The sequence below is a fragment of the Methanofollis sp. genome (assembly GCF_028702905.1).
In the GTDB taxonomy this organism is placed as follows: domain Archaea; phylum Halobacteriota; class Methanomicrobia; order Methanomicrobiales; family Methanofollaceae; genus Methanofollis.
Map to the genome: position 1 here is coordinate 1 of NZ_JAQVNX010000003.1, position 56,665 is coordinate 56,665.

41 protein-coding genes and 2 tRNA genes are annotated in these 56,665 nt (G+C 61.6%); 26 read left to right on the top strand and 17 right to left on the bottom strand.

Translation table 11 applies throughout. The features are described from left to right. The 4 genes from PHP59_RS00875 to PHP59_RS00890 form a co-directional block, all read left to right on the top strand. Positions 1-1,091: DUF460 domain-containing protein (locus PHP59_RS00875; RefSeq protein ID WP_300162172.1), on the top strand; the 1,091-nt coding region annotated here is incomplete at its 5' end. Further along, the gene (gene thiL / locus PHP59_RS00880) at positions 1,084-1,953 is read left to right on the top strand and encodes a thiamine-phosphate kinase (RefSeq protein WP_300162175.1); all 870 of its coding nucleotides are present in this window, start codon (positions 1,084-1,086) and stop codon (positions 1,951-1,953) included. The genes PHP59_RS00875 and thiL, both read left to right, overlap by 8 nt. Before the next feature lie 50 nt (positions 1,954-2,003). Next, entirely contained in the window at positions 2,004-2,198 is a 195-nt protein-coding gene (locus PHP59_RS00885; RefSeq protein ID WP_300162178.1) for a hypothetical protein, read from the top strand. An 804-nt stretch (positions 2,199-3,002) separates the two neighbouring features. Continuing rightward, on the top strand, positions 3,003-6,905 hold the full coding sequence (locus PHP59_RS00890) for a lectin like domain-containing protein (protein WP_300162181.1): 3,903 nt from the start codon (positions 3,003-3,005) through the stop codon (positions 6,903-6,905). Between the two features lie 68 nt (positions 6,906-6,973). Here PHP59_RS00890 and PHP59_RS00895 read toward each other — a convergent pair whose 3' ends face one another. Then, on the bottom strand, positions 6,974-7,687 hold the full coding sequence (locus PHP59_RS00895) for a TIGR00266 family protein (RefSeq protein WP_300162184.1): 714 nt from the start codon (positions 7,685-7,687) through the stop codon (positions 6,974-6,976). 370 nt (positions 7,688-8,057) lie between these two features. On the opposite strand from PHP59_RS00895, the gene PHP59_RS00900 reads away from it, so the two are divergent. Continuing rightward, positions 8,058-11,642: a lectin like domain-containing protein gene (locus tag PHP59_RS00900; RefSeq protein ID WP_300162187.1), complete on the top strand. Its 3,585-nt coding sequence runs from the start codon at positions 8,058-8,060 to the stop codon at positions 11,640-11,642. Positions 11,643-11,728: 86 nt separating this feature from the next. Here the strand turns inward: PHP59_RS00900 and PHP59_RS00905 are convergent. The 4 genes from PHP59_RS00905 to PHP59_RS00920 form a co-directional block, all read right to left on the bottom strand. After that, positions 11,729-11,800: transfer RNA gene (locus PHP59_RS00905), tRNA-Ala, on the bottom strand. 138 nt (positions 11,801-11,938) lie between these two features. Further along, complete coding sequence (locus PHP59_RS00910; protein ID WP_300162191.1) at positions 11,939-12,949, bottom strand: transcription initiation factor IIB; 1,011 nt, start codon at positions 12,947-12,949, stop codon at positions 11,939-11,941. A gap of 327 nt (positions 12,950-13,276) precedes the next feature. Continuing rightward, positions 13,277-13,936, bottom strand: a complete 660-nt coding sequence (locus tag PHP59_RS00915) for a histidinol phosphate phosphatase domain-containing protein (RefSeq protein WP_300162194.1) — start codon at positions 13,934-13,936, stop codon at positions 13,277-13,279. Then, positions 13,933-14,205 (bottom strand): signal recognition particle subunit SRP19/SEC65 family protein, encoded by a 273-nt coding sequence (locus PHP59_RS00920; RefSeq protein WP_300162197.1) that lies wholly within the window; start codon positions 14,203-14,205, stop codon positions 13,933-13,935. Before PHP59_RS00920 ends, PHP59_RS00915 begins: the two co-directional genes overlap by 4 nt. Before the next feature lie 53 nt (positions 14,206-14,258). Here PHP59_RS00920 and hypB point away from each other — a divergent pair, with 53 nt between their 5' ends. Together hypB and PHP59_RS00930 are read left to right on the top strand one after the other, a co-directional pair. Further along, positions 14,259-14,906: a hydrogenase nickel incorporation protein HypB gene (hypB, locus tag PHP59_RS00925; protein WP_300162200.1), complete on the top strand. Its 648-nt coding sequence runs from the start codon at positions 14,259-14,261 to the stop codon at positions 14,904-14,906. Positions 14,907-14,991: 85 nt separating this feature from the next. Then, complete coding sequence (locus tag PHP59_RS00930) at positions 14,992-15,369, top strand: 30S ribosomal protein S8e (RefSeq protein ID WP_067048522.1); 378 nt, start codon at positions 14,992-14,994, stop codon at positions 15,367-15,369. 76 nt (positions 15,370-15,445) lie between these two features. Here the strand turns inward: PHP59_RS00930 and PHP59_RS00935 are convergent, their stop codons facing one another. Beyond that, the gene (locus PHP59_RS00935; RefSeq protein ID WP_300162202.1) at positions 15,446-15,787 is read right to left on the bottom strand and encodes a DsrE family protein; all 342 of its coding nucleotides are present in this window, start codon (positions 15,785-15,787) and stop codon (positions 15,446-15,448) included. 103 nt (positions 15,788-15,890) lie between these two features. Here PHP59_RS00935 and PHP59_RS00940 point away from each other — a divergent pair, with 103 nt between their 5' ends. From PHP59_RS00940 to PHP59_RS00950, 3 genes are read left to right on the top strand one after another with little or no spacing between them, the layout of a single operon-like run. After that, complete coding sequence (locus tag PHP59_RS00940; protein ID WP_300162205.1) at positions 15,891-18,860, top strand: PKD domain-containing protein; 2,970 nt, start codon at positions 15,891-15,893, stop codon at positions 18,858-18,860. 28 nt (positions 18,861-18,888) lie between these two features. Next, complete coding sequence (locus PHP59_RS00945; RefSeq protein WP_300162207.1) at positions 18,889-19,314, top strand: hypothetical protein; 426 nt, start codon at positions 18,889-18,891, stop codon at positions 19,312-19,314. Then, a complete protein-coding gene (locus PHP59_RS00950; RefSeq protein WP_300162210.1) occupies positions 19,311-19,775 on the top strand; it encodes a DUF2240 family protein in 465 nt (154 codons plus the stop codon). The genes PHP59_RS00945 and PHP59_RS00950 overlap by 4 nt, the downstream gene beginning before the upstream one ends. A 7-nt stretch (positions 19,776-19,782) precedes the next feature. Here the strand turns inward: PHP59_RS00950 and PHP59_RS00955 are convergent, their stop codons facing one another. Beyond that, positions 19,783-20,187 carry a 30S ribosomal protein S6e gene (locus tag PHP59_RS00955; RefSeq protein WP_300162212.1) on the bottom strand — a complete coding sequence of 135 codons (405 nt, stop codon included), beginning with the start codon at positions 20,185-20,187 and terminating at the stop codon, positions 19,783-19,785. Positions 20,188-20,257: 70 nt separating this feature from the next. Then, a complete protein-coding gene (gene infB / locus PHP59_RS00960; protein WP_300162216.1) occupies positions 20,258-22,066 on the bottom strand; it encodes a translation initiation factor IF-2 in 1,809 nt (602 codons plus the stop codon). A gap of 283 nt (positions 22,067-22,349) precedes the next feature. Here infB and PHP59_RS00965 point away from each other — a divergent pair. Next, positions 22,350-22,422 (top strand) — tRNA-His (locus PHP59_RS00965). A gap of 514 nt (positions 22,423-22,936) precedes the next feature. On the opposite strand, the gene PHP59_RS00970 is transcribed toward PHP59_RS00965, so the two are convergent. Both PHP59_RS00970 and PHP59_RS00975 read right to left on the bottom strand, forming a co-directional pair. Then, on the bottom strand, positions 22,937-25,249 hold the full coding sequence (locus PHP59_RS00970) for an RND family transporter (RefSeq protein ID WP_300162219.1): 2,313 nt from the start codon (positions 25,247-25,249) through the stop codon (positions 22,937-22,939). Positions 25,250-25,299: 50 nt separating this feature from the next. Further along, positions 25,300-25,695, bottom strand: a complete 396-nt coding sequence (locus tag PHP59_RS00975) for a hypothetical protein (protein WP_300162222.1) — start codon at positions 25,693-25,695, stop codon at positions 25,300-25,302. Between the two features lie 269 nt (positions 25,696-25,964). Between PHP59_RS00975 and PHP59_RS00980 the strand changes: the two genes are divergently transcribed. From PHP59_RS00980 to PHP59_RS01000, 5 genes are all read left to right on the top strand, one after another. Beyond that, entirely contained in the window at positions 25,965-26,705 is a 741-nt protein-coding gene (locus tag PHP59_RS00980; protein ID WP_300162225.1) for a TrmB family transcriptional regulator, read from the top strand. A gap of 122 nt (positions 26,706-26,827) precedes the next feature. Next, positions 26,828-27,502, top strand: a complete 675-nt coding sequence (locus PHP59_RS00985) for an NAD(P)/FAD-dependent oxidoreductase (RefSeq protein ID WP_300162290.1) — start codon at positions 26,828-26,830, stop codon at positions 27,500-27,502. A 79-nt stretch (positions 27,503-27,581) separates the two neighbouring features. Next, positions 27,582-28,376 (top strand): FHA domain-containing protein, encoded by a 795-nt coding sequence (locus PHP59_RS00990; protein ID WP_300162228.1) that lies wholly within the window; start codon positions 27,582-27,584, stop codon positions 28,374-28,376. 25 nt (positions 28,377-28,401) lie between these two features. Next, positions 28,402-29,724 (top strand): serine/threonine-protein kinase, encoded by a 1,323-nt coding sequence (locus PHP59_RS00995; protein ID WP_300162231.1) that lies wholly within the window; start codon positions 28,402-28,404, stop codon positions 29,722-29,724. A 106-nt stretch (positions 29,725-29,830) separates the two neighbouring features. Next, a complete protein-coding gene (locus tag PHP59_RS01000) occupies positions 29,831-30,151 on the top strand; it encodes a hypothetical protein (protein ID WP_300162233.1) in 321 nt (106 codons plus the stop codon). Positions 30,152-30,168: 17 nt separating this feature from the next. Here PHP59_RS01000 and PHP59_RS01005 read toward each other — a convergent pair whose 3' ends face one another. Continuing rightward, positions 30,169-31,587: a PAS domain S-box protein gene (locus PHP59_RS01005; protein WP_300162236.1), complete on the bottom strand. Its 1,419-nt coding sequence runs from the start codon at positions 31,585-31,587 to the stop codon at positions 30,169-30,171. Between the two features lie 107 nt (positions 31,588-31,694). Here PHP59_RS01005 and acs point away from each other — a divergent pair, with 107 nt between their 5' ends. Further along, positions 31,695-33,587, top strand: a complete 1,893-nt coding sequence (gene acs, locus PHP59_RS01010) for an acetate--CoA ligase (protein WP_300162239.1) — start codon at positions 31,695-31,697, stop codon at positions 33,585-33,587. Between the two features lie 281 nt (positions 33,588-33,868). On the opposite strand, the gene PHP59_RS01015 is transcribed toward acs, so the two are convergent. After that, positions 33,869-37,354, bottom strand: a complete 3,486-nt coding sequence (locus tag PHP59_RS01015; protein WP_300162242.1) for a lectin like domain-containing protein — start codon at positions 37,352-37,354, stop codon at positions 33,869-33,871. Positions 37,355-37,769: 415 nt separating this feature from the next. Here PHP59_RS01015 and PHP59_RS01020 point away from each other — a divergent pair, with 415 nt between their 5' ends. After that, on the top strand, positions 37,770-39,197 hold the full coding sequence (locus PHP59_RS01020) for an aldehyde dehydrogenase family protein (RefSeq protein ID WP_300162245.1): 1,428 nt from the start codon (positions 37,770-37,772) through the stop codon (positions 39,195-39,197). A gap of 8 nt (positions 39,198-39,205) precedes the next feature. Here PHP59_RS01020 and PHP59_RS01025 read toward each other — a convergent pair whose 3' ends face one another. Further along, positions 39,206-41,053 (bottom strand): PAS domain S-box protein, encoded by a 1,848-nt coding sequence (locus PHP59_RS01025; RefSeq protein WP_300162248.1) that lies wholly within the window; start codon positions 41,051-41,053, stop codon positions 39,206-39,208. Between the two features lie 313 nt (positions 41,054-41,366). Continuing rightward, positions 41,367-41,771, bottom strand: coding sequence for a hypothetical protein (locus PHP59_RS01030; RefSeq protein ID WP_300162252.1), 405 nt, complete (start codon positions 41,769-41,771; stop codon positions 41,367-41,369). Positions 41,772-41,873: 102 nt separating this feature from the next. On the opposite strand from PHP59_RS01030, the gene PHP59_RS01035 reads away from it, so the two are divergent. From PHP59_RS01035 to PHP59_RS01045, 3 genes are all read left to right on the top strand, one after another. After that, on the top strand, positions 41,874-42,266 hold the full coding sequence (locus PHP59_RS01035) for an HIT family protein (RefSeq protein ID WP_300162255.1): 393 nt from the start codon (positions 41,874-41,876) through the stop codon (positions 42,264-42,266). Between the two features lie 141 nt (positions 42,267-42,407). Further along, the gene (locus PHP59_RS01040) at positions 42,408-43,535 is read left to right on the top strand and encodes an aldo/keto reductase (RefSeq protein ID WP_300162258.1); all 1,128 of its coding nucleotides are present in this window, start codon (positions 42,408-42,410) and stop codon (positions 43,533-43,535) included. Between the two features lie 51 nt (positions 43,536-43,586). Next, positions 43,587-44,162: a flavodoxin family protein gene (locus tag PHP59_RS01045; protein ID WP_300162261.1), complete on the top strand. Its 576-nt coding sequence runs from the start codon at positions 43,587-43,589 to the stop codon at positions 44,160-44,162. Between the two features lie 4 nt (positions 44,163-44,166). On the opposite strand, the gene PHP59_RS01050 is transcribed toward PHP59_RS01045, so the two are convergent. After that, positions 44,167-44,355, bottom strand: coding sequence for a hypothetical protein (locus PHP59_RS01050; RefSeq protein WP_300162264.1), 189 nt, complete (start codon positions 44,353-44,355; stop codon positions 44,167-44,169). A gap of 61 nt (positions 44,356-44,416) precedes the next feature. On the opposite strand from PHP59_RS01050, the gene nudC reads away from it, so the two are divergent. From nudC to PHP59_RS01065, 3 genes are all read left to right on the top strand, one after another. After that, on the top strand, positions 44,417-45,229 hold the full coding sequence (nudC, locus tag PHP59_RS01055) for an NAD(+) diphosphatase (protein WP_300162267.1): 813 nt from the start codon (positions 44,417-44,419) through the stop codon (positions 45,227-45,229). A 94-nt stretch (positions 45,230-45,323) separates the two neighbouring features. Continuing rightward, positions 45,324-48,596, top strand: coding sequence for an LAGLIDADG family homing endonuclease (locus PHP59_RS01060; protein WP_300162270.1), 3,273 nt, complete (start codon positions 45,324-45,326; stop codon positions 48,594-48,596). 70 nt (positions 48,597-48,666) lie between these two features. Then, positions 48,667-48,933, top strand: a complete 267-nt coding sequence (locus PHP59_RS01065) for a hypothetical protein (RefSeq protein WP_300162273.1) — start codon at positions 48,667-48,669, stop codon at positions 48,931-48,933. Positions 48,934-48,940: 7 nt separating this feature from the next. On the opposite strand, the gene PHP59_RS01070 is transcribed toward PHP59_RS01065, so the two are convergent. Further along, complete coding sequence (locus tag PHP59_RS01070; protein ID WP_300162276.1) at positions 48,941-50,404, bottom strand: TrkH family potassium uptake protein; 1,464 nt, start codon at positions 50,402-50,404, stop codon at positions 48,941-48,943. A 410-nt stretch (positions 50,405-50,814) separates the two neighbouring features. On the opposite strand from PHP59_RS01070, the gene PHP59_RS01075 reads away from it, so the two are divergent. Continuing rightward, positions 50,815-52,218 (top strand): AAA family ATPase, encoded by a 1,404-nt coding sequence (locus PHP59_RS01075; protein WP_300162279.1) that lies wholly within the window; start codon positions 50,815-50,817, stop codon positions 52,216-52,218. Between the two features lie 77 nt (positions 52,219-52,295). Then, a complete protein-coding gene (locus PHP59_RS01080; protein ID WP_300162282.1) occupies positions 52,296-54,386 on the top strand; it encodes a VWA domain-containing protein in 2,091 nt (696 codons plus the stop codon). A gap of 188 nt (positions 54,387-54,574) precedes the next feature. Here the strand turns inward: PHP59_RS01080 and PHP59_RS01085 are convergent, their stop codons facing one another. Continuing rightward, entirely contained in the window at positions 54,575-55,891 is a 1,317-nt protein-coding gene (locus PHP59_RS01085; protein WP_300162285.1) for a methyl-coenzyme M reductase glutamine C-methyltransferase, read from the bottom strand. Positions 55,892-56,665: the final 774 nt, after the last annotated feature.

Genomic DNA, 56,665 nt, shown 5'->3' on the forward strand with positions numbered 1-56,665 from the left:
ACGTCACGCCGATGCCCGACGCGGTGGAAAAGGTGCGGCGGGCCTTCAACGCGATCGCGTACGTGCCCCCGCAGGACAGGAGCGTGGAGGGCAAACTCGAACTGACGGTCGGGACAGGGTATGCAAACCCCCACGAGAGGGACGCCCTCTCCGCGGCCCTCGACGCCTACCGGTCGAACAAGAACAAGTTCCTGAACATTGCAAAGAGGGTGCCGCCCGGTTTTGACCTGGACGAGGTGCGGGCCGGTGTCCTGCGGGGCCGGTCGATCGAGGCGGTGCTCGCCGACCTCTCGGGACGCCCGCCAGAGCCGGAGAAGAAGCCGCCGACAGAGGAGGGGCCGAAGACCGAGGCCAGGGGCGAGAGGGAGGAGAGGCTGCTCCAGCTTGAAAGGACGGCAAAGCGCCTGAAGGAGTTCGTGCAGGAACTGGAGGAGGGGCTCGCGGAGAAGGACCGGGAGATCGCACGGCTGAATCGACAGATCAGGAGGGAACGTTCGGATCGCGGCCGCGACCTCCAGAGGGACACCGAGATCGCGAAGAGGGACGCGATCATACAGAGCCTCAAGAAACTTCTCCGGAAGGAGGAGAAGCGAAACAAGAGCCTGAAGAAGCGGATCGAGCAGATGAAACGGGTGGAGGAGCTCCAGATCGGCGAGGGGCAGGTGCCGGTGAAGGTGATCGCCTCCCTCACCCATGACGCGGTCGGCGGCCTCGCGGCAGACCTCGGGATCGACGAGGGCGATGTGATCTCGGTCGGGACGACCGGGGGATGGGGCCGGAGCGTGGTGCGGGAGGTGGCGGCCCTGCAGGTGGCGGCGATAGTGGTGCCCGGCGCCTCGGTCGAGGAGCAGGACCAGCACCTCGTCGCCGCGGCCCTTGCGGCCTCCCTGCCCCTGGTCCCGGCCTCCGCGATCGGGCTTGTCGTGCAGGGGAAGATCGGGGTCGCGGACGAGGGGCGTTTTAGGGCGGCCCTGGAGGGCTGGAGCGCCCTGGTCGCGGAGAACGAGAAGAGGAAGAAGGCGGCGATGCTCAACCAGGTCTTCAAGGAGTACAGGACGGAGAGGGAGAAGGAGGTGCGGAAACATGGATGAACGCGGGTTGATCCGGGCCGTCTCCTCCCTCCTTCCCGAGGGTGCGACGGCAGACGACTGTGCGGTGCTCCGGCACGGGGGGGAGTGTCTGGTCCTCTCGACGGACATGCTCCACGAGACGACGGACTTCCCTGTCGGGATGACCGACGCGGAGATCGGGTGGATGGCGGCGGCGGTGACGATCTCCGATATCGCGGGGATGGGGGCGCGGCCTCTCGCCCTCCTCCTTGCGACGGGTCTCGACCGTCCCGAGCGCCTTGCCGGGATCACGGAGGGTGCGGCACGCTGCTGCCGCACCTATGGCGCCTCTCTCGTCGGCGGCGACACCGACGCCCACACCGAACTGACTCTCGTCTCCACCGGCCTCGGCACGGCGGAGACGGCGGTCGGGCGGAAGGGTGCCGCGCCCGGCGACCTGGTCTGCGTCACCGGGTACCTCGGCGGGGCGCAAGCGGCGCTCTCCGGCTACGACGCCTACTGGGAGAGGTTGATCGCCCCGCAGCCCCGCGTCGCCGAGGGCATCGCCCTCAATGCCGCGGGGGCGACGGCGATGATGGACATCTCGGACGGCCTCGCGATGTCACTCCACGACATGCTCGGGGTGAATGACTGTGGTTTTGCTGTGGAGACGGCCCGTCTCCCCCTCCCCGCTGGCGTGCCTGAGGCCGAGGGCCGGGAGTTCGCCCTCTCTGGCGGCGGCGACTTCGAACTCCTCTTCACCATCCCGCCCGAAAAGTTCCCCGTGGCCGGGGTGGAGGCGACAGCCATCGGCCGGGTCGTGGCGGAGCACGGCGTCTTTGCCGACGGCACGCCCCTCCCGGCAGAGGGGTATATGCACAGGTGGGTGGAGGAGGGAGAATAGATTCTACAACCGGGAAAGGGTTATCCTTCCCCCTCTCCCATGCTGATCTGATGTACATCCTCCCGAGAGCGACACTTCTGGCTCTTTTTCTGGCAGTCCTTGCCGGGCTTGCCGCCGGCACTCTCGTCCGGCACCTCTGGCACGACCAGGTCCTTGCCGTCCTGGCCTCGGCCGCCGCGATCGTCCTTGCCGACGCCGTGATCACCCTGCTGATGCGGCGGTTCGGGATCGCGACAGAGGAATGAAAAAAGGGCTCTGTTGAATTCTCATAATGGGGTTGATGTCTCTTTCTGATCCTATGGGGGGAAGTGCGGATCCACTGCCTTCCCCATACTGCCTACCGGGGGGACCACCGTCGAAAATCGGAGATTTTCTCGTGCTCACTCCATTCACAGCCCCCGAAACTCGAAAATCAAAGATTATCCCATGCCCGCTGACTTTTTTTCAGCGAAGAATTTGTCTTTTCGACTCCCTTTGGTCGTCCCCCGAAATCAGGATGGGACCCGGGAAAATGGCACAGGATATCTTGAAGAGGGAGATAACCATTCCCCCTTATCCTGAGCGGGGGTCCGGGGGTTGCGAGCGTCAGCGAGCTTGAGAATACAGGGAATCGAAGATTCCCGGTGAAGGAATATCTATGATTTTCCGTGCACAGAAAATCGAAGATTTTTTTGACAGGGAAATGCTTTGCATTTCCCGTGAACCGTAGGTTTTCGATGAACTCCCGGCGGACTCCAGGGGGAAGGGAGCGGATCCGCACTTCCTGTCATAGAATTCTGGGGATACATCGACCTGAGCATGAGGGTTTTTCCACAGTCAGAATTGGAATCCTCATGGGTAGATGTTCCTGTTTTTCCCTTGCCCGGAGAGGTATACAAAACTGGTAATGGAGGTGCTACATTTGCTGCTCTATTCATAATATCGTGCTAAATGCGATAATGATGCCTTTCCTTATCCGGTAGTTTTCGATTCTATTATATTTTGGATCTGTCCAATTCAGTATAACGCAGTTCTGGTGATCTATGTCGAAAAAAACTCCCTATTTACTCTTGATCTGTGCGGTTGCCCTGCTCCTCGTCGTTCAGGGAGCATCGGCACAGCAGTACACATGCGCTCCCCTCAACCCGGCCTTCGTCTCCGACGCCAGGGGTGAGGACGCGATCGTCTCCAGTGAACCGGCAAACGGCATGCTCCTGATGAGCACGGCGGAGTCGCCCCATCCTCTGACCGGTCTTCGTCCGGCGCCTGCAACCCTGGTCTGGTCGGACCAATCTGGTGTTTCTGCCGGGTCGAACGCTCTTCTTCCCTCCACCTTCGACCTCAGGGACGACGGGCGCCTCACCCCGGTGAAGGACCAGGGACAGGCCGGGAGTTGCTGGGCCTTCGCCACCTACGCCTCCCTTGAGTCGACCCTGCTCGCCGACACCGGTATCGCCTGGGACTTCTCCGAGAACAACATGAAGGACCTCTGCTCGAACCTCTATCCTGACGGTTTCGACCGCGGCCCCTACGACGGCGGCCATGCCTTCATGTCCACCGCCTACCTCACCCGGTGGTCGGGGCCGGTGAACGAGACCGACGACCTCTATGATCTTCCCCTGCCGCAGAACGACTCGCGGACCGACCTGCCGCCGGTGGTCCATGTCCAGAACGTCACCTTCCTCCCGCCCCGCACCGGACCCCTCGACAATGACCTGATAAAGGAGACGATCCGCGGCCAGGGGGCCCTCTGGGTGGGCTTTACCGTGAACTGGACCTGCTTCGACGACATAGACACATGCCTGACCTATTACCGTCCTGACAATGGGACATATAAGATCGACGGCGGGCACGCGGTCGCCCTCGTCGGGTGGGACGACACCTATCCCGCGGCGAACTTCAGCGTCGCCCCGCCCGGCCCCGGCGCATTCATTGCGAAGAACTCGTGGGGGGAGGGTGTCGGCGACGGCGGCTGCTTCTATATCTCGTATTACGAGCCCGAACTCGGGAGTTTCAGTGGCGAGAATTCCATTTTCGTGGGGGATGACCTTGATTCCTACGCTTCGGTCCTCTTCACCGGCGAGGCCGTCGATTCCCTGGACCATGTCTACCAGTACGACCCCCTGGGATGGACGACGAGCATCGGCACCAGCAGTTCCACGACGCTTTATGGCGCCAACGTTTTCACGGCCGACGGCTACGAAGACCTGCGGTCGGTAAGTTTCTACACCCGTGAACCCGGCACCGACTACGTCGTTGCGGTCTTCCGCGATATCGACGAACCGCCCGGCAACGCCTCCGGTCCTGTGGCGTGGGTCAACGGGACCGCTGATCTGCCCGGCTATCACACCATCCCTCTCCCCGAAGCGGTCTCCCTCGCGCCCGGCCAGACCTTTTCGGTAGTCCTGAAGGTCGACGCACCCACCGATCCCTTCCCCCTCGTCGTGGAGATGCCGATCGCGGATTACTCGAGCAACGCCACTGCCGGACCCGGAGAGAGTTATGTGAGCGTCGACGGCGATAGCTGGATCGACCTGCCCACGATCTTTTCTAACACCAACGTCTGCATCAAGGCCTTCACCACCGCCGCCATCGTGGTGCCGAGGGACTACCCCACCATCCAGGAGGCCGTCGACGCCGCCATGCCCGGCGAAACGGTATGGGTGGAAAGCGGCACCTATGACGAGCACGTCGCCGTGAACAAAACGATCTCGCTGCTCGGGATCGACACCGGCGACGGTCTCCCGACGATCGATCCGGGCAACGCCTACTGTGGCGTATCCATCTCGGCAAATAATACCGTCTTGGAGGGTTTCCGTGTGGTCAGGGATGGCGAGGACACCTACACGTATGCCGGCGTCCGTCTCAGCGGCGACACTATTGTCCTGCGTGACGTTGCGGTCGCGGGGAGCGAGGTCGGACTTGAGATCGGGGACGTCAGCGCGCTCACCCTGAGAAACACCTCGATGACCGACAACCGCTACAACCTTGTATACGCATGCGATAACCTCTCCCCGGGCAATGACATCGATACCGGCAACACGGTCGACGGCAGACCGGTCGTCTACCTCGAACGGGTCTCCGGCGTCACCGTCGGCGCTGACGCGGGGGCGGTGATCTGCGTCAATGCAAGTGACGTCACGGCCAGGGACCTCTCTCTGGACCACCAGGCGTACGGAATCCTCGCGCTCGACACGCAGAACCTCACGGTCGCGAACACCACCTTCGAGAACGTGTCGGTCGGGGTGTACGCGGTCAGGTCCGAAGACCTGACAATCTCTGAGAACCGGTTCGGACGCGGTACGGCCTTCGGGATCATGCTGGCGGAATGCCCGCATACCCAGGTGGAGGGTAACGCCTTCGACGAGGTCAAGGTTTTCGGTGTCTACTCCAACCTCGGTCAGGACCAGACGATCTCGGGCAACAGGATCGCAGGATCGCCAGTAGTCGGTATTGCGACGCTCCTCTGTTCTGACAGCGAGGTCAGTGACAATATCGTCAACGCATCTGAATACGGGATCCTTGCTACCGGAATTCCGGACTACGGGATGAATCTCAGCGTGAAGAACAATACCATGGCCGGTTCTCCTGTGTTCGGCATTATAGGTCAGAACCTCGATAACCTGACACTCTCCGGGAATGTCCTGAGCGGTAACGAGGCGGGTATCAGAATCAGTGGCTGTGCCGCTGCAAATGTAGCGGACAACACGGTGACCTACGGGGACGGCGGCGTGGGAATGTATATCGTCGCCAGCAACGCCACGATCACCGGGAACAGCGTTGAAGGTGCGGGTGCGATGGCTGTTCTGGAGGGAGGAAACATCGCCATGACCAGAAACACCTTCTCAGGGACAGACTATCCGGTGGTCGAAACTGACGAGGGTTCCGAATCCTTCTCCGTCTATATGAATTCCTTTATCTGCACACCTGCATCCGGGAGGCTTATGACGGTGCAGGCAGATGGTCCGGTTACATCTCTCGAAGAATCCCTCGACGACCTTCCGGCCGGTCAGGCGTCTTCTGTGCAGAGTGTGCTGGGGTCCCTCCCCGGCGACAGCGTCGCTCTGACCGCCGCCGTGGCGACCTCTCCTGTCGTCTCCTGGCACTCCCCGGCCGTGCTCACCTACTGGTACCACGGGACCGGGTACGCGAACCTCACCGGCAACTACTGGAGCACGTACGATGGGGCCGACGCGAACGGCGACGGCATCGGCGATACGCCGTTTGTGATCCCGGAGAATGAAACCGATCTTTATCCTCTGATGGACCGGTTCGAGGCCTATTCGACCACGCCGCCCCACGATAGCGGGGACTCTTCCTCAGACGGCACGGTGGGTGCCTCTGGCAACCTGAATCCGGGCGCCACCGCCTCCCTGCACTTCATGGGTTCGGCAGTGACGACGATCAATGTCACGGCAGGGCAGAGGATCGACGGGGTCATGGTGACGGTTGCGCCGGTGGCCGCGGGTCCTGATGGTCTCGAAGTCCTGGTGTACCAGTACCTTGCTGCAAACCTCACCTACGCCACAGACGATGCGATCTCTGAAGCGGTCTTCACCTTCTCCGTACCGGCGTCCTGGCTGAAGGAGCAGGGCCTTGCGCCCGGGGGGATCGCCCTCTGGCGCTACCACGACGGGGCATGGACGGCGCTCCCGACAGAAGTGCTCAGGGAAGAGGGCGACCGTGTCGTCTATCGTGCGGTCTCTCCTGGATTTTCGTACTTCGCGGTCGCCGGCGGGGAGGCAATGCTGCCAGAACAGACGAAGCCCGCACCCGCGGTCGGTTCGAAGGCAGAGATAACCCCGGTCGAGACAGTCCAGACGCCTCCGATAAATACGACTGCACCCGGTGCCGCCGCCACATCAGAACCGTCGGGCGAGACCGCACCCGCCACCACCCCGCAGGAGAGTCCTCTTGTTTTCACTCCAGTGCTTGCGCTCGGCGCCCTCCTGCTGCTGCGACGGTGGAGGTAATCCCTTCCTTTTTTAGAGAAAGTATCCGGACCGACCCTTCTTGCGGTCTTCCGGAAAAAAGAGGGAGATCAGATCCCGATATTGAACCCGCCGCTCCCGCTCCCCGACGAGTTCTGGGGCAGGAAGGGCATGAGGGAGGAGGCAAGTTTTGCGATGTCCATCGACTGGAGGACGACCTTGCCCGGCCCGGTGAGGGTGGTGAGGAAGAGTCCTTCGCCGCCGAAGAAGACCGTCTTCACGCCGCCGGCAAGTTCGATGGAGTAATCGACCGTCGAGTCGAAGCCGACCACGAGGCCGGTCTCGGCCCTGATCGTCTCCCCGGCCGCGAGGTCCATCTCGATGGTGTCGCCGCAGCAGTGGAGGAAGACCCTGCCGTTCCCGTGGAGGCGCTGGAGGATAAAACCCTCGCCGCCGAAAAACCCTGACCGCAGCTTCTTCGTGAAGGCGATGTCGAGCGTCACGCCCTCCTCAGAGCAGAGGTAGGCGTCCTTCTGGGCGATGAACTCCTTCCCCTTCACGTCCACAGGGAAGATCCGGCCCGGCACGTTCCCGGCGAAGGAGACGAAGCCTTCTCTGCCGTTTGGGGTGAACTCGGTCAGGAACAGGCTCTCATTGGTGAGCATCCTCTTCAGCCCGCCGAAGAGGCCGCCCTTCAGGTGGGAGTCCATCTGCATGTTCCCGCTCATGTTCACCATGGCGCCGGCCTCGGCATTGACCTTCTCGCCAGTGGAGAGGGTGAGTTTCACCATCTGGAGGTTGTCCCCGATAATCTCGTATCTCATGGTCTTCTCCAGATCTTCAGAAGAGAAACATATCAGGTTTCGCATTTTCTGGCAGGAAAGTTCTGAGTTCTCCCCTCCATGCAACGCCTGCAGCACGGGTCTGGCTCATCCTGACCGATGATGGGCGGATATGCCTTTTCGCATCTTTTTCTTGTAATTATCTCTCTGATGCGCTGCCATCATATTTTTCATGGGCCTGGGGCTGGTGAATGGGATTTTTCTTTAATGTCCTGTCATTTTATATCCTACTTTTTCTTTTTTACTCGCTCCCCCGTCACATTATATCACATTTTTTTTATTTTGCACCAGAATGGGCTGTTATTTAACCTATTTAATCCAATATCTGGAAATCATACCGAAGATGACGCCTATGACCGCTCCAAAACGATATATCATACTCCTGCTTGTCTGTGCGGGGCTTGTCCTCCTTGCCATGCCTGGTGCGGCCGCCCCCCTGGACCAGTCCTTCCTCCTTTCCCTGGACGAGCAGGAAACTTTTCCGGGTGCAGACGGCACCCTGACCCCCGGTGCGGTTCCCGGCCTGGAGGCCGCGCCCCTGAACCCTGCATTTGTCAGGTATCAGGAGGAACTGAATGCAGCAGACGGACCTGTGCTCCTCTGCGCGGTTGCCCCTGAAGACGGAACCCTCCCCCCACTCACCGGGCTCGTCCCCTCGCCCGCCACCCTGGTCTGGTCTGACGACGCCGCCGGTGTGACCGCCGGATCACCCACGGAGCCGTACTTCAACCTTGCCGACGAGGGCCGCGTCACCGCGGTGAAGGACCAGGGAGAGTGCGGGTCATGCTGGGCCTTCGCCTCTCTCGGGTCCCTGGAGTCTGCGCTCCTCACCGACGGCCTGGGCGAGTGGGACCTCTCGGAGAACAACCTGAAGAACACCCACAGCTTCGACGTGGGGCCCTGCAGCGGCGGCAACCCCTTCATGGCGACGGCCTACCTCGCCCGGTGGTCGGGGCCGGTGGACGAGGAGGACGACCGGTACAACACTACATCCTCTGTCTCGCCCTCCGGCCTCGAGCCGGTGATGCATGTCCAGAACGTCACCTTCCTCCCGCCGCGGTCAGGCCCCCTCGACAACGACCTGATCAAGACGACGATCAAGGAGGAGGGCGGTCTCTATACCTCTTTCCAGGTGAACTATACCTGCTTCGGGCCGCGCGCATCTACCTACTACCTGCCCGAGAACAGCACCGTAAAACTCGACGGTGGTCACGGTGTCGTCCTCGTCGGCTGGGACGACAACTACCCGGCGGCGAACTTCAACGTCGCCCCGCCCGGCAACGGCGCCTTCATCGCCAAAAACTCCTGGGGGACGTCATTGGGAGAAGATGGCTACTTCTACGTCTCCTACTATGACCGGTATTTCGGGCGCTTCCTGAATCCAGAAAATATATATGTCGGCGATGACCTGGCGACCGTGCTCTTCACCGGCGACCCCCTCGGCACCTACGACCACCTCTACCAGTACGACCCCCTCGGCTGGACAGACAGCATCGGTTTCGGCACCTCGACGACGGCGTACGGTGCGAATTTCTTCACCGCGGAACGCTACGAAGACCTGGAAGCCGTGAGCTTCTACACCCGCGAACCCGGCACCGACTATGAGGTCATGGTCTATCTCGCGCAGGGAGGTCTCGTCCGCTATGCCTCCATTGCGGGCGGGACGATGGCGTTCCCTGGGTACCACACCGTTCCCTTCAAAACGTCGTTACCTCTTGCCCCGGGCGACAGTTTCTTGGTGACCCTCAAACTCACCGCCCCGACTGACACCCGCCCTCTCGTCGTCGAGATGCCGTTCGAGGGGTATTCGAGCAACGCCACCGCCGGGCCCGGCCAGAGTTATGTAAGCGCTGACGGGGCGCACTGGAAAGACCTGACCCTTGACCACGCGGATACCAATGTCTGCATCAAGGCCATCACGCGCGACCCCCTCCGGGTGCCTGAGGATTATCGCACCATCCAGGAGGCCGTCGATTCCGCCATGCCAGGTCAGATGGTCCGTGTCGGAGATGGGGTCTATGTCGAGAATGTCGTCGTCGACCACTCCCTCACCCTTGCCGGAAGCGCCGATGCGATCATTGACGGGAATGGCGGGGACGCACTCACCCTGACCGGGTCGAACATCACCGTCCGGGGTCTCACTCTCACCGGTGGTGACGACGGCGTCCGGGTCGTCTGCAATGACACCCTCCTCATGGACCTGACTGTCACTGATTGCAGCGGCGATGGCATCGCTCTTGAGAGTGTGGCCAGGTCCGTCATTTCCGGAGCAGGAATCAGCAGGGCCAACCGCACCGGCATTCTGGTCAATGAAACCGCCGGGGCAGCCCTGTTCCGGTGCGACGTCTCTGGATGTGGTGCCGCCGGCGTCGCCGTCTCCCGGTCCCCAGGCGTCAGGTTCTTTGTTGTGAATGCCACTGACAACGCCGGGGACGGCATCTCTCTCGCCTCCATGGACTCATTTACGCTGACGAACTGCATCGCCACCGGCAATGCCGGGACAGGCCTTGCTCTCGATGGTGTTAGGGACGGCGAAGTGTTCAAGACAGCGATGTCCGAAAATGGATGGGACCTCCGCTTCGTCCCCTTCCGGGGCTATGAAAGCACGGTCGTGGTGGACGAGACGAACACCGTCGACGGAAAACGTGTCTATGTCTGGACCGGGCGGGAGGACGCGGTTGTGCCCGCAGACGCCGGCATGGTGTACCTCTTCGGGTGCCGGAACATCACCGCGGAGGACCTCACCCTCTCCGGCACCTATGTCGGCCTCACCGTCTTCAACTCCACCGGCGTCAGGGTCAGGAATGTCACGGCCACCGGCAATTATGGGGGAGCGATCTGCAGGGACTCGGACGACCTCTCGATCGATGCCTCCACTTTTGCGGGCAACGATTACGCAGGGCTCTCCTGTTTCGACTGCACGGCGTCCACCGTCACCGGTTCGCTCATCGCCGACAATGGGGTGGGTGCATTCCTTTTCGCCGCGGCTCCAGGCGATACGGTCCTCTGGCGCAACACCTTCAGGAACAACACCCACGTCCATCTCCTTGCCGGGAACTCGGTCTCCCTGAATTCTACTGTGCCTGTCTCGTACCGGTATAATGGTACATACTTCACCCATGTCCTCGGCAACTTCTGGGACGACTATACCGGCAACGACACTGACGGCGACGGCATCGGGGAGACGCCGTACGCCATCTCGGGCCTCAACGACACCTGCCCGCTGGTCGCACCGGCAGACAGGTACGTGCTCTCCGTGCCTCCCCCGCCAGCCGAAGGGGGTGATTCGGACAGTTCTGCTGGGGCCTCGGGAGACCTGAACCCCGGCGACTCCGCCACCCTCTCCTTCGACCGCACGGCGGTCTCCACCATCGTTCTCACAGCCGCGGGGCGGATTGACGGGGTCATGATCACCCTCGAACCTGTGGCCGCCGGCCCCGAGGGCATCGACGGCCCGGTCTACCAGTACATCCAGGCCGACCTGACGTACACGACTGACGACGCCCTGGCAGGGGCGGTCTTCACCTTCTCCGTGCCGACGTCCTGGCTGAAGGAGCAGGGCCTTGCTCCCGGCGAGGTCGCCCTCTGGCGGTATCACGACGGGGCGTGGACGGCGCTCCCGACAGAAGTGCTCCGTGAGGAGGACGGTCGTGTCGTTTATCAGGCTGTCTCGCCCGGCTTCTCGTACTTCGCGGTTGCAGAGGGGGAGGCGGTGCTGCCCGGACAGACGAAGACCTCCCCTGCGGTCGGGTCGGAGGTGGAGACGACCCCGGTCGAAACAGTCCCGATGCCCCCGCTGAACCAGAGTGCCGCCGTTCCGGCCACCACGACAGACGCACAGAGTACGGAGTCCCCTGCCACCACCCCGCAGGAGAGCGCACTCATTTTCACCCCCCTGCTTGCGCTCGGCGCCCTCCTGCTGCTGCGGCGGAGGTAAAACTCTTTTTTTCGGTTAGATCCCTGAAAGACGGAACCGGGATGAGATGCGGAGTGTCTCCTCCTGACAATGGAACTTAAAAAGGATGGACCCGGCGGGATTTGAACCCGCGGCCTCATCGTTGCGAACGATGCGATCTTCCCCTGATCTACGAGCCCTTATGCCAGATCAGTGCCTGATCCTGCCAGGTACTGTTGCCTCTGTTCCCTTATATCTGTTCCCATTCCGGCGCTTGGGATCGGTGCCCGTGTCCATCCGGCAGAGCGGGACACGCACGCGCCCCGAAAAAAAGGAGATCAGAGAATGATCTCGATGTCGAGTTTCTCGGCGAGTTCCTTGTACCGGTTCCGGATCGTCACCTCGGTGACGCCCGCCACCTCGGCGACCTCGCGCTGGGTCCGCCTCTCCCCCGAGAGGATCGAGGAGATGTAGATGGCGGCGGCTGCGACCCCGGTCGGCCCCCTGCCGCTCGTCAGTTCGCGCTCGCCCGCCTGCCGCAGGATCTCCACGGCCCGGCTCTGCACCTCGCCCTTGAGGGTGAGGCCGGAGCAGAAGCGGGGTACGTAGTCGATCGGCGAGGTCGGCAGGAGCTTGAGACCGAGTTCGCGGGAGATGAACCGGTAGGTGCGCCCGATCTCCTTTCTCGATACACGGGACACCTCGGCGATCTCGTCGAGGGTACGCGGCACCGAGCACTGGCGACATGCCGCATAGAGTGCGGCCGCGGCCACGCCCTCAATGGACCTGCCCCTGATCAGGTTCTTGTCCACGGCGTCGCGGTAGATAACCGCAGCAGTCTCCCGCACGTTCCTTGGCAGACCGAGGGCCGAGGCCATCCGGTCCAGTTCGGAGAGCGCGAAGGCGAGGTTGCGCTCGGTGGCGTTCGAGACCCTGATCCGCCGCTGCCACTTCCGCAGGCGGTACAGCTGCGCCCGGTTCTTCGAGGAGATCGCACGGCCATACGAGTCACGGTTCCGCCAGTCGATCATCGTCGAGAGACCCTTGTCGTGGATCGTGAAGGTCATCGGCGCACCGACACGGGACCGCTTCACCCGCTGGTCGTGGTCGAAGGCACGCCACTCCGGGCCGCGGTCGATGAACTCCTCGTCGAGGACGAGGCCGCAGTTCTTGCAGACAAGTTCGGCACGCTCGTAGTCGTGGACGAGCTGCCGGCTGCCGCACTCGGGACAGACATTTTCGGTCGTTTCCTCCCGTTTCTTCTCCGTCTCCCGCACCGTCGTCCGTACCCGCTTCTTCAGAGCCTCACGTTCGCTCTGAAGCGCCTTTAACTTCTCGATTTCTGCCATTTTCCATCACCCTTGGTATACAGTTTCTCTCCCACGCGTCCACTGCAGGCCCCCTTGCAGACGACCGCAGCATATGGCGAGGCCACATTCCCGAAGATGTCGACAACTTTCCCGGCCGGTCTCGTGCGTCTGTCGAAGACATCCCCATAGAGGCGGGGCAGCTGGGCGGCGTCGCACCTGACGATCATCGTGCGAGAACCGCAAATCTTAACTATCAGCCCCACAAGTTTCAAGAGAACTCCTCATCAAAACTCCTGCAAAAGGGAGTATTATATATAAATTGGGTGGCATGGATATTTAAACATATCGACAAAATATAAATATGGATTAAATCCCGAGTAAATCCGAAACAATATTTATAGAGAGCGATCTCGCGCACTCGTCCTCTGTTAGCCCCGCACCGCGTGCAACCGCCATCTTCGCCTCCCTGGTGAGAAGGTCTGAAGGCGCATGGGCGTCCGAGTCCACCACTATCATGCAGCCCGCCTCCCGTGCGGTCACCGCCACATATCCGTTTGTCCTGTTGTGCCCGTTCCTTGAGGTGATCTCAAGGGCGACACCGTTTTTCGCCGCAAGACGTGCGTCCTCCGGTGTGATGAAGCCCGGGTGGCCGAGGATATCGACGTCCCTCGAAGAACAGGCTGCATGGTTTGTGCCCGGAGCGACCGGTTCGACCGGTGACTCCCCGTGGACGACGACGACCTCGGCACCCTTCTCTTTGGCGTACGCCGCGAGTTCGTGGATCTCCTCGGGCGGCACATGGGTGATCTCGACGCCGCATAGGAGGTGGACGCCGAAGCGCCTTGCACTCTTCTTGAGGCACGACGTCGTCGTGATCACCTGGTCGATATTCGAGCAGTCGACATGGTCGGCGATGGCGACGACCTCGTACCCGAGGACAGCAAGGCGGCGGACAAGTTCGATGGGGAGAAGGTCGCCGTCCGTCATCGTGGTGTGGGTGTGCAGATCGTAGAGGCCGCCGCTCACTGCCTCACCTCGATCGTCCCTGCCACCTTCTTGATGAGGGTTCCCTTCGACTCCGTGCACTCGACGACCACCCGCCCTTCACGCTTGAACCAGTGGGCCGGGTGGTGTTTTTCCTCGGCCCGGTACGTATAACCGCATCTCTTCAGGGCCGCCCCGATATCGTCGACTGTCGGATTTTTGACGGCGCGACCGACAGGGACACGCCTCCCCTCGGACCGCTTCAGACCGGCAGAAAAATAGCACGGATAAAGGATACAGACACTTTCCATTATAGAATGGTAGATGGTGAACCTATATAGGGGTCACGTTCAATACTCAATGTATGCACCACATTGACGTCCTTATCGAGAAGGATGTATATGCCGCAAACGATAATCTTGCCGCTGCGAACGCTGCACACCTGAGAGAGCACGGGGTCAGGGCATTTGACCTCCTCGGTGCCATCGGGTCGGGAAAGACCTCCCTGATCGAGCGGATGGTGCCCCTCCTTGCCGGGCGCGGCCTTGCGACCGGTGCCGTTGCCGGGGACGTCTATGGTGACGACGACTTCAAGAGGATCGTGGGTCTCGGCATCCCGGCCGTCAATGCCAACACCGGCACCGAGTGCCACCTTGATGCGCACCTCGTCGAACACGCCATCGACCACCTCCCCCTCGACGATATCGATGTCCTGTTTATCGAGAACGTGGGCAACATGGTCTGCCCGACCGACTTCGCCCTCGGGGCCGAGAAGCGGGTCGTCGTTGTCTCCTCGACCGAGGGTGATGATGTCGTGAACAAGCACCCGATGATGTTCCGCGGCTGCTCGATCGGTGTGATCAACAAGGTCGATCTTGCCCCTCTCGTCGGCTGCAACATTGAGCGGATGGAGGCCGACATGCGGCGCTACAACCCGGAGATGAAGATCTTCAGGACAAATATGAAGACCGGCGAGGGTGTCTCCGCCGTGCTCGACGCGATCCTGGAGTGATCAGAGTTAAATACCGAGAGCCAGAATATATATAGAACTCTCTATGGGATTCCTGTCTCACAGATTGTAATCCTGAGGTGATACTATACAGTGGCAAGGTAGATCCGTACGGCGCCTCACCGGCGGCAGGAACCACCCGGCTTGCGGCAAGAGGCGATATGAGCACGGCCGGGCCCCCGCAGAAACTCATATCGGGGAGAATCGGAGCCGGATTGTCAGGGTACGCGGCGGCAACATGAAAGTTCGGGCACTCCGCCTGAACGTTGCCTCGGTCTCCAACCCTGCGACCGGCGAGACCAAGAAATCTGGCATCCTGAACGTGGAAGCAAACCCGGCAAACATCAACTATGTCCGCCGGAACCTCCTCACGAAGGGTGCGATCATCACGACCGAACTCGGGCGCGCACGGATTGTGAGCCGCCCCGGCCAGGACGGCGTCGTCAACGCCGTGTTGATCCAATAAACCCATTTTTTGTCCGGAGATCCCCGTGCAGGAGATCTTCGGGTGTTGCGGCTGTCCCGGACCGGGCGGCCCGCTGTCACAGTCTGATATACGCGTAACTTTCGGCCTGCCTCCTCACTATCTCGCTGATGCCTGAGGGCACGACCTCGACAGACCGCGGGAAGTCGTCCCTCGCGAAGGTCATCGCCCTGATGCTGTTTGCGCAGACTGCAAAACGCACCCCCTGTTCGCTCATGTTCCTGACATCGTCCACGTACTGGCCTGTCAGGAGAAAGGCCTTCACGCCGTCGCCGTGTGCGACCACCTCCACCTCCACCCCATCGCCCATATCGGCAAGAAGGTTCCGGGCTGTTTGCAGGATCGCACCTGTCTTCCCGGTCTCGGTGAGGTGGAAGAGCGCCCTGTACCTGATCGTCATCGTCTCCTCCTCCGCGATGCGGGATCTGGCGTCCTCTCCCTATCAACCTTGTGCAGGCGCGATCCTCTTATATCTGCCAGGGTCTATTCCGCGGCACGTGACGATGTTGCTGCGTACGCGGATGCTGGTCCTTCTCCTGCTCGTCGCCACTGCGCAGGGTGCGGCCGGCGTAGGGCCTGACGTCTGGGAAAAAATACCCGAAAGGCCGCCACCCGGCGACGACATGGCCAAACTCTCCTCAGATCTCGCGGACCTGGTGGAGATGAATGGGTACGGGGAGAATGTCCCCGACAATGCTGCCCTCTCTTCTGGTTACACCGCCCCCTCGTCGGTCACGGTCTATGTCTCCCTGCATCCTCCTGCCGCGACCGATTGTGTCGACCCCTTTGCCGTGGAAGTGACGGCACGGGACGAGGCCCGCCACCTGGCCGTGGCCCTGGTGCGGGTCGAGGACCTGAAGGGTCTTGCGTCCCTTCCTGAGGTGCGGTCTGTGCGGACTGTCCTGCCGCCGTTCTTTGCCGCCGGTTCGGTGGACACGGAGGGCGACGCCATCCTCAGGGCGGAGGACCTCAGGGACGCCACCGGGTACAACGGCACTGGCGTGAAGATCGGCGTCATCTCCGACGGCGTGACCCACCTCGACGATGCCGTCCTGACCGGCGACCTCCCTCCCGACGTCAACGTCCTCTCGAACACCCTCGGCGGCGACGAGGGAACGGCAATGCTTGAGATCGTCCATGACATCGCCCCCGGTGCCTCCCTCTATTTCCATGACTGCGGGGGAGACGTGATCTCCTTCGACGAGGCATTCCAGGATCTTGCCGACGCGGGGTGCACGATCATCTGCGACGACATCGTCTATCTTGACGAACCCTACTTTGACGAGAGTGCCGACGCCCCTCTCGGAGGCATCAGGCGCCTCGCGGCCGAAGGAGATGTCCTCCTGGTCTCCTCGGCCGGCAACTTCGGCCTGTCGCACTACCAGGAAGAGTACCTTGACTCGGGGAACATGTTCCATTCCCATGACTTCGGCGGCGGGAGCGTCCTCCTCCCCTTCAGGGTCTCTGCGACGTCCCCGGCCTTTGTCGTGCTTCAGTGGGCCGACCCCTGGGTCTCGTCGGCGAACGACTACAACCTCTATGTCTGGGACCGCACCGGATCGCTGGTGGGCATGAGCACCATCGTCCAGGAGGGGAACGGCACCCCTCTGGAGGTGGTCTCCTTCACCAATCCCGATCCCTTCGTCTCGACCTATTATGCGGGCATCACCCGTGTCCGCGGCTCGCCCCGTCTCCTTGAGGTCTACACCTTCTATGGGGCGGTCTCCCCTGACTACAACACCCCTTCAGACTCGATCTTCGGTCACCCGGCCTATCCCGGCGTGGTCACGGTCGGTGCGATCGATTTCCAGGACATGCTCAGGCAGTACTCCTCGCAGGGGCCGGTGACCATCGTCTACCCGGTGCCCGAGGAGAGGGCCAAGCCCGACCTTGCAGCGACCGACGGGGTGCAGGTGACAGGGGCGGGCGGTTTCCCGAACCCCTTCTATGGCACGAGCGCCTCGGCGCCGCATGTGGCCGGCATCGCAGCCCTGCTCATGGGCCAGGACCCTGCCCTGAACGCGTCCGGGTTTGTGGACGCCCTCGTCTCCTCGTCCATGGACCCGGGGTTGCCTGGTTATGACCCGGGGTACGGCTATGGCAGGGCCGACGCCATTGTCCTCAGGTCGGTGATCACGCCGCCGCTCATCGCAAATTTCTCGGCATCTCCGGCCGCGGGTATGGTGCCCCTGACGGTCAGGTTCACCGACCTCTCCGGCGGTACTCCTGATACATGGTCCTGGGCCTTCGGCGACGGCAATGTCTCGTCCAACCCGGATCCTGTCCATGTCTATGAGGTGCCGGGCGTCTATACGGTGAACCTCACGGTCATGGCGGGGACGTCGACAAACTCCACCGGAAAAACCGGTCTTGTCACTGCGGTGGCGCAGGGCCCGCCTGCGGCGAACTTCTCCGCTGCCCCTCTCTCCGGCCCCGCGCCCCTGACTGTGAACTTCGCCGACGCCTCCGGGGGATTCCCGACCTCGTGGTCGTGGGCCTTCGGCGAGGGGAACCTCTCGACAGACCCCGACCCCAAGCACGTCTATGCCCTGCCGGGGACATACGCGGTGAACCTGACCGTTGCAAACCCCCATGGCAACGATACCCTGCGCCGCCCCGACTTCGTCACGGTGGAGGCCCCTCTCCTCCGTGCAAACTTCTCCGCGAATGCCACCGCCGGCATGGTCCCCTTTGCGGTACACTTTGCGGACGAAAGCCCCGGAAATGTGACCTCGTGGTCCTGGGCCTTCGGTGACGGGAATGTCTCGACAGACCCCGACCCCGTCCATATCTATGAGGTGCCGGGCACGTACATGGTGAACCTCACCGTCGCGGACCCGTACTCCCGCGACATGGTATCGAGGGCCCGTTTCATCAGGGCCGTTGCGCAGGGCCCGCCTGCGGCGAACTTCTCTGCCGCCCCTCTCTCCGGCCCCGCGCCGCTCGCTGTGAACTTCACCGACACCTCTGGGGGATTCCCGACCTCGTGGTCGTGGGCCTTCGGCGACGGGAATGTCTCGACAGACCCTGACCCGCAGCACGTCTATGCCCTGCCGGGCACATACGCGGTGAACCTGACTGTCGCAAACCCCTATGGCAACGACACCCTGCGCCGCCCCGGCCTCGTCACCGTGGAGGCTCCGGCCCTCCGCGCAAACTTCTCCGCGAATGCCACCACCGGCGTGGTCCCGTTCGCGGTGCGGTTTGCCGACACCTCGGCCGGTTTCCCGACCTCGTGGTCGTGGGAGTTCGGCGACGGGAACCTCTCGACAGACCGGCACCCGGTCCATGTCTACGGGGTGCCCGGGACGTACACGGTGAACCTCACCATCTCCCGCGGGACAGAGAACGCCACATTTGAACGGTTCGACTACGTCGCGGTGACGGCCCCCCTGATCCTCTCTTCTTCGCCTGTGCCCCCCGATCGTGAGGCGGGGATCCGGGATCTGACCTTTCAGGAGCGATCAGCATAGATTATTAGATCCGATCGCCCATACGTCTATGATGCGCAGAGTCTACTACCGCTTCCCGACGCGCTTTGATCTGAATTTCACCCTGGGTTCGCCATTCGGGCAGGCCCTCAGGTATGTCGCGGCCCTCCACCGCACTCACACCACCTGCCGGCAGGGTGATGACCTCTACAAGCGCGATATCCTCCTTGAGATTGCCGACGACCGGACGCGGTTCCTCCCCCTCGACCTCATCCCCGCCCTCGCCGACGAGGTGACCGAGTCTGCGGACTTCAGGTTTTCGGTTCATGAGACCCTTCTGCGGCCGGAGGGCAGGCGTCCGGTTTCGGAGAACACATTCCTGATGAGGATCGTCGACCGCGGTCCGCAGTCCGAGGTCTTCGTCGTCAAGGAAGGATTGGCCGGTTCGATGGATGCGATGGATATCCGCGAGATCCTCAAGGGTGCCTGCGAGTGAGCCTCCAGATCACCGTCGCGGCCCCCTTCAAGCAGATGCACCTGGGGGAACTGGAGAAGAATCAGTTTGTCTTTTTCCTTGCCCTGGACCGGAAGTGGCTGAACGTCGAACAGGCGAACGCCGTCCTCCGCCTGGGAGAATCCGCCGGACTTCTCGGTGTAAAAGGCGGGAAGGTCGTCCCGCTCTTTGACCTCTCCTCAGTTACGATCCCCCTCGGCTTCAGGCCCGGCCCCGAGGTCTTCGAGGCGCCCGACCCGCTGCGCGACCTCATCGCCAGGATCGCGTCGGCGACCGATAGGGACGCGAGCGAGGTGACTGCCGGGATGAACCGCGTGATCGAGGGGGAGTTCGACGGCAACCTCAGGCCCGAAGCAGCGGCCGTCCTGCTTGCTCGCAGGTACGGTGTTGCATGGCAGGATCTCCTGCCTGCTCTCCGTGAAAGTGTTGTCCGGGAAAAATAGATTTTTTTTAGTTCTCTGCAGCCTCTTCGCCGCCCTTTCCGAGGAGCGCATCGATAGGCTGCGCACCGTACTGGGCAACGACGGCGTTGATCTGGACAAAGTCAGCGGTGATCTCGTTTCCGCGGACCGATTTTCTCTTCCTCTGTCCCTCGTGCTCGGGGTGGAATCCCACGCCCTCGGAGAGGAGGATCCGCCTGCGGCCTGCGCCCGGCAGATCCTTCCTGGCGGCGATCCCGGTTCTGTCCGAGCCGCCGGTGATCTGGATAGTGTATCCGGCGAGGCCGAGGGGTGCGCCATCGATCTCGTTCCCGATCTTCTTCCCGATCAATGCCGATGCAGCCGCCCCGCTTGCCTGGATATTGTAGGCGCGGCTTGCCTTCCTGTCAGATACGACAACCTTGAAATCAACCATTATCTCTGACTCCTTCTCATCCTGATGATATCAGACGTGACTATAAAATTGGATGATATCTATATTAAAACTACTTCCCCCAGAAGGGATTTTCTTTTCTTCGCATCAGGGTGTACTCATCGAGTACCTCACGCATACCTGGTTTGAGGCTCCCGAGCATCTCTTTTTCGAGCACCTTGACGTGGTTTTCAGGGATCTCGGCGTATAACTCGTCTTTCTCGCTGATCTGCCTGCCAACTGTCGCCCCTTCGATCGAGACCGCGACCTCCGCGCCGGCGTCGGCGTCAGGGACGTTCTCCCCTCTGACCTGAATATTTTTCAGCTGGCCGACCCTCTTGCCGTCCCTGCGCATCAGGTACACGCCGCTCCGCAGTTTTCCCCCGAGCACCCTGACGCCGACGACGGCGGGGTTGCTCTGTCTGAAGACGCACCCTTCGAGGATGACGACTTTTGCCGGCAGGATGATGTGCTCGAAGCGGGCCGCTTCGATCTTCCTCTTCTGATCCTCGACCCACTCGGTGTAGTCCTCGATGAGCCGGTAGATGACGTTGCCTGTAAAGGCCGTCACCTTGTTTGCCGGGTCTTTGAGGATATCGAGAGCGTCGGGGAGGATGGCGGTGTTGAAGGCGAGGAGGACGGCGTTGAGAGGTTCTTTGACCGTCCCGATCTCAATGAGGTCGTGGCGCGAGACCGGGCCGACCTCGGCCTTCATGATAGGGATATGGTGGTCTTCGAGTTCCTTTGCCAGCGCTTCGAGGGCGCCGATGGTGTCGGCCTTGATGGTGATGCCCTCCTCGGAAAGGGCGACATGGATCTCCTCGACCTCCCGCCTGACCTCCTCGTTGATGACTTCACGGTCTTCGGCCGCCGGGATCACACGCAGGGGCGAGCCCGCGATGACTCCTTCGAGGTGGGGTGCGGAGACCTTGATGCCAGCGGCGGCGGTGACCGACTTCACCCGCTCGAACCTGTCCTCGACGAGGATCTCAGACATCGGCCGCGGCTTGAGAAGGGACCGCACCTTGGGGTTGATCACGCCGTCTCCTGTTGCAACCGCGATCTCGTCCCCGACCCCGAGGGTGCCGTCATAGAGGATGACATCGAGGGTCATGCCGAGGCCCCGTTCCTCCTTCACTTCGAGAACCGTGCCCAGGCCAGGGCCGTTGACCGAGACGGCGAGTTCCTCTGTCATGTAGCGCTGGGCAAGCCCGATGAGCATCATGAGGAGGTCGGGCACGCCCTCGCCCGTGATCCCGGAGACCGGGACAATGGCGATGTTGCGGGCGAAGTCACTCACCCTGTCGTACCGCTCGCAGTTGAAACCCTTCTCGGAGAGTTTGCCGATCAGTTCGTAGGTCTTTGTCTCGAAGATCTGCTTCACGCGGTCGCCCTGCGTCTCAAAGGTCTTTTTGAACGGAGCGCTCTTGTTCACCCGCCAGCCGTGAATCCTGTCGATCTTCGTCGCCGCAACGACGAAGGGCGTCTTGTAGGTCCGCAGGATCTCGAGTGCCTCGATGGTCTGCGGCTGGAAACCCTCGTTGATGTCCACCACCAGGATCGCCATGTCGGCGAGGGCGCCGCCGCGGGCCCTGAGTGTCGTGAAGGCCTGGTGGCCCGGGGTGTCGATGAAGAGCAGGCCGGGGATGTTGATCTGCAACTTCTGGAAGGCCCCGCCTGTCTTTGCAATGGCGTCGAAGGGGACAAGCGTCGCTCCGATATGCTGGGTGATCGCGCCGGCCTCGCCGGCGGTGACCGACGATCCCCTGATATAGTCGAGGAGCGAGGTCTTGCCGTGGTCGACATGCCCGAGGACGCAGACGATCGGCGTCCTGATCCCGGATCCCTCTGTTTTCTGTGATTGTTTCTTTTTCTTGGCCATTTCCCGCTCCCCCGTCTTCCCGGTATGACGCGCCGGACGCGGGCGGTGCCCGGATATCTGGCCCTGTCCCCGGATCCTGTATTGGTGCGTTGTTGCTTCGGGAAAAAACCTGTCTGCTGTCGATGACGGGTTTTGACTATATTAGGATATCTCACCCTATTAATGCTCTTCCGCCCCCGCGCATGCTCCCGGGAGTGGTATGTCGGGGCCGTATCCGGGCGCCCTGCCGCTGGTTTCTACGATAGGTTAATCTGTAGTTCCATACAACATAGTGGAGGTATTTGCCGGGGTAGGGTAGTTGGTCATCCTAGGGGACTGTGGATCCCCCGACCCGGGTTCGAATCTCGGCCCCGGCCCTCTTATTTTTGAACGGTTTCTCCGGGTTTTTTGTGTCTTGTTTTCCTGATCTCGGCGTTTAATTTCATGGCCGTGGAAAAATTTTGCAGGGATATTTCATAGCGCGGCTTTTTAGAAACCATCATACTCTCACCGGGGGACTACGCCGAAAATCAGAGATTTTCTTGTGCTCACTCCGTTCGCAGCCCCCGGACCTCGAAAATCACAGATTTTCTCGAACTCGCTGGCGCTCGTTCCCTGCTCTGGATTGGGTCGGGAAAGAGCGAAGAAGGGATTTAGAAAAGGGGATTACCCTCTCCCCTCTATCCTAACGTGGGGGGATCGGGGGGTGAAACCCCCCGGCCAGGCACTCCAGAACAGGAATACTAAAGAATCCGGAAAATTTAATCCTTTTTTTCTGGCTCACTTCGGTCGTTCCCGCTCCCATCAGGCCCTTAAACAGAACTTTTCCCGGGGCCTTCCATCGTTCATATCTCTCGCGGGGCGTGCCGTGAAAAAAAGATATGGGTCTCTTCATGCCGCCGGTGCGGCCGGGGTGCCCTCTGCCGGGCGGCGATGATTGAAGCGGTACATCAGAGAGAGCACGGCCGGCATCACCAGGATCGCCCCTATCAGGGAGAACCCGACGGTGATCACCGTCACGATCCCGAAGTTCGCGATGATGTTGAAGGCCGAGAGGGTGAGGGCCGAGAAACCGAAGACCGTGGTCATGCCCGAGACCGTGACCGCGGTGCCGATCTTCTGCACGCTCGTCTGGATCGCCTCGTAGATATCGAGACCCCGTGCGAGTTCCTCCTCGCACCTCTCCATGATCAGGATCGTGTACTCCGAGGCGACGCCGATGGTCATCGACCCCAGGGTGGCGGTCATCGGCGTATAGTCGAGGCCGAGGAGGTACATGATCGCCCCGTTCCACCCGACGATCATGACGATCGGGATGAGCGGGGTGACGGCGTTCACCCGCCTGTACACAAGGAGAAGGAAGAGGAGAATAAGCCCGAACCCGGCAAGGACCATCAGCGTCTTCGACGTCGCGATGTCTTCCATCACGGAGACGAACATCTCGGTGCCGCCTGTCACCCTCACATGGATTCCCGGCGGTGCCTCCCTCCACGCGACGTCCTTCTCCACGTTCTTGATCATCGTCCGTGCAACGTCGAGTTCCATGTCTGTGGTGGAGAACTCCATCACCGCCTCCATCCTGCCGTTGAGGTACCTGTCCCTCGTCTCGGCCGGGATGGTGGCGAGCACGCTCCTGACCTCGCTTTCCGTCTCCGGCAGGACGCCGCCGTTGTACCGGGCGAGGAGGGTGGCGATGCTCGTGACGCCGGTGATCTTTTCGTTGGTCCGCAGTTCGTACGCCCCGAAGTCCCGTATCCACTGAAGAGTCTCCATGTCCAGGACATTGTCCCCGGTCACGACGACCGGGACCGTGTCTGTCGCCCCCATCGTCCGCGTCACCTTCTTCATGTCCTGGAGGGCCGGCATGTCCTGCGGGACAAAGGTCTCCTCGTCGGCATTGATCGGGACCTCATTGTCCATCTGGATGCCGATGACCGCGACCAGGCAGAAGACCAGGAGGATCGGCACCGGGTTCTTCGCGATCCCGAGGGCGATCCTGCCGAGAAGGCGGTTATACCCCTCGATCAGGGAACCCCGCGAGCCTTCTTCATGGGCTGGCTCCTTCTCGCAGCCCTTCCAGTCGAGTTCGCAGGCCTCCACGTCGTCGAGTTTTCCGGCAGGTGTCTTCGCCCTGTACTTCACGACCGTCCCGAAGAGCGGAACGATGACGAGGGCAGAAAGATAACAGGACGCGACGCCGATCGTGCAGACGATGCCGAAATCGGCGACCATCGGGACCGGAGCGATAAACATGGCGATAAAGCCGAGTGAGGTCGCCACCATCGCGATGAGGACGGACGGGCCCGACCTGGTCACGGTGGCCTTCACCGCGTCGGCGATGGTCGCATGCCGCACCTCCTCGTCAAAGCGCGAGTGGAACTGGATCGCATAGTCGATCCCGATGCCGATGAGCACCGGGAAGGCCCCGATCACGGTCATGGAGATCGGGATGCCGACAAGTCCCATGAACCCGAAGGTGAGGATCAGGCCGCCGGCCACGATTGCGACCGGCAGAAGGCGGTACCTGACATGGGAGAAGAGGAACGTGACGGCAAGGACCATCAGGAGCATCGCGGCCATGATCAGGATGCCCATCGACTGGCCCATCTCCTGCCCCATCTCCTGCGAGAAGGCCGGGCTCCCCGAGACCGTCACCGAGACGCCGGCAGGCGGTTCGGAGACGGCGATCGACGCCCTGACATTGTCCAGCACCTGTTCCTGCACGCTTGATGCGACGCCCGGCTGGATGGTGATGCCGACGATAGTCATCATCATCGAGGGAAGGTAGCGGTCGAGGGTTCCCGGCGGCGCCTTCTCGATGACGGTGTTCACTTCGGCCCGTGAGTTGGGCATGGTCCCGTTGTTTGCCTCTTTCATCAGGTCGGGCACGCCGGCGACGGACTCAACGTACTGCTCGTTCCTGATGCCGTCCTCGACGCTCCCGATATAGGCGAGGACGTCGGGGTCGGTGACGTCGTCGCTCTCGAAGATGAGCATGATGGCGTCTGAACCATAGGTGTCCTTGTAGTGGGCGAGCATCGCCCCTCTGGGCGTGGTCTTGTCGATATACGTGTCGTCACCCGTTGCCATGCTCACCATCGAGAGGCCGAGGAAGGCGAGCATGAACGTGGCTGCGACGACCGCCATTACGGCGAACGGACGTGTGGTGATGGCCTCTGCAAGGAGGTCGTAGGGTGATCTCATCGGTATCTCCTGTCTGTTTTTTGTGAGAGTCTGGGTCTATCTGCGTATTCTCAGGGCTGGGTGCAATAGTCTGCGATGACGAGCAGGGTCATCAGGTACGCGATCTCCCTGTCGCTCATCCCCACGGCAGGCACGCCCCAATCAAGGGCAGTCTCCCGCAGCCGTACAGGATCGGTGATCACGCACCTGTCCCTGATCTCCCCTGCCTGCATAATGATGTCCCGTGCGAGACGGGGGAAACCGTCCCGGTCAGTCTCCTCCTCCATGCCCTGGAGGTGGAGGGCCTCGACGGCGGCCTGGCAGACGGCGGGCGGTATGAACCCTGCCATCTCCCAGACCCGTGCGGTTTCATAACTGTACGCACCCCCGCCGGAATATTCCGCTGCGAGGGCATCTCCCGGCATCTGGTCTGTATCTGGTGTTTCCCGCGAACGGATCAACTGCATCTCCTGATTATCACGCGGGTCGTTGCTATATCAGTCTGGTGCACCTGGCAGGAGGGTCATCCCCGGCATCCTGTGAGTCTTCACATCAGGATGGGTTGGGTGAAAAAGGTTCCTGATGTCCGGGAGGGGCCGGTGCCTGCCCGCAGCGACGTTCCCGGGGTCGCTACCCGGGGGTGCATCTCTCCCGGGCCGCTGCCCCTCACTCTGGTGCAACTGCCGGGGGTTGCAATGGGGTATGCTGAAATGCGTGCGGCACGAACAGGTGGGCAATGACAGACGAGATCGTCCTGCAACTCCGCACCCTGGGGCTCAATGAATACGAGGCGAGGGTCTACGCCACCCTTGTCGGCCTCAGGAGGGCGACGGCGCGGGACATCCACGAGGCAAGCAAGGTGCCGCGGGGCCGGATCTACGAGATCCTCCATGACCTGGCGCAGCGCGGGTTTGTCGGGGTGGAGGACGGTTCACCTGCCCGCTATCATGCCGTCGACCCCGACGAGGTGATCGACCATATCAGGGACGAGTACCTTGCTTCCCTGGAAAAGACGAGGGCGTCTCTCACAAGCCTCTCCTCGACCGTCCCTGTCCCTCCGCCGCCCTTCTACATGCTCAGGAGCGACTGGGCGATCGAGAACCAGATCCAGTCGGTCTTCAGGAAGGCGAAGGAGCGCATGGTCCTAATCTGCCAGGACCCCTCCTTTCTCAGGAAGAACCTGAAGGCACTGAAGGCCCTTCAGAAGAGGATCGATCTCTACGTCCTTGTCAGCGACAGGGAAGCGTTCTCCGGCATCGAACTCCCGCTTGTCGAGGGCGAGGGGATTGTGGCCGACCTTCTTGCCCGGCAACCTCCCCCCGGCGTTTGCACGCGGCAGGAGTGCTCCATCCTGGTCGATAAAGGTGAATCTATCGCCGTCGGGTCATCGGGCTCCGAAAGGTTCGCGGTGATCGGGTCTGAGACTCCTTTCATGAGATACTTCCTCCTCTCCCTGATCGAGCATATGGGTGGGTGACGTCCGGTGCCGTCCGGGCCGCGGCATCTCCGGGGGCTGCACCAACATTATATTCTCATGGGAATATAATGGCCCGAGGCTTCTGTCATGGTCATGCCATGGCGAAGGGGAGTTGGTATATGATGGAAGACGGACCAAGAGGCGCGATTCTCCAGCGCGACAGGAAGACCTATGCGATCGTCCCGAGGACACCGGCCGGGATCGTCGCCCCGGAGGACCTGGAGAACATTGTCAAGGTCGCGCGGCGGTATGCTATCCCGGTCATCAAGATGACCTCGGGGCAGCGGATGGCGCTCGTCGGGATCAAGGAAGAGGACGTCGACAATATCTGGAAAGAACTCGGGATGACCGTCGGGGAGGCGACGGCGCCCTGCCTCCACTATGTCCAGACCTGCCCGGGGACCGAGACCTGCAAATACGGGGTGCAGGACTCCCTCGGCCTCGGGCTGAAACTGGAGGAGGTGAACCAGGACCTGAACCTTCCTGCGAAACTGAAGATGGGGGTTTCAGGCTGCCCACGCTGTTGCGGGGAGAGTTATGTGCGGGACATCGGGCTGATCGGGACTGCGAAGGGGTGGACGGTGACCTTCGGCGGGAACTCTGGTGGCCGTCCCAGGATTGGCGATGTGGTCGCAAAGGACCTCCAGGTCGATGAGGCCGTCGGCATGGTGAGGCGCCTCCTCGAGTACTACCGCGACAACGGGAAACCCGGTGAGAGGACACCGCGGTTTGCCGAGAGGGTTGGTATCGAAACGATCCGTGCCGCCATGCTCGGCCTGGCGCCGCCCCAGACCTGACCTCTGTCTGAGTCTCTCGAATCTCTCTTTTTTCCCCGAGCCGCGCGGGTTATCTACCATGCTGTCCTCATACTCCCTGATGACCGACGGCGATCGCACCCTCGTCTCAGGTGCCGACCAGGACTTCCTGGAGGAACTCTCCGACTACCTGGACGTCCTCGGGAACCCGACACGCCTGCGGATCCTGAAGATCATCAAGCACACGCCGCGGGATGTGCGGGAGATCTCCCGGGCGATAGGGACGAGTTACGAGAACACAAAAAAGCACCTGGACAAACTCCTCCTTGCAGGTCTCGTGAAGAAGGAGGCGGGGTTCTCGGGGGAGACCGCAACCGGCGTCCACCCTGTCTGGAAGTACTCCCTGGTGCCGGGTGGCCTGGAGACGGTCATTCAGAATCTCGGGATCTTCGGGAATCTCGGGATCGCGGCCGACGCGCAGGGGGTCTCCCTCCGCCTGAGGGAGATGAAGGACCGTGTCTCGGCGGCCTTCTCCGGCGGCATGCCTGTTCTCCTTGTCGTTGGCGGCCCTGACGACGGCCGGGCCTTTCCTCTCACCGGCACGCGCTGTGCCGTCGGCCGCGAGGATCCGGAGGCCGCCCCCCTGCAGGGGTGTGCGGTCCCCCTCTCCGCGGCATATGCCGCGGTCACCCGGGTCACCCGCCCCCACTGTTTGTTGAGTCTCTCCGGCGGGGTCTGGCATGTGGAGGACAGCGGGAGTACGGGAGGCACGACAGTGAATGCGGTCCCTCTCCGGCGGCATGAGCGCCGCCCGCTCTCCGACGGCGACCTCATCGACCTTGCCCGGGGGCCGCAGGGGGCACGCCTCCTCTTTACTATGCCCCTGCCTGAGGATGGTCAGGATCGCCCGTCTTAATATCCCCGGCCACCCACCTCATTGCATGCGGCGGTGGATCATAACCTGCGTTCTTCTTCTCGTCCTCTGTGCCGCCCCGGCGCTGGCGGCCCATGACACGTCGGGGAAGGGGCAGCATGGTCCTGGCGGAAACAACAGCGCCCCCGACGACCGCGGCCCGGCGACGGCACCTGGCCAGGTGAAGGAGGAAAGGACGCCTCTCCCTGATCCCACTCCTGACGTCGTGACCGAAACGGCGACGCCCACTCAGTCCCCGACCTCTGTGCCCGAGACGACGCCGTCGCCCCTGCCGACCTCTCTCCCTCCTGCCCCTGCTGAAGAGAGCCCGACGTCTGTGGAGACTACGCCGATGTATGCGTACCTGCAGGCGGCGACCGGAGAGGGGAGAGGCCCGCCTGAGACGCGGGAAGAAGGCTTCGACCCCCTCCTGGCCGCGGCGGCAGGTGCCGGTGCGGCGGCGGTCGGGGCGTACCTCCTCTACCGCATCAGGAAAAGAAAACCCGACACCGACGGCGACCGCACCGTCCTCGTTGCCCCGGACGCCTTCACCGTCCCGGGTTTCCCCCCTGCCCTGATGGAAAAGTACGGCGACGTCTCCCTCCTCGGCACAGGCGGGACGGCGCAGGTCTACGCGGCCGTCAGGCGCACCGACGGGGAGAGGGTCGCCGTCAAGGTGCCTCTCAGGGCCGACGAGGCGACGGGACGCTGCTTCCTCAAGGAGATCAGCCTCTGGAAGGAACTGGTCCACCCGAACATTGTCCGCGTCTGGTCGGTGAACATCCTCCCCGTGCCGTACGTGGAGATGGAATATCTCGAAGGCTCCCTTGCCGACCTCACAAAACCCCTCTCGTCGGTGGAGGCCTGCCGCATCGCGTCCGGCATCGCAGAGGGCCTTGCGTGTGCCCATGCCCGCGGCATTGTCCACCGCGACCTCAAGCCCGGCAATATCCTCCTTGCCGCGGACGGCACGCCGAAGATCGCCGACTGGGGGCTCGGCAGGCTGATCGGCGACGGCGACGAGACCGCGGCACCGGGCTTCTCCCTCAGGTATGCCGCCCCCGAACAACTCGCCCCGGGGCGGTACGGCCCTGCCGGTGCACGGACAGACCTCTACCAGATGGGCGTCGTGCTCTACGAACTCCTGACCGGGAGGCTCCCGTACGACGGGGCCGGGCCGGGCGAGTACTCGGCCGCCGTCCTGGAGGGGCTGCCTCTCCCCCCGTCGGCTGCCGACCCGGCCCTTGCGCGTTTCGATGCCCTCCTCCTCCGGTGCCTTGAAAAAGACCCGGAACAGAGGATATCATCGGCCGGGGACTTCCTCGCCGCGCTCCGTGACGCCGAATGCTGAACCGATCGGTTCAAGCTCAGAACCACCTCCATTTTCTTTATTTATCCCTCCGGCCGCCGACCTATGACATGCAGCTGCCGAGGGATCGGCAGCACGGAGGAGACACATGACCAGAAAACTTATCATCGGAGCAGCCCTTTTGCTCTGTCTCGCCCTCGTTGCGGTGGCACCGGCCGTCGCATGGGGCGGTGCAGGCGGACAGGGCTCTGGCGGCAACCAGGCCGCATGCCAGAACAGTGTTCAGGGGAATGCGTCTGCGGGCACCTGTCCTTTTGCTGAGGACGGCACCTGCCCCAATGCCGGGGACGGCACCTGTCAGCAGTACCAGTTCAGGGGCCAGTCCCAGAATGGTACCTGCTCTGGTGCCGGCGTCTGTGACGCCACCTGCGACCAGAACAGAACCCGCCAGCGGCTCTGCTGGACCTGAACCGAGAAATCATACATCTATTTTTTCGACCTCTCCGCTCCCCTGACCTCGCGGGCGATGGAGCAGAAGTACATCCTCCCGGCAAAGTGCACGAAGGTCCGGGAAACATCGACTTTGAAGACTGAGCCATCCTTTTTCCTGTGGACCGAGACGACTCTCTCCCTCTTCCCGGGTTCGGCCCGTGCCCACATCTCCTCCCACTGCGGTGCGGTGATCGAGGGGTTGAGGCCGAAGATGGTGACCGCGAGGATCTCGTCCTGACCGTAGCTGAGGAGGCTGCATGCCGTCTCATTTGCCTTGTATATCCTGCCCTCCCGGTCAAAGAGGATGATCGAGTCCGAGGCATGGTCGAAGGCAAAGGTGGTGAAGAGGAGTTCGCGCTCGATCTCCTCCTTCTCTGCGAGCACCTTCAGGAGCGTCCTGTTTGCCTCCTGGATCCCGGTGGTCCGCCCGGTGATGAGGCTCTCCATGTTCTCGTGGTACTGCTCCAGTTGCTCCCTGCACTGCTGGAGTTGGGTGATGTCGGTGCCTGCCAGGTGGTAGCCGAGACCTCTCCGGCCCTCCCCGAAGAGGGCCCTGACCTGCCACCTCTCCCAGCCGAGGGTGCCGTCTGTTCTCACCGACCTGACCTCCAGCGTCGCGGCCGGGCTTTCCGGGGTGAGAGCGATGAGCGCTGCCTTCATGCGCTCCTGGTCGCCTGGGGGGAGGAGGGGGAGGAATCTGAAGCCTGTCAACTGCTCCCGCGTCCTGCCCGCGTGCCTGCAGAAGGCCTCGTTGACGAACTCGATGGTGAGGTCGGGTTTTGTGTGGAGAACGAAGCCCGGGAGGTCCACGGTGAGCGCCTCGTACTGCCGGCGCGAGGCCTCCAGCGCCTCGGCTGCCTTCCTGCATGCGGTCTCGTCGATGAGCACGATGGCGCACCCGTCCTTCCCTGTATCGAAGACCACCGGCACAAGGTGGATGCGGAGGTGGCGGTGTCTCCCCTGGATCACGGCCGCGGCCGGAAAAAGCGCCTGTGTTCCCTGCACGGCCTGCCGGCACCGTTCACGGAACTCGGGGGTCGTGAAGAGAGAATAGGGGAGGTCATGGACCTTCTCGCCGTACAGCACCTCCAGCGGGCACCCGAGGAGGTCGAGGGCGCTCTGGCTTACCATCACTACCTCGTCCCGCCCGTCGACGACGATTGCCGGGTGGAGGGAGAAGTGGAGGAGGGCGGCGACCGGCATCCTCCGCGCGAGGAAGTAGGTCTTCGCGGTGCCGACCTTCCTGATGTCGGCCTCCCCCTTCTGGACGAGCATGTCCAGGTGCTTTGCGGCCGTGTTCCTGTGGAGGCCGAGGGCCTCCGCGATCTCGGTGATGGAGAGCCCTTTCGGGTTTTTCCTGAGGAGTTCCCTGATCGCGATCGCGTCCCTGGTCCTGTCTGCGCTGCCGGGCATATGCACTGCATATCTGTTGTGCAGAGCGAAGATTTATCATTATCTATCATGTAGATCTCTATCTATGCACAGCAGAGTGGCCCGGATAGGCCCGGGAGGTGGTGCCGATGGCAGAGACATTTGACGTGAAACTTTCCGGCAAGGTCTACATGCCCGACCCTGCATACCGGGAACATTCCTGGATCGGGGACTGGGAGACGGCGTACAAACGCTATCTCGACGACCCCGAGGGCTTCTGGGCAGGGATCGCCGGCGAACTGGAGTGGTTCGCCCCCTGGCAGACGGTGCGGGAGTGGGACAATCCCTATGCCCGCTGGTTCACAGGTGCGAAGTTGAACATCACCCACAACTGCCTCGACCGCCACGCCGCCAGCGAGCGGCGGAACAAGGTCGCCCTGATCTGGCGGGGCGAGGACGACGAGAACGAGCGTGTGTTCACCTACCGCCAGCTCCACCGCGAGGTGATGCGCTTTGCGAACGCCCTGAAGCGCCTTGGCGTCGGGAAGGGGGATTGTATCTGCATCTACATGCCCCTCGTCCCCGAGCAGGTCATCGCCATGCTCGCCTGCGCCCGCATCGGGGCGGTGCACAGCATCGTCTACGGCGGCTTCGGGGCCTCGGCCCTCAACACCCGTATCCGCGACGTGCAGGCGAAGATCGTCATCACCGCCGATGTCGGCTTCAGGCGGGGCAAGAGGGTGCCCCTGAAGACTATCGTCGACGAGGCGGTCGTGAACGCGCCCTCTGTCGAGAAGATCGTCGTCCTGCGGCGGACGAAACCCGAGATCGAACTCTTCTCCGAGATGGAGGTCGACTTCGAAGAGATCATGGCGGCAGCCGCACCGTACTGCGAGCCCGAGGTGATGGACGCCGAGGACCCGCTCTTCATCCTGCACACGAGCGGGACAACCGGCACCCCGAAAGGGATCGTTCACACCTCTGCCGGCTACATGGTCGGCGCCTACTATACGACGAAGTACGTCTTCGACCTCAAGGAGAACGACGTCTACTGGTGCACCGCCGATCCCGGCTGGATCACCGGCCACTCGTACATCGTCTACGGCCCTCTTGCCGCCGGCGCCACCGTGCTCCTCACCGAGACGACGCCCGACTTCCCTGACCCAGGCATCTGGTGGCGGATCATCGAGGACTTCGGCGTGACCGTCTTCTACACCGCCCCGACGGTGATCAGGATGTTCATGCGTTTTGGCGAGGAGTGGCCGAACCGGGCCAACCTCGACACCCTCCGCGTCCTTGGCTCTGTCGGCGAACCCCTGAACCCCGAGGCCTTCGAGTGGTTCTACCACACTATCGGGAAGGGCCGCTGCCCGATCGTGGACACCTGGTGGCAGACCGAGACAGGGATGCACATGGTCACGACGCTCGTCGGCGAACCGATGAAGCCGGGTTTTGCCGGCCGGCCTGTACCGGGCGTGATGGCCGACGTCGTCGACAGGGAGGGCAACCCTGTCCCGCCCGGCATCGGCGGCCTCCTGGTGATCAGGGAGCCCTGGCCCTCGATGATGCGGACGGTCCACAACAATGACGAGCGCTACCGGAAGTACTGGACGACCGTCGACTCCCTGTACACCGCCGGCGACCTGGCGGTGAAGGACGAGGACGGCTATATCATGGTCATCGGGCGGGCCGACGACATCATCATCGTCGCCGGGCACAACCTGGGGACGGCCGAGGTGGAGTCGGCCCTCGTCTCCCATGAAGCGGTCGCGGAGGCGGCGGTGATCGGCGTCCCCGACGCCGTCAAGGGGCAGGCCGTCAAGGCGTTCGTCATCCTGAGGCAGGGCTACGGGTCAAGCGAGAAACTGAAGGGCGACCTCGGGTACCATGTGCGGATGAGTCTCGGCCCGATCGCGATGCCGGCCGCGATCGAGTTCGTCGACTCCCTCCCGAAGACCAGGAGCGGCAAGATCATGCGGCGCGTCCTGAAGGCGAAGGAGATGGGGATAGACCCGGGAGACATCTCGACACTGGAGGATTGAACCGGTGGCCGGAGAGGGCCTGACGGTCATGGGCTGCGGGCAGAGCAGGGACGCTGGGCCCCTGTCCTCACCGGCATGCTCATCAACCTCTGCCCCCGCTCCATCTACTCATGGGGCGTCTTCCCTGTCGTCACCCTCCTTGCGTCGGCCGGGTGTGCGGCGGCATGGATTTTCTCGAGGAGGCCGTGAAAGACGGGAGCCCCTATTTTTCGGGGGCTGGTATGCCGGGGTATTTCTCTCCATCGCCCGGTCCCGGGTATTTTTTATAAAAAAAAGAGCCTTCATCTCCTCTTTGCGAGGAGGAGGACGGCAAGACCGGCCGCCAGGCAGGGGATAATGGGGGCAACCGGGCTTTGTTGAGGGGTCGCCGGGATGTCAGAGGACGGTGTCCCGGCCGGGGCCTCCGCCACAGCGGCAGTCCGGGCCGGTGCATCTTCACTCTCCGGTTCCTCTGCAATGGCGATCGCGAAGTACGAGAAGCCCGGCGTCTCCGCCACATACCACGCCTCGCCGTTCTCCTCCTTCACGCACCTCGTCTCAAGGGAGGTCCAGGCGCCGTCATGATACCTGAGGAGGACGATCTCCTGTTTGCCGGCACCGTGCGCCTCCAGCCACGTGAGGGGCACGGTGAAGGAGATCTCACCGCCTGTGAGATCGGCGGCGGTGACATGGAAGAGGAGGATCTTCTCGTACTCGTAGACCATGGCCGCAGGCGGGGCGATCCCGGAGGGCAGGTCTGTCTTCTCGGCGACCACTATGGCACTGGTGAGGTCGGCAACTGAGGTCAGGTCGATCTTAGAGAGTGCAGACTGGCCCTTCACCGGATACGAGGCCTCGTGGGAGGAGGTGCCCTGATCCATGGGGTAGGAAGACATGGGGAACGCGCCGCCTCCACCTCCACCGCCTCCTCCTCCGCCGCCCCCGCCAGCGGGCGCCGGTACGGGTGCGGGCGTTGGGGTGGGTGTGGGTGTCGGTATGGGCGGGAGAACGCCTACCAGATAGTGGTCGGCGGAGAGGACCAGCGGGCAGGTATCGTTGAGGCCCATGATGGAGTACGGCGTCTCCCCGATCCCGTCGCCATCGGTGTCGGTGCCTGCATAGTCGTCCCAGAAGTTGCCGAGGGCATGCGTGTAATAGGAACCCGCATAGCGGTACGGGAACGGTGCAGTGGAGTTCAGGGCGACCTGACCCTCAAGGACGAGGTGGCCGCCGGTGTTGTTTGCAAAGGTGTTGTGCCAGAGGATGGTCTCGTCCGGACTTGCGGCGGCAAGGAATGCACCCACCTGGTTGTCGGCGATGAGCGAACCGGTGACGACGGTTGCAGTATTGTTGAGACTGGAGAGCCCCGCGTATTCGTTGCCCGCAAAAGTGGAGGCATCGATCGAGAGGTCTTCGGAGTCCCAGCAGATCGCCCCGGCATAATTGCCGGTGGCCGTGACATTCCTGACAGTGACGCCGGTGGAGTTGAAGACGACGAGGCCGACATAGGTGCCCGAGAGAGTGAGGTCCTCCGCGGTGATGTTCCTGCACTCCACCAGGTACACCATGCCGGCATCGCCGGGCACGACCGCGTCCTCCCGTCCTGTCCAGACATAGACCCGCTTGCCGTCGACGGTGTTCGTCCCGTCCACCGTGACCGTGCTCTCGTAGCCCGGCACGGGGACGAAGCGGAAGCTCCACCTGTTCCCGGCCATCGCGGTCTCTGACACCTGACCATTCTTCACACCGTCGAGGGCAAGGCCTGCACCGGCATTCCCGTCGGCGACGCAGCCGGTCAGCGTAAAGGATCCGGCGGAGGTGACAGCGATCCCGTCGGCACCGCTCCCGGAGACATTGCACTGGAGCAGGGCGGTCCCGGCGGTCTCATTGACCAGAATCCCGGTGCGGCCGGCATTCCGGACGTCGGCACCGATGACCGAGGCCTGTGCCGCCCCCTCGAGTGCGATGCCGTCCTCGCTGCAACCGGTCACCGTCAGGTCCATGAGCGTGGCGTTCTCACCGGTGACCACGACGCCGTCGCGGCCGCCGGTGAGAGTGATGCCCCGGACGGTGATATTCGCCCCGGTCAGGGTTAGTACGTCCCCGCCGTTGCCGTCAATGACAGGGTCGCCGCTCCCGACGAGGGTGAGCGGCCTGTCGACGACGACATTCTCTTCGTACACGCCGCTCCTGACAAGGATTACATCGCCGGGGAGGGCGACGTCGACGGCCGCCTGGATAGTGGCATAGTCCTCGGGCACGCTGACGGGATCGGCCGTGAAGGCCTTGATGCAGATATTGGTGTCAGGGAAGATGGTGGTGAGGTCGTCCCACTGCACCCCGTCGGCGCTCACGAAACTCTCGCCGGCATGGGCCGTGGCCGCGCCCGAGTAGTCGGTGATCGGCATCTCGACGATGAGAGGATAGGTGTCGGTCGGGGCGGTGAGTTTGAGGGTCACCAAGAATTTCTGGTCCGGGAAGAGAGGCACCGCGACGGCGAGGGGGAGGGTGTGGTAGCCGGGGAGCGCCATCGTCCCATCTGCGGCAGAGACCAGATGGGAGGTACCCCCCTCAAGGAGGTGGACCCAGACCTCATACGCCGTGCCGGGTTCGCGGGTGAAGAAACTCACCGCTTTCAGGTCTTCGTAGCGCTCTGCGGTGAAGACATTCCTGCCGTACATCGTGGTCGAGGCGCCGGTGCCGACGCTGGTCGTCCATCCGAGAGGGTCGTACTGGTAGATGTGGTCGTAGGCGCCGACCGGTTCGCCGGTGAAGAGTACGGCCGCGTCTGAGCGACCGTTGCCGATATACGCCGTCTCCGGGTGCTGGAAGCGCCCGATACTCCGGTCATAGTACGAGATAGAGAAGTAGCCGTCTTCCCCCGACGAGGTGCCCCAGGAGTTCCTGGCGATGAAGGCGCCGTCGCCGGGCGGGGCTTCGACGAAGTTCTCGGCCGGGTAGGTGTCGTTCCACCCGACGAGGAGGACAGCGTGACCGCCGTCGATCTTTGCGGTGCTGTTCTCGGGCAGGTAGTAGGTGGAGGCGCCCGGCCCGAAACAGGAGACATTCACCAGGAAACCGGCATAGAGCCCACCCTCCTCCTTGATCGTCGTCTTGATCAGGTCGTTGTCGAGGGGGCCGTCACGCGGCGGGAGGAAGGTGACGTTCTGGACCTGCATCACCGGCGCGAGGCCGGCGGGCGATTCGTTCAATGGCACGGGTAGTAAATAGGGGTCGTCTACCTCGTCCACCGGTCCCGACCACCGGGCGAGGTAGGCCGTCGCCATGAAGGCGTTGCCGCCGTCGCAGGGCCCCACGTCGAAGCTGTGGGTGTTCTTCAGGTTATTTTCCGAGAGGTCCCACTCGCCGAAGCCGTCGGTGAGGAGCGCGGACTCCAGGGACCCGAGGGAGGCGAAGGCCCAGCAGGACCCGCACTCTCCCTGGTCCTTCACCGCGGTGACGCGGCCCTCGTCGGCGAGGTTGAAATAGGACTCGGAGGGCGGTTCGGCCGTTGCAACGACGGAACCGCCGGACCAGACAGGGGTGCCGGGCGCAGGGATCAGAGTGTTCGGATAGAGGGGATGTTCGTCGTCTGGCGCCCCGGGTGCGGGTGCGGCCGCAAGGAAGACGGACGCCTCGGGAGGTGCCGCCTCCTGCTCATCCATATACCTGACAAAGTCAGGGTTCAGCGGGGCGGTCTCGATATCGACGGCCGCCGCCCCCTGCACACCCGGGAGGACAAGACACAGGCAGAGGAGGAGTATAATTGGCAGGTGCTGGTTGGTCATGGTGCTCATCTCCGGCTGATCAATAAAAATGGGAATATCTGGTAAAAAAATCGACGGATTTACTTTAAAAATAAAATATACACAATAATTGTTCAATGTTGGCTGGATGAAAAAACAGAAACTTCCATATACTACGATATCAGAATAACCCGATTTTCGACCCTTGCGCCCCGATCGCACAGGCCGACAGAATATAACAAATATCTTGGATAACGGGAGATCTTATGCATTTCATTTCACAAGAAAATACATTATGTCGCCCATAATGGATGATACATCGCCATAAGGGCATTAAAATAAGAAAAAACCTTCTGCGCGTCGCATTATCCCAAAACCGAGAGACCCACGTTTTTCATCTCGATAACCCGAACGGCGTGCCGAAACATCCATATCCCGGACTGCACCATCCCCCCTCATGACAGACCCTCGACCTTTTCTTGTCGGCGGGGAGTGGCGGACGAGCGAGACGACCATTGACGTCCGTTTTCCCTACGACGACTCCCTTGTCGGCACCGTCTGCCTCGCCGGGGCGGCCGATATCGAGGACGCCGTCCGCTCCGCGCAGCACGGTTTCGGGCGGACCCGGAAGCTCCCGACGCATGAACGGATCCGTGTGCTCAGGCGCCTTGCCGCTCTGATCGATGATAGGAAGGATGAGATCGCGGAGACGATCACCCGCGAGGCCGGGAAGACCGAGGCCCTGGCCAGGGCCGAGGTGGAACGCGCCGTCGAGACCGTCCTCCTCTCCGCCGAGGAGGTGGGGCGTATCTACGGGGAGGTGATCCCCCTCGACCTCACCCCTGCCGCGGCCGGCAGGACCGGGTATCTCCGCCGTGTCCCTCTCGGCACGGTGCTTGCGATCACCCCCTTCAACTTCCCCTTCAACCTCGCCTGCCACAAGATCGGCCCGGCGGTGGCCGCCGGCAATGCCGTCATCCTCAGGCCGTCCTCGAAGACACCGCTCTCCGGCCTTGTCCTGGGCGACCTCCTCCTCGAAGCCGGGTACCCCGAAGAGGCCGTCTCTGTCCTCCCGTGCACCACCGACCTCGCCGGGTGGATGGTGCGGGACGGCCGGATCGCGTACCTCTCCTTCACCGGCAGCCCTGCCGTCGGCTGGTCGCTCCGCGAGATCGCCGGGAGAAAAAGGGTCGGCCTCGAACTCGGCGGGAACGCCGCGGTGATCGTGGACGAGGATGCCGACCTCCCCTATGCAGCGGAGAGGATCGTGCAGGGCGGTTTTTCCGGTGCCGGGCAGGTCTGCATCTCCGTCCAGCGCGTCCTCCTCCACCGCTCGGTGTATGCGGCGTGTCTGGAGATGGTCCTGGAGCGGACCGGTTCTCTCAGGGTCGGCGACCCCCGCGATCAGGCCGTCGATGTCGGCCCGATGATCTCGGAGGAGGCCGCGGCCGCGGCCGAGAAGAAAGTTCGGGAGGCCGTCTCTGGTGGTGCGACCGTCCTCGCCGGCGGGACGCGGGTCGGCACCCTCTTTGCGCCCACCGTTCTCACCGACACGCTCCCGACGATGCGGGTGAATGCCACGGAGATGTTTGCGCCGGTGATCACCATCACCCCCTTCGACGATTTCGAGGCCGCCCTTGCGATGGCGAACGACTCCCCCTTTGGTCTCCAGACCGGGGTCTTCACCAACCGCCTCGAACGCGCCTTTCATGCCTTCGATGAGTGCGAGGTCGGGACCCTTGTCGTCAACGACGTCCCCACCTTCAGGGCCGACGCCATGCCCTATGGCGGGGTGAAGGCGTCAGGGTCGGGCAGGGAGGGGCCAAGATATGCGATCGAGGAGATGACAGAGCCGCGGCTGATGGTCATGAACAGGCGGAGGTGACCCGACCCTCAGGCCGGGTCAGGAACAGTCGCCGGCTTCTGCACCACCCGGTATCCCTCTTCTGGAACCCGGATCTCAAAGCGTGCACCTTTTTCGTATTCTCCTGTCTCCCTGATCCCGATGCCGGTGATCTTCAGGATCTCCCTGCAGAGAAAGAGGCCAAGGCCGGTGTTGTTCCCGTACCCCCGCCTGAAGATCTTCTCCTTCTCCCCTTCTCTGACCCCGATGCCGTTGTCCTCCCAGACGATGGTCAGGGCTCCGTCCTCCTCTATCCTGGTCTCGATCGTGATGCCGTCCTGCCTGAGCTTGGCGACCTGCCACCTGACATCAAGCCACTGGGGTTCCCGCACGCCAAGGTCCTGGTAGTCCCGGGCAAACTCCAGCTGCTCCCTGATGTTCTGCGCCGAGAATTGTATCATCCTGAGACTCTCCCTGACCTCCGGCTCCGTGCTCTCCTCCGCGGCGATCTCCAGGTACCCGAGAAGGACGGTGAGCTGGTTGAGGATGTCGTGGCGGGTGATGCTGTTCATGATCGTCAGCTTCTCGTTGGTCCTGGCAAGAGACTCGGAGAAGCGTTTGAGTTCCTCTGCATGATATTCGAGTTCTTTTTCGAGGATCAGCCGTTCGGTGAGGTCTGTCAGCAGGACGAGCACGGCATCCCGGTTCTGGAAGGCGATGGGGGCAGCCCGCAGGGTCACCTGGAGCCCCTCATCCGCGGCGGTCCTGATCCCGATCTCGAATGACCTGCGTTTTTGTCCGGTGAGTGCGTCCTGTATCGCAGTATCGAAGTCCTGCAGAGAAGACTCCGCAATGAAGGTCCGTAGTGTCTTCCCGGTCAGGGCATCCTGTGCGCACCTGCTGGCGGCCTCCGCGGCAGGGTTGGCGAAGATGATCTCCCCATCCCGTGTCAGCACGATGATATACTCCGGAAGACCGTCGATCAGTGCCCTGTTGAGGTCTGCGTTCTCCTGTGCCGCGGCCTGTTTTCTTTCGGTGATGTCGCGGAGGGTGACGGCGATCACCGTCTTCTCTTTCCAGGCGATGGTGCTGCTGAGGCCTTCGACCTGCCGCACCTTTCCCGAGGGGGTGACAAACGTGTACTCCGCGGGGATGGCGTCCGGCCCGCCGCGTACGGTCAGCAGGTCCCTGAAGATGGCGTGCGCCGAGTCCTGGTGGACGAATTCGAGGATGTTCCTCCCGACACAGTCTTCAGCAGACGGGAGGCCGGTCAGTTCGCATGCCGCCCTGTTGGCATAATCGACAGTACCGTTTCCGCTGAGGATCAGGACACCGTCACGGATGGCCCCAAGGAGGGTGGTGAAGAAATGCTCCCGCTCCTTCAGGTTCTTTTCTGCCTCTTTCCTTTCGGTGATGTCGCTGAAACTCCACACCCTGCCCGTGGTCTCATCGCCGATCGTCTGGCGGGGGGTAAAATATTCGATGGTCCTGTCGTCAGTTTTGTCTGCAATTGCCCGGAATAGTGTTTCACTTCGATTCGCTGATTGATCCGGGATCTGTTGCTCTGCGGCAATACTGCTGAGGCATGAGAGCAGGGCTGTCGGCCTGCCCTCGCTATCCTGAGAGTCTGGTACCCTGTTCCTGTCATTGAAATCGTCAAAGAAGATGAAGGGAGTATGGCATCCACTCTCCCGTGCTGCCTGCAGGAGGTCGACCCCTTTCATGTCCGGCATTTCACGCCCCGAAAGAATGATATCAAAAGGCTGTTTTTTCAGGAGATTGAGGGCTTCCTCCCCGGAACGCGATGTCGTGACCGAAAAATCGCCTGTTTCTTCGAGGTCTCGACGGATATGGTCGATTGCCCCGGGTTTGTCATCGACACAGAGAAGGGATATCATCGGGTTCGCCGGCAGAGTGTGAGATAAGGAGATGGAGATTTCACATATATTTGTATGGAGTGATATTTATGCATTGCAATCCTGTGCCCCTTCTTGTATCCCATGTATCTGGTTTTTTGTCTTGAAGAACCGTCACAACCGGGCCATTATGCCCCTGTTTTGTCTCTGGCCCTGAAGGGGCGGGAGTAGACCCTTCATACACGCACCGGAATGCCGACTGTCCGGTCTCGATCGAGTGGCCAGACTGTGGCATATGTTCTCCTGCGGAGGGGGTGGAGGGGAGAAAATGCGAAAAAGAGTGGTTATGGTGCTATCAGGCGCAGGTGTCGTGCCTTGACACGTCTTCGAGAGGTGCGAGACAGGCACTGATTTTCTTCCTGATGTCGCGTGTGATCCGGTCCTTCATTGCCCGGGGCATCTCCCATGTCCCATCGATGTCGTCGGTGATGATGCCGATGACATCCTCTGTCATCTCCTCCGGGTCGAGTGCGTCAGGGTCGAAGTATGCCCCGTCGTCGTCCTCCTCCTCTTCGTCTTCGTCCGGGTCGTACAGGGCTTCGTCCATCCTGTCAGAGAAATAGACCTCGATGTCTTCCCTGATCCTGTCCTGGAGTTCTCCGGGTACGTGGTCAGAGAAGTCCCGGCGATAATAATCGTCGAGGACCGCGTTCACGTCGGGGGTGCAGTCCTCATACTGCTGCCAGTCGACAGTAGTCATACTCTCCCCTTCTTTTTCTTCCGGATATTTTTTGTGAATGTATTCTGCTGATATGCCGGCCCGGACCGCTGCCTTCATCCTCTCCCGGCGGAAAATCCCTGTATGAACGATGACCCTCTGACCGGTGCCACCTGCCCCTTCTGCAACCCCTCTCCCGCCGCCATCGTCGTGCAGAACGCCCTCGCCTACGCGAGGGCAGACGCCTTCCCGGTGAGCCCGGGCCACACCCTCATCGTCCCCTTCAGGCATGTCTCCTCTTTCTTCGAGGCGACTGAGGCGGAGCGGGTCGCTCTCCTCGAACTCCTCTGTCGCTGCCGGGATGTCCTGGAGGAGAGGTACCATCCTGACGGGTGGAATATCGGCGTCAATGTCGGCACCGCCGCGGGACAGACGGTGTCCCACCTTCATATCCACCTCATCCCGCGCTATGCCGGCGACGTCCCCGACCCCAGGGGAGGGGTCAGGGGTGTGGTCCCGGAAAAAAAGATGTATTGATCTGTTCAGGAGATCGAGACGCTCCAATTCCCATCTGAGATGATGTTCAGATCTGATGAAGGATTTCCGGACCATTCCCCGGATCAATCGCTTGCGGCAAAACCGGCAATGAAATGACTCTGGCCGACGGAGATCAATGGAATGCTGTACCGACAGATACCATCATCAGGAGAATCCCTCCCCGTCCTCGGCATGGGCTGCATGCGCCTGCCAGAGACGCCCGCGGGCCGGGTCGACGACGAGGCGGCGGTCGCCCTGATCCGGGCGGCGATCGACGGCGGGGCGTCGTACATCGATACGGCGGTGCCCTATCACGAAGGAGAGTCGGAGGGGGTCGTCGGCAGGGCCCTCGCCGACGGCTACCGCGAGAGGGCTTTCCTCGCAACGAAGTTGCCCGCAAAGAGGGTGGCGTCCAGGGAGGACATGGGCCGCCTTCTGGACGAGTCTCTCCGGCGCCTCGGCACCGACCACCTCGACGCCTACCTCATCCACGCCCTCACGAAGAGCAGGTGGAACAGACTCTGGGACATGGAGGTCGACCTCTTCCTCGACGAGGCGAAGGCCGACGGGAGGATCCGGTACGCCGGCTTCTCCTTCCACGACACCGCCGACGCTTTCCGGGAGATCGTCGACGCGTACGCCTGGGACCTCTGCCAGATCCAGTACAACTATCTCGACACCGGCTACCAGGCCGGGACCGGCGGCCTCAGGTATGCCGCGGAGAAGGGCCTTGCCGTCGTCGTGATGGAGCCCCTCAGGGGCGGCATGCTGGCCGCGCCGCCAGACGGGGTCAGGAAAATCTTCGCCGCCGCCCCGGTCAGGCGGAGCCCTGCCGCATGGGGCCTCCGCTGGGCCCTCGACCACCCGGAGGTGACGGCCGTCCTCTCAGGCATGAACGCGCCTGTACAGCTTGCCGAGAACCTTGCGACCGCGGAGGAGGGCCTGCCCGGGTCTCTCTCTCCCGACGAGCATGCGACCGTCAAAAGGGTCCGCGACGTCTTCAGGGAGAAGATCCGCGTCCCCTGCACGGCCTGCCGGTACTGCATGCCCTGCCCCGGCGGCGTGAACATCCCCGAGTGTCTTGCCCGCCTGAACGACATCGCCCTCTTCGGCGACCGGGAGCATGCCGCGTTCTTCTACCGTCACGTCCTCGGCGACACGGGGTATGCCTCTCTCTGCGCCGAATGCGGGGCATGCGAGCAGATCTGCCCGCAGGGGATCAGGGTGATCGACTGCCTCCACGAGGTCGCCGCCCTCTTCGGGCGGTAAGGGATAGCCATATGAAGACCAAGCACCACTATCGCACACAGGAGACCTGACATGAAAGTCGTCGCATTCAACGGAAGCCCGAGGAAAGACGGGAACACCGCCCGCCTCCTGGTGGCCGTCCTCACCGAACTGGAGAAGGAAGGCATTGAGACCGAACTCGTCCAGATCGGCGGGAAAAAAGTTCACGGCTGCACGGCCTGCGCGAAATGTTTCGAGAACCAGGACGGAAAATGCGTCATCGACAACGACTTCGTCAATGACTGCATCGCCAGAATGGCCGCAGCCGACGGGATCATCATCGGCTCGCCGACCTATTTCGCGGACGTCAGCACCGAGGTCAAGGCCCTCATCGACCGGGCCGGGTACGTGGCTCTCGCCAATGGCGGCATGTTCACCCGCAAGGCCGGTGCGGCCGTCGTCGCCGTCCGCCGCGCCGGCGCCGTCCATGCCTGCGACACCATCAACCACCTCTTCGGGATCTCGAACATGTACACGGTCGGGTCGTCGTACTGGAACATCGGCATCGGGCTTGCGCCGGGCGACGTCGAGAAGGACGAGGAGGGTCTTCAGACGATGCAGAACCTGGGGCAGAACATGGCCTGGCTGCTGAAGAAGATCCGGGCCTGAAGGGTCACAGGATCCCGAACCAGACAGTGTACGAGATGAGGACCATCGCGACGAGGACGACGACAAGTCCTCTGTACAGGCACCCCGGACAGATCTGGATCCGGCATCCCACGCATTCAGGGCAGAAGCCCTGACTGCAGATCCGGCATCGGCCGGTGATGGTCTTTTCCGGGTGGCGGTCGCACCTCTCCATGCCGCCCCCTCTCCGCGGTGCCAGATAAACATGCCGGACGCACGCACGAGAGACGACTCCCATGACCAGAACGCACTTTGCCACTGAATGCCTTGCATTTCATCCTGATAGCCCGCCCGCCTGCCCGTCCTGCTGGGTCCTTGTCAGGGGAGGGGAGGTGCTCTGCGGCGAGGACGGATCGCCCATCCTTTCGTCCCTGCCCGACGGCGTCGACCCCGCGGGTGCGGTCCCTCTCGGCGCCCTCGACGGCGTGCCCTTCTCTGCCCTCGGGACAGAGGCCGTCCCCAACCCTCTCAGGCCCCTCCCCCTGCGCGACCTCTTCGGCCGTGTCGACGAAGAGACCCTCGCCATCGCGGGGAGGGCCGTGCACCTCGTCCGCTTCGACGAGGAGAGCCGTTTCTGCGGCAGGTGCGGGGGGCAGACCGCCTGGAAGGACGGCGAGGTGGCGAAGGTCTGCCCGCGGTGCGGTGGGGCCGTATATCCCCCGGTGACCCCTGCCGTGATCGTTCTTGTCAGGCGGGGCCGGGATATCCTCTTCGTGCGTTCGCCCCGTTTTCCGCCAGGACGCTACTCCCTCATCGCCGGCTTCGTCGAGCCAGGCGAGACCCTCGAACACGCCGCGGCGCGGGAGGTCGCGGAGGAGACAGGCGTCTCCATCAGAGGCCCCCGCTATGCCGGGAGCCAGCCCTGGCCCTTCCCCCACTCCCTGATGGCCGGTTTTTTCGCCGAGTATGCAGGTGGCGAGGCGCGGCCGGACGGTGTGGAGACCGAGGACGTCAGGTGGTTCTCTCCCGACGCCCTGCCCGACCTTCCGGGCCGCATGAGCATCGCATGGGCCCTGATAGAGCGGCACCTGCGGGGCGACGCCCCCTGATCCCCTCGCCCCGTTTGGGTGAACATATAATTTTCTCGAAGACCGATCTGATGTAGGGAACAGTTCCGAACCCGTGTTTTTATGGTGCACCACAATGACCGATTCAGTAGTTGACAGTATCCTTGCGGCCCGTTACCTCCGCAAGGGCGAAAAAACCTTTGACGACATCTGCCATAGGGTGGCGGCCGCACTCGCCCGCGACGATACCGAGAGGGAAGAGTATTATGACGCCATGCGCTCCCTCTCCTTCCTCCCGAACTCCCCCACCCTGATGAATGCCGGCACCGAACTCGGCCAGCTCTCTGCCTGCTTCACCCTCGCTGTCGGCGACTCGATCCCCGAGATCTTTCATGCCCTGGAATGGGGGGCCCTCATCCACAAGAGCGGCGGCGGCACCGGCTACAACTTCTCCCCCATCCGCCCGGAGGGCGCGCCTGTCCAGTCCACAGACGGCGTCGCCTCGGGCCCGATATCCTTCATGAAGGTCTTCAACGCCGCCACCGACGTGATCAAGCAGGGCGGCCGCCGGCGGGGCGCGAACATGGGCATCCTCAATGCCTGGCACCCCGACATCCTGCGCTTCATCCACGCGAAGAATGTCGAGGGCGAACTCTCGAACTTCAACATCTCTGTGATGGTCAACGACCGGTTCATGGAGTTCGTCGAGTCCGGACAGCTGCAGAAGGTCTGGCTCACCCACCCGCACACCGGCGAGGAGATCACGGTCGGCGCCATCTGGACCGGGATCATCGACGGCATCTGGCGGAACGGCGAGCCCGGCATCCTCTTCTACGACGAGATCAACAGGAAGAACCCGACGCCGCAGCTCGGGCCCATCGACACCACAAACCCGTGCGTCACCGCGGAGACCTGGGTCATGACGGCCGGAGGGCCGCGGCAGGTGCGGGACCTGATAGGCCACAGTTTCGACGCCGTTATCTGCGGCGTCGCCGCCTCCTCAGGTCACGAAGGCTTCTTCCCGACCGGGACGAAGGAGGTGCTCTCTCTCTGCACTGAGGAGGGCTACCGCCTGCGCCTCACCGCCGACCACCCTGTCCGCCGTGTCTCCTCCCTCACCCGGTATAGTATGGAGAGCGAGTGGGTCCGGGCCGGCGACCTCGCGCCGGGCGACCGCGTCCTCCTCCACGACCACCGTGCCTTTGCCGCGTGGGAGGGTGCTCTCACCGAAGAGCAGGGCTATCTCCTCGGTCTGCTCGTCGGCGACGGCACGCTCAAGCAGGACGCCGCCGTCCTCTCTGTATGGGCAGGCCACGGCGCCCGGTCGGTCATGGCCTATGCAGAGACCTGTGCCGGCACCCTCGACCACCGCTCAGACTTCTCCGGCTGGTTCCCGGTGGAGGGAAGGGACGAGTCCAGGCTCAAGCTTGCGGCAGTCCGCGACCTCGCCTCCGCAATGGGGATGGCGCCCGGTGCGAAGGGCATCACTCCTGCGATCGAAGAGGCCTCCTCGGCCGGGTACCGCGGTTTCCTCGCCGGCCTCTTCGACGCCGACGGCTCGGTGCAGGGCACCCCCGCGAAGGGCGTCAGCGTCAGGCTCTCCCAGAGCAGTCGCCCGCTCCTTCTCGCCGCGCAGAGGATGCTCCTCCGCCTCGGCATCAGGAGCACGATCTACCGGCGCCGCCCCGCGGGCATCAGGCTCCTCCCTGACGGCCGCGGCGGTGCGAAGCCGTACACCGTACGGCAGCAGTACGACCTTGTCGTCAGTGGGGAGAACCTCCTGACCTTCCGCGACCGCGTCGGGTTCAGGGACGAAGAGAAGGCCGGGAAACTCGACGGCCTGCTCTCTTCGTACTCCCGGAGCCTGAAGAGGGAGCGCTTTGTTGCGAAAGTGGCGTCGGTCGCCTCAGACGGCACAGAAGAGGTCTATGACGTCCAGGTGCCGGGCGTGAACGCCTTCGACGCGAACGGGTTTGTGGCCCATAACTGCGGCGAACAGCCGCTCCTCCCCTTCGAGTCCTGCGTGCTCGGCTCCATCAACCTGACGAAGTTTGTCAGGGCCGGCGCCATCGACGAGGGGGCGCTGAAGGGGATCACCCGCATGGCCGTCCGCTTCCTGGACGCGGTCATCGACAGGAATGTCTTCCCGATCCCGCAGATCGAGGAGGCGACGAGAAAGACGAGAAAGGTCGGCCTCGGCCTGATGGGCGTCCACGACGCCCTGCTGATGCTCGGCCTGCCGTACGACTCCGACGAGGGCCGGGCCGTCTGCGACCGGCTGATGGACCTCATCACCAGGACCGCGGTCGAGGAGTCGCACCTCCTCGCTGCGGAGAAGGGCACCTTCCCTGCCTTCGAGGGGAGCGTCTGGGACGAGTATGCGATGCGGAACGCCGCGCTCACCACCATCGCCCCGACAGGCACCATCTCCCTCCTGGCCGGGTGCTCCTCGGGGATCGAGCCCGTCTTCTCCTATGCCTACACCCGGAAGAACACCGTGGGCAAGACCTTCGTGATGCTCCACCCGATCTTCGAGGCAGAACTGCGGCGGGTCGTCGGCGGCATGGGCCTCGCCCCCGAGGAGACCGAGAGCAGGGTCAAAGAGGTGATCGACCACGTCCACGAGACCGGCACGATCCGGGACGTCGCCTGGCTCCCGGCGTCCTTCAGGCACCTCTTCCGGACTGCCATCGACATCGACTGGCGCGACCATGTGCGGATGCAGGCGGTCTTCCAGAGGCATGTCCATGCCTCCATCTCGAAGACGATCAATATGCCGAACACCGCCAGCCGCGACGAGATCGCCGAGGCCGTCCTCATGGCCTGGAAGAGCCACATCAAGGGCATGACCATCTACCGGACAGGCAGTCGGGAGGACGTCGTCCTGGCACTCAAGGAGAAGAAACCGGCGGCCGAACCCGAACCTGCGCCAGAACCGAAGGCGGCCCGCCCGAAGGAACTCTCCGGCAAGACCTACCTCTGCCAGTCAGGCTGCTGCCGGCTGTACATCACTGTCAACCTCCTGGACGACAGGCCCTGGGAGGTCTTCATCAGGACAGTCGGGAGCGGCGGCTGCGAGGCGAACTCCAATGCCCTCGGCCGGGCGATCTCCACCGGTCTCCAGAACGGCGTGCCGTACCAGAAGTTTGTGCGGCAGTTCGCGAAGGTGAACTGCATCGTCGCCCTCAAGAACCCCGCGGCCGAGGGGCTCTCCTGCGCCGACGTCGTCGGCAAGTGCATCGACCTTGCGGCCTCGAAGCAGACGATCACCACCCTCGACACCTGGAAGATCACCGAGGTCCACGGCAAGAAGAAGAACCTCTGCCCTGAGTGCGGGGCAGAACTCGACTTCGGCGAGGGCTGCAACCAGGGGATCTGCAAGACCTGCGGCTGGAGCGGCTGCAGTTAAAACCCTTTTTTTGCCGCGCACGATACCAACCCTTATATGCCCTGTCCGTCTACTTTCAGCCGGGAGTTCTATGGCCGGACAGAATACTATCGGTGCGTTTGCCGTCAAATCCGGAAACGAAATAAAGTACGTCATCCTTGATCAGCCGCTTTTCGAACTGCTGGCCCAGATCAGGTCAGCGCCCGACAGTGACTGGGAGCGTGACCTCTGCCTCTGTCTCCGGGCCGCCGATTTCGGGTCATCTGTCGTGCACGTCGAGGACGAGTGCCTGGAACCCCTCTTTGCGGCGCTGGACCGGCACATTGCGGCCGCGGCGCCCGAACGCCCGGCGCCCTGACCGTCCCTCAGTCGAAGCCCCGCACCGCCCCGACGGCGAGGACGATCACCGGCACCATCTCCAGCCGTCCGAACCACATCAGAAAGATGAAGAGCCATTTTGAGACCGGGCTGATTCCGGGGTTTGCAAAACCGGTGGAAAGCCCAACATTGCACATCGCGGAGACGGCCTCGAAGATGACGTCGGCGACCTCGAAGGGGCCGGCGGCCTGGAGGTGGAGGAGGATGAGGCTTGCGAGAAAGCCGGTGAAGATGAAGAGGAAGATGGTGAGCATCGTCTTCGCCACCGTGAACTCGGCGACCCTGTGGGGGATGGTCCGGCCCTCATACCTGAAGGGCACGATCGCCCTGCTTGAGTGGAAGATGCGCCTGAACCACCAGACGAGACCGTCGAAGCCGGTGATGATCCGCCCGATCTTCATGCCGCCCGAGGTGCTCCCGGAGGAACCGCCGATGAGCATCAGCATGGTGATGAAGAGGACGGTCGCCCCTGTCCACTCGAAGGGGTTTGCGTTCTGAAAACCGGTGCAGGTGATGGCGCTCGTCACCATGAAGAGGGACTGGCGGAGGGCCGTCGGAAGGTCGAGGAGGTTTTTTGTCACCAGGTCGAAGGCCGTGACCAGAGTGCCGGTGGCGACGAGGAGGAAGAGCACCCGCGCCTGCGGATCTTTCAGGATGTGGACCCGCCGGTGGCTGTGGAGCATCAGGTAGTAGAGTTTGAAGGGCAGGGCGCCGGCGAGCATCACCGGGATGACGAGCATTTCGAGGAAGACGTTGTTGTAGTAAGTAATGCCTGCGGTGTGGACGGAAAATCCACCTGTGGCGAGGGAGGTCATGGCGATGTTGACGGCGTCCCAGAGGGAGATCCCGGAAAGGAGGATGAGACCGGTGGAGAGGGCCGTGATCAGGATGTAGATCTGCCACATGTTCGCCGCCGTCGCCACGACGCCCGGCATCAGGGACTCAGACCTTCCTTCGTACCTGTACAGCCCCCTCTGGAGGGTGCCCGACCGCCGGGAGAGGGCGACGGTGAAGGCGACGATCCCGATGCCGCCGAGCCACTGCATGAAGGACCGCCAGAAGAGGAGGGTCTTTGGTGTCCCGTCCACGTCGACGATGAGGGTGAGGCCGGTGTCGGTCCATCCCGACATCGCCTCGAAGACGCTGTCGGTGAAGGGCATGTGGCTGCCGATCGTGAAGGGGAGGGCGCCGACGAGGGCGCAGACAAACCATATACAGGCGACGGCGGCGATGGCCACCGAGAGGTGCGCCTCCCCTGGCGGCGCCTGCAGGGGCGAGAGCAGACCCCCGATGATGAAGAAGGCGAGGGGTGCGGTCGCCATTGCGGGGAGGAGGCTCCATTCGCGGTATACCGCCCCGATGAGGAGGGGCGTGAGGCAGACGAGCCCGATCAGGAGGAATATCCTGCCCATGTCCGGGAGGATCGTCGCGATCTGGTCCCTGCCGCGCATGGTACCGCTTCCCCCCCTGTTTTTTCATCAACTTTCCGGTGAAGATGATCGCCGCGGTGAAGGAATACAACGGCGAGTCCCCGCACCAGGATTCGTCCGGATGATATCTATGAAAAGCGAAAAGAAAGAGATCAACACGTTCCGCTTTGTGGAAATACCATAACCAACCATTGGATGAGGAACGAATCTGAATTTTGTGATTCATTTCCGATACGAGTTGCAGTCAACTACAGAGCGACTAAAATCAATCCGAAAAACAATGAGGTCAGGCAAAGATACGGAGTGAGCATCTTAAAAAACGGTTTTCATTTTCCAAAAGGGCTTCAAATCACAATAATTGTCCCTTTTTTGTTAAAGTGATTAATGCCAGATTATATGGAATCAGAATGTTTATTATCTCTAATTTTAATATGAAATACGCGATGGCCATAAGAGAAAATCTTTCGGCAATTCAGTCCTCTTTCCAGTCTATTTTTAAGGAGCGGGACGATGAAATCCGGGGAGCGCTCCTTGGAATAGTATCCGGAGAGCATGTTCTCTTCCTCGGGCCACCGGGAACGGCCAAAACATACCTGGCCCACACCATCTGCAAGTCGATTGAGGGGGGCACATTCTATTATTATCTGCTCACTCGCTTTACAACGCCTGATGAAATATTTGGTCCCCTATCTCTGAAAGCCCTCGAACAGGATGAATTCCGGCGTAATATTGATGGATACCTCCCGACTGCACACATCGCCCTCCTTGACGAAATCTTCAAGGCAAACAGTTCCATCCTCAACAGCCTTCTGACCATCCTGAACGAGCGAAAGTTCCACAACGGAAAAAATATTCTGGATATCCCGTTGCTCTCAGTCTTTGGCGCATCAAATGAACTCCCGGAAGAGGATGAAAATCTCGAAGCCCTGTATGATCGGTTCCTGTTCCGGTACTCTGTCGACTATATTCAGGATGAGAAGAACTTTTTCGAATACCTCACCGGAAGCAGTGACGGCTTTATACCTTCCACAACACTGTCGATCCAGGATATCCATGCCATCCGGGAGAAAGCGCAAGAATTACCTGTCGACCCGGACGTCCTGAACAGCATTTTAGCGCTCCGGAAGGAGTTGCGGTCTATGGATATTCACATTTCAGACCGTCGGTGGAAGAAGATCCTTCATGTACTGAACGTCGCAGCCGCAGCAAATGGTGACGCGAGCGTCAACCGCACAATGCTCCCTCTGCTCCAGCATATGCTCTGGACAGTTCCCGATCAGCGAGAGCAGATCAGGAAACGTATTCTGGATGTGGCCGTTTCCGGCGGAATAAACACATATCAACTGGGTAGCGAGGTGAGCGACTTCGACAAAATAAGTCGGTCCGTCCAGTATTCATATGATCCAGGCCAGAAACTTCCCCAGGTTGTGACGTGTAAAAATTGCAATGATACGTTCGGCACAGTCTGGGATCTGATCAGGCATAGCGAAAAGAATCCATCTCATAAGTACTATACAAATTCAAATTGGCAGACGTATAATGCGACTGACACACTCAGGTCGCTCGGAATGAAACCAAACACGATTGACCACTCTAAATATAAGATGCTGATTCGTGAATATAACGAAATTTTAGAGAAAAAGAATAGATTAAAGCAGTCATTGGACTCTGAAACGGAAGATTTGAAGAACCATCTCAATCAAAATATCTGGATCTCTCGAAGAGACATCGATGAAATTCTCCTCAGGCACGAAGAGAAGATCAAGGATCTCTACGCAATAGAAGAAAAGATGGCAAATGTCGAGAAGAGTATTGAATGCCGGCATACGTCATGAGCGTTTTTCACGCAGATCCGACTGCGGCGTTACGGGAAAATATGACATAATAATACCCTCGAAAAAGTGTGAAAAGAATGGATGAACATTTGATATCTGGAATGGGATCTCCCTACGAGTTGAACCGGCTATCACAGATCGTGAAAGGCGATCTGAATCCTATCATTTCGGTTCCCCGTACCATCCCCCGCCGGGTTCGTGAAGATATCGCGGAAATATATGTGTCAGAACTTATTCTGGGAGATCATTACGAGATCCGGGACGCCCGGCGCTTCATAGAGCGTTTTGGCGTATTTTACCCTATATATCTGAACCTTAAATGGAATAGTGCCTGGTCGGATCTTCGGAAACTTGCCGAGAAAAGCCCTGTTGCAGGCATTCAAGCACTGAAGGTTTTCCTCAAAAAGACGTTTGACATCATCGACTGTTTCTCGCAGCACTCTCTGCACCTCAAAGATTCACATGACCCATCGTTGCAGGAGGCGCTGAACGAACTTTTCCGGCTCCTTGAGCAGACGCAGCGGATCTGGGAGGACCCGGAACCGGAAGGAGATCACGATCTCCCGCAGGATGCAGAAACAGATCCGGATCTCGCACCGCAGTTTGAAGATCTCTCCGGCGATCTCAAAGTGTTGCAGAGTACTTCCGATCCTCAGGTGCTACACAATTTCCTGAATGATGCATTCCAGGCCGGACAGGAACTGGAGAATTTTATTCGGGCAGAATCTGCAAAGGCACAGTCCCCCGGTGAAGGGGCGGACATCAACATCCTGTCGTACTATGCAGAGCAGTTTGCTCAGGAGTATTCCCGTCTTCTCGAAACCACTTCGGACGGGGAAGGGCAATCTCCTTCAGATGATGATGGAAATGAGGAAAATGCCGAAGAAAAGTTATCCGGGCCGATTCAGGACGCAGGCAATGATGGCGCTTCTTCAAGCATAAGTTCGGCCCGAGAGTCAGGGCAGATGCAGTTATCAGATAACGATATACCCATCTTTTCGCCATCAGAAGAACTACAGAGAGACATTCTGGACGATCTCGATAACATCATCTCCGGGATTATTCTGGCACTGAAATCTGACTCGAAAGACGCTTCCGATTCAGACAACCCGCAAGAAGGGTTGGTCGGAGGAGTTCTGAAGTTTACGGAAAAACCAGAATCCAATGAGATCATACAGGCAATTCTCCGACACCAGTTAAACCCTGCAATGGACCCGGTTTTATCCACTTTGCAGAAGAACCTTGACGTTCTTGAGATACTCGTCCAGCTCTTCCCCGGTAGACAGTGGGATTACTCGCTGAAGGATCTTCACAGGAATTATCTCGAAAACCTTGAGCGCTACGCAAAGATTGCAGAGGATAGCAAGACGCTCAAAGAAATCGTTGAGCAACTCGGGCGCATTGAGATGGAGTACGGGTCGAGGAAGATAGCCGTTTCCTCTCATGGAAAGACAGAGATGCATTCCATCACCTATTCCTCCGACCTTGACCATCTTCTTCCTACTGAAGCGGTTAAACTGCAAAATCCAACCCTGAAACTAAAATTTGCTGCAGACCTCGCGGAAAAAAAGCTTCTGACCTATCAGTTGCGGGGGAAGAACTGGGTCGGAGGCCCCCCATCGGCCAGAAAAAGGGGGCCTGTTGTGGCGCTGGTCGACACATCAAAGTCGATGCGCGGTTCACCCGAGACGATAGCAAAAGCCACTATCCTGGCCATTGCCCGGAGGATGCTGAAAGAAGAGAGGGACGTGAAAGTAATCCTCTTTTCATCACGGAATCAGCTGGATACGATAGACCTTACAGGTACGAAGAGGATGGCCCGGGAGTTTCTTGAATTCCTCAATCAAACATTCGGCGGAGGCACGGATTTTAACACCGCTCTGAAGGCGGGAATGCGGTCCCTGAAAGAGCCACAGTTCAGGAGCGCCGATCTTCTCTTTATCACCGACGGAGGCTCGAAAATCTCGAACGAAGCGCTTCTCGATGAGTGGAACTCCCTGAAAAAAGAGCAGGATGCGCGGATTTTCTCGATGATCATAGGCAGGACGACTGCAGGAGGTCTTGAGCAGGTATCGGATGAAACCTACCTTATGCAAAAGTCTGATGCCTGGAGTCCGGGCAACAGCCCTGCTCATCTGATACGGCATATCACGATGAGATCCTGGTGACAGAGGAAATGGTCTTCGTAATTTAGAATACGCTTCCCGGGGCATCATGTTACGAACGGCCGTGACACCTGATCGCCCAAAAAATGATTCGTACCGCGGATTTCCACGCGGCCGAAAAAGCGCAGAGATTTCTCGGTCTGGCAGGCACCCACGGCATGCCTGACCCAATGTGATCTCTCCACTCCTGGTTATTCTCGTCCTCCCCCGTCGTACCTCTCGATCAGTGCGGTCACCCGCCGCACGTCCTCCCCCTGCTTTCGCGCCTCCGCAAGATAGAGGTTGAAGACCTCGTCGGTGACGACGTGAAGGAGGGGCTTGTACATGTCGGCGTGCTGGGAGAGGTCGAACCACCGCGCCTCGGCCTCGGTGAGGTGGAGGGAGCGGTACTCTCCTTCGTGGGGCGCGAAGACCGGGTTCTCCTGGTGCGGCGTCCGCAGCACGAGGTCCGCGAGGGGCGTGCGCGGGATCGGTTCGGCGACAGAGATGAAGACGTCGTCGAGCATCTCCGCGGCGATGAACTCCTTCGTGGCCTCGTAGTCCTCGGCAGTCTCGGTGGGGTAGCCGACGATGAAACAGCCGGCGACCTTCAGGCCGTGCTGCCGGGACTGCTCCACGGCGTCGTGCATCTGGGCGACGGTCACGCCCTTGCCCATCTGCCTGAGGATCTGGTCGCTCCCTGACTCGAAGCCGAAGAAAAGCCAGCCGATGGTGTACTTCCGGATCGCCTCCAGGATCTCGTCGGTGATCGCGTCCACCCTGATGTCGGGGGCCGAGACATTCCTGGGCCCGAGTTCCCCGGCGAGCATTTCGAGGAGGGCGATGACGGCGTCGTCGTCGATCGCGCCGTCATAGCCGTACAGGGATCCGGTGCCCCCGGAGACGGAGAGCCTCGTCGCCCCTTTCTCCCTGAAGGCCCGCACCTCCTCCCTGATCTCGTCGAGGCCCCGGCTCCGGATCTCGCGGCCGAAGAAGCGGGGCACCTGGCAGAAGGTGCACGCCCCTGTGCAGCCGCGGTGCGTCTCGATATAGGCGTTTGCGCCCCTGATGGACTGCTGCCCGATGGCGTCCGGGATCAGGGGGAGGGGCCTCCTCTCCACCGACACCGGCGGTGCCGGGGAGGTGACCACGGTCTTCTCGCCGTCGAAATAAGCGATGCCCTGGAGGTCGGGGCGTATCCCTTCTTCAAGGAGGCGGGGCACCGTAGCCTCGCCCTCGCCGACGACCACGGCATCGGGGGCGAGTTCGCCGAGGATGTACTCCGGGTACGCCGAGACAGGGCCGCCTATATAGACGGGCCTTCCCGAGGCCCTGACTCCGGCGACGAACGCCTTCATCTCCGGGTCCATCAGGTGCTGGGTCGAGTACAGGGAGAGGAGGACTGCCTCTGCGTCGCCTGCCGCAAGCGCGGTGGAGAGGGCGACCTCGTGCCCGGCCTCCCGCACAACCCCGCCGATGAGCATGGCGCCGTAGGTGGCGATCCCCGGCGAAATGACCACGGTCTTCATCCTGTGATCTATCGGTCCGGAGGTTCTTGAAGGATGCGATCAGGGCGTTGGGGGTGAAACCCCCGGCACACTCTTAGGGGAAGGCACTGGGCTGGTGTCTCTTCAGGGGTCTGCCGCTCGAAAATTAAGATTCACGGAAGATCGAAGATCCTCCTGTCAAGAAAATGCTCTGCATTTTCTGTGTTCTCGATTCACTCCGTTCATCCTCCCAGACCCCATTTCATTAGGATAGGGGGATAGTTATCTCCTCTACTGAATCTCCTGTTTTATCATTCCCGGACCAATCCTGAGCGGGGGTCCGGGGGAGTAGTCCCCCGGAGGAGGACGCCGATCGACTGCCTTCCCGGAAAACCCGGGCCGGGGGACTGACGCCCCCAGACCCCCGAAATTTGGATGCGCCGGGGGAAGAGTGATGTGGATACGCCGGGGGGAGATTGCCGTATCCCCGCCTATCCTGAGCGGGAACGACCGGAGCGAGCATGAGAAGACGGAAAATCGAAGATTTTCCTGTGCGTGCACATCTCAGGAGATGTGCCACGGACCATCAGGTCTTCGATGGTAGTCCCCCGGTACAACTCCAGAACAGAAATTCTACAAAACCGAAAACAGAAAAAAAAGATTAGTGCCTGCGGAGGGCAAGCACTGCGCCGAGGATCGCAAGGGCCCCGAGGGCCGGGACGACCATGCCCGGAGACTTCTGTGTCGTCGGCGGGACTGCCACGAACTGTGCCGAGATCGGGGTCGTAGCGCCGGTGTTCACCGTGGCGGTCGTCG

Coding starts and splice junctions, on each gene's coding strand:
- PHP59_RS01035 (WP_300162255.1), top strand. CDS start 41,874: ATGAACGATGACCCTCTGACCGGTGCCACCTGCCCCTTCTGCAACCCC.
- PHP59_RS01040 (WP_300162258.1), top strand. CDS start 42,408: ATGCTGTACCGACAGATACCATCATCAGGAGAATCCCTCCCCGTCCTC.
- infB (WP_300162216.1), bottom strand. CDS start 22,066: ATGGCCAAGAAAAAGAAACAATCACAGAAAACAGAGGGATCCGGGATC.
- PHP59_RS01025 (WP_300162248.1), bottom strand. CDS start 41,053: ATGATATCCCTTCTCTGTGTCGATGACAAACCCGGGGCAATCGACCAT.
- PHP59_RS01060 (WP_300162270.1), top strand. CDS start 45,324: ATGACCGATTCAGTAGTTGACAGTATCCTTGCGGCCCGTTACCTCCGC.
- PHP59_RS01045 (WP_300162261.1), top strand. CDS start 43,587: ATGAAAGTCGTCGCATTCAACGGAAGCCCGAGGAAAGACGGGAACACC.
- PHP59_RS00955 (WP_300162212.1), bottom strand. CDS start 20,187: ATGGTTGATTTCAAGGTTGTCGTATCTGACAGGAAGGCAAGCCGCGCC.
- PHP59_RS01085 (WP_300162285.1), bottom strand. CDS start 55,891: ATGAAGACCGTGGTCATTTCGCCGGGGATCGCCACCTACGGCGCCATG.
- PHP59_RS01030 (WP_300162252.1), bottom strand. CDS start 41,771: ATGACTACTGTCGACTGGCAGCAGTATGAGGACTGCACCCCCGACGTG.
- PHP59_RS01005 (WP_300162236.1), bottom strand. CDS start 31,587: ATGCCCGGCAGCGCAGACAGGACCAGGGACGCGATCGCGATCAGGGAA.
- PHP59_RS00995 (WP_300162231.1), top strand. CDS start 28,402: ATGCGGCGGTGGATCATAACCTGCGTTCTTCTTCTCGTCCTCTGTGCC.
- PHP59_RS00885 (WP_300162178.1), top strand. CDS start 2,004: ATGTACATCCTCCCGAGAGCGACACTTCTGGCTCTTTTTCTGGCAGTC.
- PHP59_RS00895 (WP_300162184.1), bottom strand. CDS start 7,687: ATGAGATACGAGATTATCGGGGACAACCTCCAGATGGTGAAACTCACC.
- PHP59_RS01070 (WP_300162276.1), bottom strand. CDS start 50,404: ATGCGCGGCAGGGACCAGATCGCGACGATCCTCCCGGACATGGGCAGG.
- thiL (WP_300162175.1), top strand. CDS start 1,084: ATGGATGAACGCGGGTTGATCCGGGCCGTCTCCTCCCTCCTTCCCGAG.
- PHP59_RS00935 (WP_300162202.1), bottom strand. CDS start 15,787: ATGACGATCAGGTACAGGGCGCTCTTCCACCTCACCGAGACCGGGAAG.
- PHP59_RS00980 (WP_300162225.1), top strand. CDS start 25,965: ATGACAGACGAGATCGTCCTGCAACTCCGCACCCTGGGGCTCAATGAA.
- acs (WP_300162239.1), top strand. CDS start 31,695: ATGGCAGAGACATTTGACGTGAAACTTTCCGGCAAGGTCTACATGCCC.
- PHP59_RS00940 (WP_300162205.1), top strand. CDS start 15,891: ATGTTGCTGCGTACGCGGATGCTGGTCCTTCTCCTGCTCGTCGCCACT.
- PHP59_RS00900 (WP_300162187.1), top strand. CDS start 8,058: ATGACCGCTCCAAAACGATATATCATACTCCTGCTTGTCTGTGCGGGG.
- PHP59_RS00970 (WP_300162219.1), bottom strand. CDS start 25,249: ATGAGATCACCCTACGACCTCCTTGCAGAGGCCATCACCACACGTCCG.
- PHP59_RS01080 (WP_300162282.1), top strand. CDS start 52,296: ATGGATGAACATTTGATATCTGGAATGGGATCTCCCTACGAGTTGAAC.
- PHP59_RS00985 (WP_300162290.1), top strand. CDS start 26,828: ATGGAAGACGGACCAAGAGGCGCGATTCTCCAGCGCGACAGGAAGACC.
- PHP59_RS01075 (WP_300162279.1), top strand. CDS start 50,815: ATGAAATACGCGATGGCCATAAGAGAAAATCTTTCGGCAATTCAGTCC.
- hypB (WP_300162200.1), top strand. CDS start 14,259: ATGCACCACATTGACGTCCTTATCGAGAAGGATGTATATGCCGCAAAC.
- PHP59_RS01065 (WP_300162273.1), top strand. CDS start 48,667: ATGGCCGGACAGAATACTATCGGTGCGTTTGCCGTCAAATCCGGAAAC.
- PHP59_RS01020 (WP_300162245.1), top strand. CDS start 37,770: ATGACAGACCCTCGACCTTTTCTTGTCGGCGGGGAGTGGCGGACGAGC.
- PHP59_RS00910 (WP_300162191.1), bottom strand. CDS start 12,949: ATGGCAGAAATCGAGAAGTTAAAGGCGCTTCAGAGCGAACGTGAGGCT.
- PHP59_RS01050 (WP_300162264.1), bottom strand. CDS start 44,355: ATGGAGAGGTGCGACCGCCACCCGGAAAAGACCATCACCGGCCGATGC.
- PHP59_RS00990 (WP_300162228.1), top strand. CDS start 27,582: ATGACCGACGGCGATCGCACCCTCGTCTCAGGTGCCGACCAGGACTTC.
- PHP59_RS00945 (WP_300162207.1), top strand. CDS start 18,889: ATGATGCGCAGAGTCTACTACCGCTTCCCGACGCGCTTTGATCTGAAT.
- PHP59_RS01000 (WP_300162233.1), top strand. CDS start 29,831: ATGACCAGAAAACTTATCATCGGAGCAGCCCTTTTGCTCTGTCTCGCC.
- nudC (WP_300162267.1), top strand. CDS start 44,417: ATGACCAGAACGCACTTTGCCACTGAATGCCTTGCATTTCATCCTGAT.
- PHP59_RS00975 (WP_300162222.1), bottom strand. CDS start 25,695: ATGCAGTTGATCCGTTCGCGGGAAACACCAGATACAGACCAGATGCCG.
- PHP59_RS00920 (WP_300162197.1), bottom strand. CDS start 14,205: ATGGAAAGTGTCTGTATCCTTTATCCGTGCTATTTTTCTGCCGGTCTG.
- PHP59_RS01015 (WP_300162242.1), bottom strand. CDS start 37,354: ATGACCAACCAGCACCTGCCAATTATACTCCTCCTCTGCCTGTGTCTT.